A 57,671-nucleotide genomic window follows, 5' to 3' on the forward strand; every position below is an offset into this window, starting at 1 on the left:
ATCGCCCGAATCGACTTGAACTTGCAGATCGTTACGGCAGGTAAGAAGATCTAAAACCGTCCACCATGTCTCCGAACATGTGTCCACCATGTCTCCGGTACATACACTCCCGGAGGGAGAGGGGACTGACCGAGTGATCTTGCGAGTTACATCGACCTGAAAGATCAGCGTGATCTCAGGCTTGGCCAAGCGAAGATCAGCGGGGAAGTCGCAAGTTGGCGTGCATCCCCCATACACCTCAGCCAGTCCCCCCCGAAACAACAACGCATATCCAAGCTTGGCCAAGCCAAGTTCACCACTGAAGTCGCAAGTCGGCGCACATTACCCAGACACCTCGGTCAGTCCCCCGAAAGAACACCACCATCCAAGCTTGGCCAAGCCAAGTTCACCACTAAAGTCGCAAGTCGGCGCACATCACCCAGACACCTCGGTCAGTCCCCTCTCCCTCTGGGAGAGGGTTAGGGTGAGGGGCTTTGCTTTTAGGGCATGCTGCGCAGGCGCCTGCCGATGACATCGAGCACATCACAGCCGTCGCGCAAAGGAATCACGCAGAGCTGGGCGAAGTCGCTGAGGATGACGGAGTCGCATTCGACCGAGCCGCGCATGCACATGTTTTCCAGCACCTGGATCACGGCGCGCAGGCGATGGTTGGCGGCGTCCATAAGGATGTCGAGGGGCACGTGGGTGTCGATGAACAGGGTCGGCATGTCGCTGCAATTGCCGGTCAGGGCCATGAAGCGGTTATCGGGATGGGGGATGATTTTTTCGTAGGGTGGAGCCGTTCGTATTGTCGTCATTTCTATCTTCCATAGAGTGTAAAAGTGAACTGCCGCATTCCTTCCTACGGGATTGGGTGGCAGCCGTGCACGGGAGTAGGAAACCGACCCATGGAATTCGGCCACGCCGAAGCGTGTCCCGCACACAGCCGCCGCTGACGACATTGCTCACACAAGTTACGTGCCGCAATTCAAACAACAGCGCTGATGCACCATAGGTAGAGGGCTCCTACACCCTGCCACCGCTCTCGCAGTGACAACGAAAAGACTATCCCTGCAACCCACCGCCCACCAGTTCATGAAAACCGCCGCAACTCGAAGGAATCGTCCGAGACCTTCGCCCCGAAAACTCACTCCGACTCTGCCAGCAAAAACGCCAGCAACGCCGATTGCGACGAATCTTCCGACATTGAAACCTGAAAAAACCGCCTGACCTTGCAACGCAAAACCGCCTCGGAAAACGCCTCGAAAAGGGTCGGATGTTCTTCGCTCAACCACTGCAACGCATTGGCCGTTCGAACGTCATTGCCCTGCTGCGCCAGCACCGACTCCGGCACCTGCCACCACGGAAATACCCGTCCCGAAACCTGCGCCCTGCCACCAATTTCCAGCGCCTGACCATTAATCAAACAACGCCCGATCAGCGGAAAAAGTCGCGCCACCTCCACCTCATCAGACTGCAAAATCGGCAACAGAAACCGTCCGTCCCAGAGTCGGAAAAACACCGTTTTGCCGCCCGGCATCAGCACTTGGGTCAGGCTGCGAAAGTGCGCCACCACCTCTTCAAGGCTTGCCGACGATACCGCAAGCCAACCCCAATCCCGCGATTCGGTAGTGGCGACCCAATGCAGAAACTCACTGTCAGCAGCGACAATTCCCACGTAAGGCATCACCGCATCCCACTCGGCATAGATCGTCTCGGCCCAGATCGGACTCGCCATGTCTGGCCAGGCCTCAAGCGGTTTCGCCGCACTGGCATTACTGAACACTGCGAACAATTGCTCGGATGCTTGCAAAGGTTCGCGCGCCAACCATTCGGCAGGCAAAAGAAAATCAGGCTGCACAGAGACCGTCCTTGCAACGTTCACACTCTTCGCAGAATGGCGCGTCACCCTTGAAGCTCATGATTTGTGCAGCCGTCAGCATGGCAGCCGGCGCGGCGGCGAGTTTCTCCGGCAATCCCGGTACAACCGGCGCGGCACTCATCGCCGCCATCGCTGCGCCGCCCACGACAATCGGCACGCTGCTGAAAATGCCACCCGGGCCGATGTTGATCCATTGCCCGCCCGCCTGAATCGTCGCACTCGCGCCGCCGTCGATGACAACTTGCTGACCAGCGCTGACATGGAATTGCCCACTGGCGCTGATCGCCTGATTGCTCACGCGAACATGCCGGTCGCCGATCACGCTCAGATGATCGTCCTGCTTCACTTCGGTCTGTCGCTGGCCGTGGGTGATGCGCTGTTCATCAGCCTTCAACTCATGCCGCGCGGTGCCGGTGACGACGATGCTGCGCTGGTTATCAACCTGCACCTGTTGATCGTTCAATACATGCTGCGTCCAGTTACGCTGGGCGCGCAGATAGATTTCCTCAGCGCCTTTCTTATCCTCGATGCGCAGTTCGTTGTAGCCGCCACCGCCGGGGCTGCTCTGACTGCGGAAAATGCTACGAGTCTTGTCCGCCGGCAGATCCAGCGGAATCGGCGTCGCGGCGTTGGGCAGGCAGCCCACGACCAAAGGTTTGTCGGCGTCGGCATCGATGAAACCGACCAGCACCTCCATGCCGACTCGCGGAATCAACACACTGCCGTAACGGTCATGGGCCCAACCGCTGGCAACGCGCAGCCAACAACTGGAATGCTCGTTCAATTCACCGTCGCGATCCCAGGCCAGTTGCACCTTGACCCGGCCATACTCGTCGCAGTGGATTTCCGTATCTTTCGGCCCGGTTACAACCGCCGGTTGATAGCCGAGCATGCGCGGCTTCTCCGGCCCCAGCGCCGGGCGGAAGAACACGTCCCACGGCGTCGCGAGAAAGGTATTACGGTAACCCTGGAAAGCTTCGCCATCGCTGGTCACCGATTCCTCCAGCACTTGCGGCTGGCGGCCATGGTGTTCAACGGCGGTCAGCAGCCACAGGTCATTCCAGTCGTGGCGCGGATGTTCACTCAGTTGCAGGAAATGTCCGCAAACCAACGCGGATTCATCGCTGATGCCCTCGGCCTGACGGAAATCGGCGACATGTCGCTCAAGTGCCCGCTGAGCGAGATGCTTGCCGGTGTCCCGATCATTGAATTGGCCAGGGAAATGATAGTCCTCCAGCACTGGGCGCTGCTCGCCGTCGATACGGCTTTGCAAATGCAGCCGCGGTTTTTCAAAGTTGTAATCGCGCCGGGTCACCACGCTGGTGCGGGTTTCCACGCGCACGTTGAAACGCTGAATCGCCGGGGCTCCTGCAGACATGCCACTGCCCGGCAGATAAAGGGTCGGCGTGGCCAGTTTTGGAAACACCGTCTGATCATCACCGAACACCAGTACGTGCGCGTCGAGGCTGTGCTGAAAGTGGTAATGAATGCCGACCTCGGCACACAGGCGCTGGATGAACGCCAGATCGCTTTCGGCATACTGCACGCAATACTCACGAACCGGGTATTCGCTGCCTAACCGAAACTCGAAAGCATCCCGAAGGATCGCGTGATCCTTAAGCACCTGCGCAACAATTTGCGGCACGCTCTGATGCTGGAAAATCCGCTGATTGATGCGGTGTCCCAGATACGTCAGACGTGGGACGAGGCTCAGGTGATAGCGCGTCAGACGTTTCCCTGAATCACCCTGCCCGACCTGATAAATCTGACCGTGAACGCCGGAACCGTCCGCATCAAAGCTCAGAAACGCCTGACAGTGCAGCAGGCTCTCAAGATCCAGATCCGGTCGCTCACTGACCATTTCCAGCTCGAAGCGAAAAGGTTCGCTGATGGCTTCCTTGCCCGTGAACTCAAGGACCTTGAGGTCATGCTGGGCGCCTTCGAGGGTCAACGTGAAACGCGGTTGATTGGCAGGCGCGAACATCCGATGTCTCTCTGCAAAATGAAGGGCGGGCGATTCTGCATGAGGGGCAAGGGGTGATGAGTGGGTGACGGGAAAATCAGATTTGCCCTACTTTCATTGCTGAAAACCCCTGCAAAAAGCGGCGCCTTCAACTACAGACAAGTCTCCAAAACCACCGTCGAACCCTGTGGGAGCGAGCCTGCTCGCGAAGACGGAGTGTCAGTCGACATCAACATTGCCTGACACACCGCATTCGCGAGCAGGCTCGCTCCCACATTGGATCTCCACAGGATTCGAGAAATCATGGGCACAAAAAAACGGCCCGTCTCCTGTAGGAAACGGGCCGTTTTCGGGTGAGCCGGAGCTCAGGGCATTACTTGTTCAGGTGGAAATCTTTTTCCGCCGCTTCGAAGCGCTGCACCATGCCAGCAGTCGGCGAACCGAGCTTGCTGACAATGTAGATGGCCAGGCTGGCGAAGATGAAGCCCGGGATGATTTCGTACAGACCCAGCAGTTCGAAATGCTTCCAGACCACCACGGTGATCGCGCCGACCAGGATACCGGCCAGTGCGCCGTCGCGGGTCATGCCTTTCCAGACCACCGAGATCAGCACAACCGGACCGAACGCGGCACCGAAACCGGCCCAAGCGTAGGACACCAGACCCAGTACGCGGTTTTCCGGGTTGGCGGCCAGACCGATCGCGATCAGGGCGACCAGCAGCACCATCGCGCGGCCGACCCACACCAGTTCAACCTGGGAAGCGGATTTACGCAGGAAGGTTTTGTAGAAGTCTTCGGTCAGGGCGCTCGAGCACACCAGCAACTGGCAGCTCAGGGTGCTCATCACCGCAGCCAGGATGGCCGACAGCAGCACACCGGCAATCCAAGGGTTGAAGAGGATTTTCGCCAGTTCGATGAACACGCGCTCGTGGTTCTCGGTCACGGGACCGGCCACTTCCGGGTGCGCCGAGAAGTAAGCGATACCGAAGAAGCCCACGGCCACGGTGCCGCCCAGGCACAGGATCATCCAGGTCATGGAAATGCGACGAGCCTTGGCGATCGACTTCACCGAATCCGCGGCCATGAAACGCGCGAGGATGTGCGGCTGACCGAAGTAGCCCAAACCCCAGCCCATCAGCGAGATGATGCCGATGAAGGTAGTGCCTTTGAGCATGTCGAAGTTGCTTGGATCTTGTGCTTCGATCGCCAGGAACGTGGTGTCGACGCCGCCGGTGGCCAGCAGGACGATGATCGGCGTAAGGATCAGCGCGAAAATCATCAGCGTGGCTTGTACGGTGTCGGTCCAGCTCACGGCCAGGAAGCCACCGATAAAGGTGTAGGCAATTGTCGCCGCAGCACCGGCCCACAGCGCGGTCTCGTAAGACATGCCGAAGGTGCTTTCGAACAGACGGGCACCGGCCACAATGCCGGAAGCGCAGTAAATGGTGAAGAACACCAGAATCACGATCGCCGAAATGATCCGCAGCAGGCCGCTTTTGTCTTCAAAACGGCTGGCGAAGTAGTCCGGCAGGGTCAGGGCATCGCCGTTGTGCTCGGTCTGCACGCGCAGACGGCCGGCAACGAACAGCCAGTTCAGGTAGGCACCGATGATCAGACCGATGGCGATCCAGCTTTCGGACAGACCGGACATGTAGATGGCACCCGGCAGGCCCATCAACAACCAGCCGCTCATGTCGGACGCACCGGCAGACAGCGCGGTGACGACGCTGCCGAGGCTGCGACCACCGAGAATATAGTCAGAAAGGTTGTTGGTGGAGCGATAGGCCATCAAGCCGATCAGCACCATTGCTGCGATGTAGATCACGAACGTGATCAGGGTTGGATTGCTTACGCTCATTGAGTTACGCCCTGGCTTTGTTTTTATGTAGCGGCGGTGGTGAACCGCACGCAAACGACGACGTTTGGCAGACGATCCGGGATCCCGCGCATTTAGGACTGATGTTTCCCCAGGAAAGCCATCAGCCGGTACACCGGGTTATTCCCGGTTGCACCTTGGGCGCGAATGCTATGCAACAAATCAAATAAGGTGCAACCAGTTTCGTGAGAATTAGTTGCACCCAATCGGATTTATCGACGACCACCCCGTTTTTGCTCCCTTTTGTGGCAGTCATGGCCCTTTGCTAGAAGCAAAAGCACCAAGCGGGAGCAGCACTTCCGTACCAGAAAATAATTCCTGACGAGTTGCCTATTATTCCGACAAAAAAAGGGTTGCACCCGGTTGCACCTCTTTCGGCGCACGGCTAATCTTGCCGCCAGCTGATGCCACGCAACTGTGGCAACCATGAGGATAAAAATATGGCTACCACCACCCTTGGGGTCAAACTCGATGACCCGACCCGCGAACGCCTGAAGGCCGCCGCAACCTCGATTGATCGCACACCGCACTGGCTGATCAAGCAGGCAATTTTCAATTACCTGGAGAAACTCGAGGGTGGTGCAACCCTGACTGAGCTGAACGGTTTGACCGCCAAGGACGCCGATGAGGCGGGCGAAGTGCACTCCGATCACGCCCACCAATGCTTCCTCGAATTCGCCGAAAGCATCCTGCCGCAATCCGTTCTGCGCGCTTCGATCACCGCCGCTTACCGTCGCCCTGAGCCGGAAGTGGTGCCGATGCTGATCGAGCAGGCTCGCCTGCCGGTCGCCATGGCTGAAGCCACCAACAAGCTCGCCGCTTCCATCGCGGAAAAACTGCGTAACCAGAAAAGTGCCGGCGGTCGTGCAGGCATTGTTCAGGGCCTGCTGCAGGAATTTTCCCTGTCTTCCCAGGAAGGCGTAGCGCTGATGTGCCTGGCCGAAGCGCTGCTGCGTATCCCGGACAAAGGCACTCGTGATGCACTGATCCGCGACAAGATCAGCACCGGTAACTGGCACCCGCATTTGGGCAACAGCCCTTCGCTGTTCGTCAACGCCGCAACCTGGGGTCTGCTGCTGACCGGCAAACTGGTCTCGACGCACAACGAAGCCGGCCTGACCTCGTCCTTGAGCCGCATCATCGGCAAGAGCGGCGAGCCGATGATCCGCAAGGGCGTCGACATGGCCATGCGCCTGATGGGCGAGCAGTTCGTCACCGGCGAAACCATCGCCGAAGCGCTGGCCAACGCGAGCAAGTTCGAAGCCAAGGGCTTCCGTTATTCCTACGACATGCTCGGTGAAGCGGCGCTGACCGAACACGATGCGCAGAAGTACCTGGCGTCGTACGAACAAGCGATTCACTCGATCGGCAAAGCGTCCCACGGTCGTGGGATTTATGAAGGCCCGGGCATCTCGATCAAATTGTCGGCACTGCACCCGCGTTACAGCCGTGCGCAGTACGAGCGTGTGATGGACGAGCTGTACCCGCGCCTGCTGTCTCTGACCCTGCTGGCCAAGCAATACGACATCGGCCTGAACATCGACGCCGAAGAAGCCGACCGTCTCGAACTGTCGCTGGATCTGCTCGAGCGTCTGTGCTTCGAGCCGCAACTGACCGGCTGGAACGGCATCGGTTTCGTCATTCAGGCTTACCAGAAACGTTGCCCGTACGTGATCGATTACGTGATCGATCTGGCTCGTCGCAGCCGTCATCGCCTGATGATCCGCTTGGTGAAAGGCGCGTACTGGGACAGCGAAATCAAGCGCGCCCAGGTCGAAGGCCTGGAAGGCTATCCGGTCTACACCCGCAAGGTGTACACCGACGTTTCCTACATCGCTTGCGCACGCAAACTGCTGTCGGTGCCGGAAGTCATCTACCCGCAGTTCGCCACGCACAACGCCCACACCCTGTCGGCGATTTACCACATTGCCGGTCAGAACTATTACCCGGGCCAGTACGAATTCCAGTGCCTGCACGGCATGGGCGAACCGCTTTACGAACAAGTTGTTGGCAAAGTTTCCGAAGGCAAGCTGAACCGTCCGTGCCGCGTGTACGCTCCGGTCGGTACCCACGAAACCCTGCTGGCGTACCTCGTACGTCGCTTGCTGGAAAACGGTGCAAACACCTCGTTCGTCAACCGCATCGCCGACCAGTCGATTTCGATTCAGGAACTGGTGGCCGATCCGGTGGCGCAGATCGAGCAGATGGCGACCGTGGAAGGTGGTTTCGGCCTGCCGCACCCGCGCATCCCGCTGCCGCGTGATCTTTACGGTGCTGAGCGCGCCAACTCCAGCGGCATCGACATGGCCAACGAACATCGTCTGGCTTCGCTGTCCTGCGCTTTGCTGGCCACCGCGCACACCGACTGGAAAGCCGCGCCGATGCTCGGTTGCGCCTCCAGCACCGAAGCTCCGGCTCCGGTGCTGAACCCGGCGGATCACCGCGATGTGGTCGGCCATGTTCAGGAAGCCACCGTCGAAGACGTCGACAACGCCATTCAATGCGCGCTGAACGCCGCGCCGATCTGGCAGGCTACCCCGCCGGCCGAACGTGCGGCGATTCTGGAACGTGCCGCCGACTTGATGGAAGGCGAGATCCAGCCGCTGATGGGCCTGTTGGCGCGTGAAGCCGGCAAGACTTTCGCCAACGCCATCGCCGAAGTTCGCGAAGCCATCGACTTCCTGCGTTATTACGCAGTGCAGGCGCGCAACGATTTCAGCAACGACGCCCATCGTCCACTGGGCCCTGTGGTATGCATCAGCCCGTGGAACTTCCCGCTGGCGATCTTCAGCGGTCAAGTCGCTGCGGCATTGGCTGCCGGTAACCCGGTATTGGCCAAGCCTGCCGAGCAAACTCCGCTGGTGGCCGCGCAAGCCGTGCGCTTGCTGCTCGAAGCCGGGATTCCGGAAGGCGTGCTGCAACTGCTGCCGGGTCGCGGTGAAACCGTTGGCGCCGGCCTGGTTGGCGATGAGCGCGTCAAAGGCGTGATGTTCACCGGTTCCACCGAAGTCGCTCGTCTGCTGCAACGTAATATTGCTGGCCGTCTCGACAGCCAGGGCCGTCCGATTCCGCTGATAGCTGAAACCGGTGGCCAGAACGCGATGATCGTCGACTCCTCGGCACTGACCGAACAAGTCGTGATCGACGTGGTGTCCTCGGCCTTCGACAGTGCCGGTCAGCGTTGCTCGGCGCTGCGGGTACTGTGCCTGCAGGAAGATTCCGCCGATCGCGTCATCGAAATGCTCAAAGGTGCCATGGCCGAAAGCCGTCTCGGCAACCCTGAGCGCTTGTCCGTGGACATCGGCCCGGTGATCGACGCCGAAGCCAAGGCTGGCATCGACAAGCACATCCAGGGCATGCGCGACAAAGGTCGCAACGTGTACCAGGTGGCGATTGCCGACACCGAAGAGGTCAAACGCGGCACCTTCGTCATGCCGACCCTGATCGAACTGGAAAGCTTTGACGAGCTGCAACGCGAGATCTTCGGCCCGGTGCTGCACGTGGTGCGCTACAAGCGTAAAGAAATCGATCAACTGATCGCTCAGATCAACGCTTCCGGTTATGGCCTGACACTGGGCGTACACACGCGCATCGACGAGACCATCGCCAAGGTGATCGACAACGTCAACGCCGGTAACGTCTACGTCAACCGCAACATCGTGGGTGCCGTGGTTGGCGTGCAGCCGTTCGGCGGCGAAGGCCTGTCGGGCACAGGCCCGAAAGCCGGTGGCCCGCTGTATCTGTACCGTTTGCTGGCGACCCGTCCTACCGACGCCATCGAACAATCCTTCGCTCGCGGTGATGCTGCCATGGCCCCGGACGTTCGTTTGCGCGACGCCATGAGCAAACCGCTGAACGCCTTGAAAGCCTGGGCTGAAAGCAACAAGTACGCCGACCTGAGCACACTGTGCGTGCAGTACGCTGCGCAATCGCAGAGCGGCATCACTCGCGTTCTGGCCGGCCCGACCGGTGAGAAAAACAGCTACGCCATTCTGCCGCGCGAGCACGTGTTGTGCCTGGCCGAGGTTGAAGGTGATCTGCTGGCGCAACTGGCGGCGGTGCTGGCGGTAGGCGGTTCGGCGGTATGGCCGGAGTCCGACATCAGCAAGGCCTTGTTCGCACGCCTGCCGAAGGAGATTCAGGCGCGGATCAAGCTGGTTTCTGACTGGAACAAGGATGAGGTGGTGTTCGATGCGGTTCTGCATCACGGTCATTCCGACCAGTTGCGCGGCGTTTGCCAGCAGATTGCCAAGCGTGCCGGCGCGATCGTTGGGGTCCAGGGCCTGTCCCAGGGCGAGACCAACATTGCGCTGGAGCGTCTGGTGATTGAACGAGCGTTGAGCGTTAACACCGCTGCGGCGGGTGGTAATGCCAGCCTGATGACCATCGGCTAAACCGCTGTAACTCCAGGCGACCGCAACGGTCGCCTGGATTGCAATTCCCCTTTGGGAGCGAGCCTGCTCGCGAAGACGGAGTGTCAGTCGACATCAATGTTGCCTGAACCACCGCTTTCGCGAGCAGGCTCGCTCCCACAGTTGTTTTGGGGTGTTTGTTAAGTTGGTGCTCGGCTCTAACATCACCGCGATCAATCATCCTGTTCAGCGTTTATCAGCACGCCTAGACTCGGCCCAACCCCAATTTCAGGTAGGCCGCCATGTCCGAGACGCTGCTCAGTTCCCGCAATCTGGCTTTCGAGCTGTATGAAGTCCTCGATGCCGAGGGCCTGACCCGGCGTGAGCGCTTTGCCGAGCACAACCGCGAGACCTTCGACGCCGCCATCGGCACCGCGCGCAACATCGCCGAGAAATACTTTGCACCACACAACCGCAAGGGCGACGAGAACGAACCGCGCTACGAAGACGGTCAGGCGATTCTGATTCCTGAAGTGAAACCAGCGGTGGATGCCTTCCTTGAGGCAGGATTCCTCAACGCTGCGAGAAGTTTCGACGCCGGTGGCATGCAACTGCCTACATTGCTGTCGCAAGCCTGTTTCGCGCATTTCCAGTCGGCCAACGCGGCTTCGACGTCCTACCCGTTCCTGACCATGGGCGCGGCGAATCTGATTGAGAGCTTTGGCACCGACGAGCAGAAACAGCGCTTTCTGCAGCCGATGATCGACGGGCGTTTCTTCGGCACGATGGCGCTGACCGAGCCGCATGCCGGTTCATCGCTGTCGGATATTCGTACACGCGCCGAGCCGGCGTCCGACGGCACTTATCGCCTGAAGGGCAACAAGATCTTCATTTCCGGCGGCGATCACCCGCTCTCGGAAAACATCGTGCACATGGTCCTGGCCAAACTGCCGGACGCACCGGCGGGCGTTAAAGGCATTTCGCTGTTTATCGTGCCGAAGGTTCTGGTCAACGATGATGGCAGTCTCGGCCAGCGCAATGACGTACTGCTGGCCGGGCTGTTCCACAAGATGGGCTGGCGCGGCACCACCTCCACGGCGCTGAACTTCGGCGATAACGGGGAATGCGTCGGCTATCTGGTGGGCGAGGCGCATCGCGGTCTGAGCTACATGTTTCAGATGATGAACGAAGCACGGATCGGCGTCGGCATGGGTGCGGTGATGCTTGGATACGCCGGTTATTTGTATTCGCTGGAGTATGCCCGCGAACGTCCACAAGGGCGGGTGCCGGACAGCAAGGATCCGACGACTGCACCGGTGGCGATCATTCAACACGCGGATGTCAGACGCATGTTGCTGACGCAGAAGTCCTACGTCGAAGGGGCCTTTGACCTCGGTTTGTACGCCGCGCGACTGTTCGATGACACTACGACGCTGGGGACCGAAGCCGAGCGTAAACAGGCGCATGAATTGCTGGATCTGCTGACGCCGATCGTCAAATCCTGGCCGTCGGAGTTCTGCCTGAAGGCCAACGAACTGGCGATCCAGATTCTCGGCGGCCATGGCTACACCCGCGAATACCCGGTGGAGCAGTACTACCGCGATAACCGCTTGAACCCGATCCACGAAGGCACCCACGGCATTCAATCGCTGGACTTGCTCGGGCGTAAATTGGCGCAGAACGGCGGCGCGGGGCTCAAGCAACTGATTCGTCTGATCGCCACCACCGCTGAACGCGCTACAGCGTACGAATCGCTGACCGCACTGCGTGAACCCCTGGAGAAACTGGTGGCGCGCCTGCAAACGGTGACCATCGGCCTGCTGACCGATCTGGCACAGGGCAAGGTCAACAGCAGCCTGGCGAATTCGGCGTTGTACCTGAAGGTGTTCGGGCACACGGTGATTGGCTGGCGCTGGCTGGAGCAGGCGATTCGTGCCGAAGAAGGGTTGGCGCAGGGGAATGTGGCGGATGCCGACTTCTATAAGGGCAAGTTGCAGGCCGCGCGGTATTTCCTGACGTGGGAAGTGCCGGGTTGCCACCATGAACTGGCGTTGCTGGAGGCGCGGGATGATACGTGCCTGGCGATGCAGGATGCGTGGTTCTGATCAAGCCGTTGAGTTACCCACTCACACTTAAAACATTTGCACACCTGTCAGGTTTTACAGGTGTGCAAATCAGGATCTGGCGATAGTCTGTTTTCGCCTGACATGTAGTTTGCCCGGCAAGTATGGATTTGAAGTACACCTTCCACTCCGAGCGAGTCAGACATCATGAGCAGCAAAACAATCGAAGAACGATTCATCAAGCTTCCGGGGGTTGTGACCGAGGACTACTGCATTCTCGCCTCCACCTCAGCCACGTCTCTGCGCAGCGGTACGATCTGGACGAACAAGGATTCAACCGTATCCACTGTCATCAGCAAAAATCATCAACGATTATCGGATGAGCAAAGCCTGATCAGCATCGTATTGGCTCCAGGCGATAACGAGCCGGGTACTGCAACTACCGCAACGGCAATGTTTGAAGTGACTTCTGTGGACGATCACTATTTATCGACACATCGCGTCACCTACAAGGACTTCACCCACATGCAAGACAATCAATGGAATGCTACGGTGTACGGCACTCCATTGCTTAATGACACGCCAGAATCGTTAATCGACCCCTATGTCATGCTCAACGAATATCAGTTTTTCATGGCCGCCAGAGTCAATGACAACGTGAAAGATGAGGGCAGCCAAGAGCGCATCAGCAAAAAAATCTACACCAGGCTAGCCAACGATCTTTACAGCAATGAAATTGTGACCCCTTACAAGACCTATACCAACTCCAAGGCTTTCAACAACGACGACATGTTCAGAACATTGGCGTCAGACGATCTCTACGTTGATGAGTCAGCAGAGTGGCGGGTCAAGGAGAAACAGATTTACTACTTGCTTACCTTGGGCGGAATTGACTTTTACGGTAGAGAACTCCGCCTGATCAAAGCTGAGTAGTAATTCGCCCGACGCGCCTCAGCCGGCGCGTCGAACTGAAAAAACCAACGCTCAATTCAATCGAAAACCACCCATCTGCCGCGCCAGATCATCCGCCAGTTTCTGCAGCATCTGGCAGTCTTCACGACAGGCCCGAACCTCCCCCGCCGTCGCCCGCGCCAGATCAGAAATGCCCTGCACATTGCGGTTGATCTCTTCCGTCACCGCCGACTGCTCTTCGGTCGCCGTCGCCACCTGATGGTTCATGTCACTGATGCGCTCGACCTGCCCGGTAATCGCCGTCAACGACGCCCCGGTACGCTGGCTCGACTCAACCCCGGTGCCGGTTGCTGCTTGCCCGGTGCGCATCGACGACACGGCGTTTTCCGCGCCTTGTTTGAGGCTGCCGATCATCTGCTGGATTTCATCGGTGGAGGCCTGCGTGCGTCGTGCCAGGGTGCGCACTTCATCCGCCACCACGGCAAACCCGCGCCCCATATCCCCGGCCCGCGCCGCTTCGATGGCGGCATTAAGTGCCAGCAGGTTGGTCTGCTCGGACACGCCACGAATCACCGCCAGCACCGAATCAATCGACGCGACTTGATGCGCCAGCTCACCGACCGCACCCGCCGCTACGCCAATCTCATCCGACATGCTTTCAATATGCTTGATCGAGCCGCCGACCACTTCGCGCGCCTGCATCGCTTCATCCCGCGCGGTCTGCGAGGCCAGTGCCGCGTTGCCAGCGTTCTGCGCAATTTCCTGCACGGTCAGGCCCATCTCGTGAACCGCCGTCGCAACCATGTCGGTCATTTCCTGCTGACGACCAGAACGCTCAGCGGTGTTCTCCACCACCTTCGCCACTTGCCCCACAGCCGTACGCAGACGCTCGCTGGTGGTCAGTACTTCGCCGATCATCCCGCGCTGGCTGTCGAGGAAACGATTGAAGCCGCGAGCGAGGTCGCCCAACTCATCGGCACGGCTGGAATCTAACCGGTGGGTCAAATCTCCACCACCGCTACCGATTGCTACCAGCGCCGCTGTTACCTGGCGGATCGGCCGCACCAGCCCTTGCGCCAGCCACACCACCAAAGCGAGGCACACCAGCGCCACGGCCAGACCGATACCGCCGCTCATCCACATCGCTTTTCGGGCTTCGGCATAGATCTGCGACTGTGGCACTTCGGCCACCAGGGTCCATCCCAAATCACGTAAAGGCAGGCTGAAGGCGAGGAAGTCTTCGCCATCCCTCTGGAAGCTGCTGCTGATCGCCGTTTTCTGGCCCATGACGGCTTGAGCAGCGGAGGCGCCAATCTGCTCCGCCAGGGTGCGCTTACCGCTGAATTGCGCCTCGGGATGCACTTGAATCAAACCATCGGAACGCACGAGATAGACCTTGCCGCGCTCGCCAAAACTGAAGTTGTGAATCAGCTCAGACAGCTCCTTCATGCTCAAACCAAGCCCGGCTACGCCGACCACTTTGCCGGCCTGCTCGACCTTCAAATCGATGAACAGCGCCAGTTCTCCGGTCGCCCCGTCGTTGTCGATATTAAGGGTGCGCGGCTGATTGCTGTCGAGGAAGGAATAGAACCACGCGTCAGCCGGTTTGGAACGACTGAGGGTGCGGTCCAGACCTTTTTCGGTGATGTAGTGATTGGATTCGGTGCCGATGATCAAAGCGGTAAAGGCTTTATGTTCGGCGCGGATGCCTTCCAGATACTGCGCGAAGCCCGCTGTTTTGCTGCTGTCTTCGCCCGAGGCGAGCCAGTCGCGGACCATCGTGTTGCTGGCAATATCCTTGGCCGCCGTCAGCGGTTGCACGAGGATGCGTTCGATATCATTGCGCGTCGCTTCAATGCTCGACGGCAGTGCTTGTTCGACCAGATAGCTCTGGGCGAGGCGGTTGACCACCAGGGTATAAATGCCAACCACGATCAGGATGCTGACCAGCAGGGCCGTGCCCATGCTGAGAATCAGCTGCCATTGAATACTGCGTCGCCACAACTGCATGGAGCACCCCCAAAGAATAAGTGGCCGAAACAATGCAACAGCCGTGCCGATTGTATACAACCCAGTCGACAATCTATTCTTTGGTTGTGCCCAGCTTCATCAACCCTGGTTGATGGTCTTGGCGATAGTGTCGACCGTGGCGCTGACTTGCTCTTGGTAACGGTCGAGTTCTTCCTGGTGTTGCTTCTTCATTTCGATCTGCTGCGAGCACAGATTCATCGCCGCCAGCACCAGCAAGCGGTCACCGATCAATGTCGGGTATTTGCGCTTGGTGTCATCCAGCGCAGCCTTGAGCATCATGGCCGCGTCCAGCAGGGTCTGTTCTTCCCCGGCCGGTGCCTTGATCGAATAGTCCTCCCCGAGAATGGAGACGACTTTTACCCCTGCTGTGTGGTGGTTCATGCGCTGACAGGACCGGCGTTGACGCGATCAACCAGTGCCTGAATGCGTGCAGCGGTGGCGCCGTGCTTCTCTTCCTGCTCCATCAGGTTCAGTTGCAGGCTTTCGTTTTCATCCTTGGCCTGGGCCAGTTCCGTGGACAGGGTCTGGTTGGTTTGCGCAAGGCTCTGGTTCTGTTGCACCAGGTCGCTGACGAGCTGTTCCAATTGGCTGAGGGATGCTTCCAACATTTTGATCTTCCAAGCGTTTTTCAAAGGGCGCGTACGATAAAGAAAAGTCACCACGGATGCCAGGGTTAAACCGGCGCAAGGCCTTGATTTTCCTGGTGGCGGACCGTTCCTGCGAGCTTTAAAGACTGTGATCTGTCGATCTGGTTCCTGCACTTCGTCGCCCAAGCCCTTCTGCGACAAATACGCACAGTGCCTCAAGACTTTAGTCGTATGACCGATAAGTCATCCATACAGCAGTCTCAGCCCGCATGGAAGCGGCCCTCTCTTGGTATCCGCCCCATGTCCCTTCGCAATATGAATATCGCCCCACGGGCGTTTACCGGCTTCGCCCTGATCGGCGGCCTGATGCTGATTCTCGGTGTGTTCGCGCTGAATCAGATGAGCAAAATCCGCGCAGCAGGCGAAGACATCGCCACCGCCAGCGTGCCTTCGATCAAGGCCCTCGACGAATTCACCCAACTGACCCTGCGCCTGCGCGTTTTGTCGTATCGGTTGCTGATCAATCGTGAACCGGACGTTCAACAAAAGACTGTCGAGCTGTTCGCGCTGCGCAACAAGCAGATCGCCGACGCCCAGCGCGCCTACGAACCGTTGATCGACGGCCCGCAAGAACGTGCGGCTTACGATCAATACGTGCAGTTGCTCGCGCAGTACCGCCAGCTTGAAGACCGGATGAAAACCCTGTCGCGCAACAATCAGATCGATGAACTGCGGCAGATGCTCAACTCGGACTTGCTGAGCAACTCGGAAGCGGTGAACACCGCCCTGGCGCGGCTGTTGGAGATCAACACCCAGCAAATCGCCGACACGGATAAAGGCGCAAGCGAGCAGTTTTCGATGTCTTTCAACCTTGTGGTCACGTTGTTGGTGATCGCCACTGGCCTGACGTTCCTCTTCGCCTGGCTGCTGACCGTGAGCATTACCAAGCCGATCTCCAAAGCATTGGAAGCTGCGGAAACCATCGCCGAAGGCAACCTGACCCAGCCGATCCACGTTGACGGTGAAGACGAGGCAGGCCGTCTGCTCGCGGCCATGGCCAAGATGCAATCGAAGCTGCGTGACACCCTGCAGCGTATTTCCGGCTCGGCGACTCAGTTGGCTTCGGCGGCTGAAGAACTGAACAGCGTCACCGACGAAAGCGCCCGTGGCCTGACTCAGCAGAACAACGAAATCGAACAGGCGGCCACCGCCGTCAACGAGATGACCAGCGCTGTGGAAGAAGTCGCACGTAACGCCGTGAGTACTTCGGAAGCGTCGAAAAACGCCACCACCTCCGCCGGCGACGGTCGGGACCTGGTGCAAGAAACCGTGAGCGCCATCGAACGCATGAGCGCCGATGTGCAGAGCACTGCGTCGTTGATCGGTGATCTGGCCAATGAATCCCGTGACATCGGCAAGGTGCTGGATGTGATTCGTGGCCTGGCTGATCAAACCAACCTGCTGGCGCTGAACGCGGCAATTGAAGCAGCGCGTGCCGGTGAGGCCGGTCGTGGTTTTGCGGTAGTGGCCGATGAAGTACGTGCCCTCGCGCACCGCACACAGCAGTCGACCAGCGAAATCGAGCGGATGATCGGCAGCATTCAGAGCGGTACCGAACACGCCGTGGATTCGATGCGCAACAGCACCGAGCGCGCCGAGTCGACCCTGAACATCGCCCGTGGTGCCGGCATGTCGCTGGACACCATCAACACCGCCATCGTCGAGATCAACGAGCGCAATCTGGTGATCGCCAGCGCCGCCGAAGAACAGGCGCAAGTGGCGCGGGAAGTGGATCGCAACCTGGTGAACATCCGCGACCTGTCAGTGCAATCGGCGACTGGGGCGAATCAGACGAGTGCGGCGAGCAATGAACTGTCGCGGTTGGCGCTGGATCTGAACAACATGGTTGGGCGGTTTAGCCTGTAATTCTGTAGATCAAGATCAAGATCAAAAGCGCCCTCACCCCAGCCCTCTCCCAGAGGGAGAGGGGGAAAGGGAGCAGATCGGGGGTCTTTCAGATTTTCAGTTCGGCGCGATATTTCAGGTCGATGTACCTCGCCCAAACACCTCAATCAGTCCCCTCTCCCTCCGGGAGAGGGCTAGGGTGAGGGCAGCAATCGCCCGCCGAACACAAAACCTGATGCCACACTGAAAAACCTTTTTGACAGCATCACATTTCAACAGGTTAGAATCGCTGGCACGCAGACTGCATGGTCAGTTTGTGCCCGTCTTTACGCTTCTGGAGTACTGCCTTTGAATGCGACGACCATCAACAGCCTGTTCTTGATCGGCGCGTTGCTGGTAGGCGCAAGCATTCTTGTCAGTTCGCTTTCTTCCCGTCTCGGCATTCCGATTCTGGTCATTATTCTTGCGGTCGGCATGGCCGCCGGGGTCGATGGCGGCGGGATCATTTTCGATAACTACCCGACGGCCTATCTGGTCGGCAACCTTGCGCTGGCGGTGATCCTCCTTGACGGTGGTTTGCGCACGCGGGTGTCGAGTTTCCGCGTGGCGTTATGGCCAGCGCTATCGCTGGCCACGGTTGGTGTGTTGATTACCACCGGGCTGACCGGCATGGCTGCCGCGTGGCTGTTCGACCTCAATCTGATTCAAGGTCTGTTGATCGGCGCCATCGTTGGCTCAACCGACGCCGCGGCGGTGTTCTCGCTGCTCGGCGGCAAAGGCCTGAACGAACGGGTCACCGCCAGCCTGGAAATCGAATCCGGCAGCAACGACCCGATGGCGGTGTTTCTCACTGTAACCCTGATCGACATGCTCGCCAGCGGCCAGACCGGCCTGCACTGGAGTCTGCTGACGCACCTGATCCGCGAGTTCGGCATCGGCGGCGTGATCGGCCTCGGCGGCGGCTGGCTGATGTTGCAACTGGTCAATCGCATAAACCTTGCTGCCGGGCTGTATCCGATTCTGGTGATTGCCGGCGGTCTGGTGGTGTTCGCCCTGACCAACGCCTTGCACGGCAGCGGCTTCCTCGCCGTTTATCTGTGCGGTCTGGTCATCGGTAACCGCCCGGTGCGCAGTCGCCACGGCATTCTGCACATGCTCGACGGCATGGCATGGCTGGCGCAGATCGGCATGTTCCTGGTGCTGGGTTTGCTGGTAACGCCGCATGATTTGCTGCCGATCGCCCTGCCCGCTCTCGGTCTGGCACTGTGGATGATTCTGTTTGCGCGGCCGCTGTCGGTGATGGTCGGCCTGCTGCCGTTCAAGGCCTTCCATGGCCGCGAAAAAGCCTTTATTTCCTGGGTAGGCCTGCGCGGTGCGGTACCGATCATTCTTGCGGTATTCCCGCTGATGGCCGGGCTGCCAAATGCACAGCTGTACTTCAATCTCGCGTTCTTTATCGTGCTGGTGTCGCTGCTGGTGCAGGGCACGAGCCTGCCGTGGGTGGCCAAGCTATTGAAAGTGACGGTGCCGCCAGAACCCGCACCGATTTCCCGGGCGGCTCTGGAAGTCCACGTCACCAGCGAGTGGGAGCTGTTCGTTTACAAGCTCGGCGCGGAGAAATGGTGCATCGGTTCGCCCCTGCGTGAGCTGAAAATGCCTGAAGGCACGCGCATCGCGGCACTGTTTCGTGGTCAGCAACTGCTCCATCCGTCGGGTAGTACGGTGCTGGAAGTCGATGATTTACTGTGTGTCATCGGCCATGAACACAACCTCGGCGCCCTCGGAAAACTGTTCAGCCAGGCGCCGCAACGTGGCCTCGATCTGCGTTTCTTCGGCGATTTCGTACTCGAAGGAGATGCCCAGCTTAAAGCGGTTGCAGCGCTCTATGGTCTGCCGGCCGAGGGCATCGATCCGGACATGACCCTGGGTGCCTTCATCGCGCAGAAAGTCGGTGGTGCCCCCATCGTCGGTGACCAGGTGGAGTGGAACAACACCCACTGGACGGTTGCGGTCATGGACGGGAACAAGATCGGCAAAGTGGGCGTCAGATTCCCCGAAGGAAGTCGCCCGGGTCCCGGACTCTTCCTCTAAACTGCGTCCACTCTCACTTGCTTGACCGGTCTCTATGCCTACCCTGCGCTCCTTTTTCGCCGCGGCCCTGCTGGGCCTGAGTCTTACTGTCGGCCCGCTGTACGCCGCCGAACCGCCGTCCAGCGACGCCGTGCAGGCCAGTCTCGACAAACTCGCCGACAGCAAACTGCCGGATGCCGATAAAAAGGCCCTGCAAACCACCTTGCAGAGCACGCTGACTCAGCTGAACAATCAGCGTGATTACGCACAAAAGCTGATCGACCTCAAACAGCAGCTGGCCACGGCGCCGAAGCAGACGATCGAAAACACTCGCGAACTGACGCGCCTCAAGGCCACGGCGATAGTGCCGGTGGCGCAGCGTTTTCCCAAGGAGTCGATCCAACAGCTGGAGCAGATCCTGACGGATCGCTCGACCCAGCAAAGCGATCTGCAGAAAGCGCTGGCCGACGCCAACAGTCTGATCATCACTGCCCAGACCCGTCCCGAGCGCGCCCAAGCGGAAATTTCCGCCAGCCAGACGCGCATCCAGCAGATCAACAACATCCTCAAGTCCGGCAAGGACGCCGGCAAGACTGTCAGCAACGAGCAACGCGATCAGCTGAACGCGGAGCTGGCAGCACTGAACGCGCTGATCCCTCTGCGCCGTCAGGAGTTGGCCGGCAACAGCCAGTTGCAGGATCTGGGCAACGCCCAGCATGATCTTCTCTCGGAGAAATCCGATCGACTCGACCGCGAGATTCAGGAACTGCAGACGCTGATCAATCAGAAGCGTCTGGCGCAGTCGCAGGAAACCGTCACCCAGCAATCGATTGAGGCGCAGAAGGCCGGCAGCAGCAGCTTGCTCGCCACTGAGAGTTCAGCCAACCTCAAGCTTTCGGACTATCTGCTCAAAAGCACCGACCGCCTCAACGAAGTCACCCAGCAGAACCTGCAGACCAAGCAGCAACTCGACACCCTGACCCAGAGCGATGCCGCCCTCGATGAGCAGATCAACGTGCTCAAGGGCAGCCTGCTGCTGTCGAAGATTCTCTACAAACAGAAGCAAGCTCTGCCACGACTCAAGGTCGATCGTGATCTGGCGGATCAGATCGCCGACATTCGCCTGTATCAGTTCGACGTCAGCCAGCAGCGTGAACTGTTGAGCAATCCGGCGTCCTATGTCGACACCCTGCTGGCCACTCAGCCGCCGGAACAAGTCACCCCGCAGTTGCGCAAAAGCCTGCTGGATCTGGCCAACACACGCGTTGATCTGCTGGAGCGCCTGAACCGCGAACTGAGCTCGATGCTCAACGAATCGATCACCCTGCAACTCAACCAGAAACAACTGCTGAGCACCGCGCAGAGCCTGCGTGCGACCCTCGATGAGCAAATGTTCTGGATTCCCAGCAACAAGCCGCTGGATCTGGAGTGGATGCGGGGTGTACCGGAGCGCCTGAAACGTCAGGTCGACACACTGCCGTGGGCCTCCAGCCTGAGCGAGCTGACCGACGGCCTGACCCAGCGCCCCTTGCTGTTTCTGCCTCTGGCATTGCTGATCGGCGCACTGCTGTGGCGCCGCAAAAGTCTCTACGGTCGCCTGAACAAGGTTCACCAGGACATCGGCCATTTCAAGCGCGACAGCCAGTGGCACACACCGCAGGCCATCCTGATCAATATTCTGCTGGCGATGCCGGTGGCGCTGGGCCTCGCCTTGTGCGGGCTGGCCTTGCAGATCGACGCGCGCGGCCAGAACGCCAACATGGGCGCAGCGCTCCTGCAGATGGGTCAGGCGTGGCTGGTGTTCTACACCGCCTATCGAATCCTCGCGCCCGGCGGTGTGGCCGAATTGCACTTTCGCTGGGAAAAACCCCAGGTCGAATTCCTTCAGGGCTGGGTACGCCGGCTCGGGCTGGTGGTCATGGCGCTGGTGGCCGTGGTGGCGGTCGCCGAATTGCAACCGGCGGCGCTCGCCGACGATGTACTCGGCATGCCAGTGGTGCTGACCTGCTACGCGTTGATGGCCTGGCTGCTCAGCCGCTTGCTGATCAGCAGCCCGGCCCACGAAAACGCCTCGCTGTTCCGCAAGGCCGTCGGGGTGATGTTCACCCTGCTGCCGATCGCGCTGTTTGTCGCGGTATGTTTCGGCTACTACTACACCGCGCTGAAACTCAGCGACCGACTGATCAACACCCTCTACCTGCTGATGTTCTGGCTGGTGATCGAAGCGACTTTCGTCCGTGGCCTGAGCGTTGCCGCGCGACGTCTGGCCTACCAGCGCGCCCTGGCTAAACGTCAGGCAGCGAAAGAGGCTGGCGACGGCGAAGCGGTGATCGAAGAGCCGACCCTGGACATCGAAAAGGTCAACGAACAGTCCTTGCGCCTGATCCGTCTGGCCCTGCTCGGCGGCTTCATCGCCGCGCTGTACTGGGTCTGGTCGGACCTGATTTCGGTGTTCTCGTACCTCGACAACATCACCCTCTACGAATACACCAGCGGCACCGGCGCCAACATGAGCATGGTGCCAATCAGCATCGGCGACATGCTCGGCGCGCTGATCATCATCGGCATCACCTTCGCCCTCGCGCGCAACTTGCCGGGTCTGCTTGAAGTGTTCGTGTTGTCCAAGCTGAATCTGGCGCAGGGCAGTGCCTACGCGACCACCACGTTGCTGTCGTACGTGATCGCCGGTGTCGGCTTCGTCTCGACCCTGTCGACCCTCGGCGTCAGCTGGGACAAGTTGCAATGGCTGGTGGCGGCGTTGTCGGTCGGTCTCGGTTTCGGCATGCAGGAGATCTTTGCCAACTTCATCTCCGGCATCATGATTCTGTTCGAACGCCCGGTACGGATCGGTGACACCATTACCATCGGCAACCTTTCGGGCACGGTGAGCAAGATCCGCATCCGCGCCACGACCATCACCGACTTCGATCGCAAGGACATCATTGTCCCGAACAAGACCTTCATCACCGGGCAATTGATCAACTGGTCGCTGACCGACACCATCACCCGCGTCACGCTGAAACTGGGTGTGGATTACGGTTCGGATCTGGATCTGGTCAAGGAACTGCTGCTCAAGGCTGCCCGCGAGAACCCGCGCGTACTCAAGGAACCCGAGCCGCACGTGTACTTCCTCAATTTCGGCGAAAGCACCCTCGACCACGAATTGCGCATGCACGTGCGCGACCTCGGTGACCGTAACCCGGTGCTCGATGAGGTCAACCGCTTCATCAACCGCGAGTTCAAGAAGCAGCACATCAACATCTCGTTCCGCCAGATGGAGGTTTACCTGAAGAACCTCCACGGTCAGGAATACAAGATGGTGCCGATCGAACCGGAAACGAAAACCATCGTGCCGATCGCCGACGATCAGAAACCACTGCAAGAGCCGCCGCCGGCCAAACTCGACTAACCGGTCTATTCCCAGCAGAATGCTCGGACATTCTGCTGGAGCCGGCCCTTGAAAGCCCTCGACGAACTGACCTTCGACAATCGCTTCGCCCGCCTGGGCGACGCGTTCTCCGCCCACGTGCTGCCCGAGCCGATCGACAATCCGCGTCTGGTCGTGGCGAGCCCGGCGGCGCTGGCCTTGCTCGATCTCGATCCGGCGACGGCTGAATCCGAGGAATTTGCCGAATTGTTTGGCGGCCACAAGCTGTGGGCCGATGCCGAACCGCGCGCGATGGTGTATTCCGGGCATCAGTTCGGTGGCTACACACCGCAATTGGGCGATGGCCGGGGTTTGCTGCTGGGTGAGGTGTACAACGCGGCCGGCGAGCACTGGGACTTGCACCTCAAGGGCGCCGGGCAAACACCGTTCTCGCGCATGGGTGACGGCCGTGCGGTACTCCGTTCGTCGATCCGTGAGTTTCTTGCTTCCGAGGCGCTCTACGCGCTGAACATCCCTTCGTCGCGCGCGGCGTGCGTGATCGGCTCCGACACCCCGGTCTGGCGCGAAAAGCAGGAGCGCGCGGCGATGGTGCTGCGTCTGGCGCCGAGCCACATCCGCTTCGGTCACTTCGAATATTTCTACTACGCTAAACGCCCCGAGCAGCAAAAGCAGCTCGGCGAGCACGTGCTGGCGATGCATTTCCCCGAATGTCTGGAACAGCCGGAACCGTATCTGGCGATGTTCCGCGAAATCGTCGAACGCAACGCCGAACTGATCGCCAAGTGGCAGGCCTACGGCTTTTGCCACGGTGTGATGAACACCGACAACATGTCGATCCTTGGCATCACCTTCGACTTCGGCCCGTTCGCCTTCCTCGATGACTTCGACGCCAACTTCATCTGTAACCACTCGGATGATCAGGGCCGTTACTCGTTCAGCAATCAGGTGCCGGTCGGCCAGTGGAACCTCAGCGCGCTGGCGCAGGCACTGACGCCGTTCATCAGCGTCGAAGCCCTGCGCGAAACTCTCGGCTTGTACCTGCCATTGTTCCAGGCGCACTACCTCGACTTGATGCGCCGCCGCCTCGGCTTCACCACGGCCGAGGACGATGACCAGAAGCTGCTTGAAGACCTGCTGCAACTGATGCAGAACAGCGGCGTCGATTACACCCTGTTCTTCCGCCGACTTGGCGAAGAATCAGCCGAGCAGGCCGTCGCCCGTTTGCGCGACGATTTCGTCGACATCAAAGGCTTCGACGCTTGGGGCGAACGCTACGTCGCCCGGGTTGCCCGCGGTGGTGACACCGATCAGGAACAGCGTCGCATCCGCATGCACGCGGTCAATCCGCTGTACATCCTGCGCAATTACCTGGCGCAAAAAGCCATCGATGCGGCTGAGCAAGGGGATTACTCAGAAGTACGCCGGCTGCACGCGGTGTTGAGCAAACCGTTTGAGGAGCAGCCGGGAATGGAGGCTTATGCCGAGCGGCCGCCGGAGTGGGGCAAGCATTTGGAGATCAGTTGTTCTTCCTGAGTGCCAACGCCTCATCTTGATAAACAGTTCGTACGGCTCCAGATAAGTCGTACGAAACGCTGAACGCCAACGAGCCGAATATGACCAACCCACTCCTCATCCCCTGCCCCTCCTGCAACGGCCTCAACCGCATCCCCGCCGAGCGCCTTGCGGATCAGCCCAAGTGCGGCCGCTGCAAATCCGCCGTATTGCTGAGCAAACCCTTCGAACTCAAGCAAGGCGATTACGCCAGCCAGATCAAGGGCGATCTGCCGCTATTGGTGGATGTCTGGGCGGAGTGGTGCGGGCCGTGCAAGTCGTTTGCGCCGGTGTTCGAGCAGGCGGCGGCGCAGCTGGCCGGCAAGTGCCGCTTGGCCAAGCTCGATAGCGAGGCCAATCAGCAGTTGTCGGCGCAGTTGGGGATTCGCTCGATTCCGAGTCTGATTCTGTTCAAGAACGGAAAGGAAGTGGCGCGGCAGAGTGGCGCGTTTCCGTTGCCGCAGTTGATGGCGTGGCTGCGTAGCCAGGGTATCTGACCCACCCAGAACCCAGTGTGGGAGCGAGCTTGCTCGCGAAAGCGGTGGATCAGTTAACGAAGATGTCGACTGAACTGACGCATTCGCGAGCAAGCTCGCTCCCACAGGGGTTCATGGATAGCTCAAGAGATCAGTGATCTTCGAGCAGATTATGCAGTTCGACGAACTGCTGGGTCAGCTTGTGCCGCGGGTCGAGGTGGATCAGCGGCATGCTGGCCTGGTGCGATTCGCGCATGCGCACTGAACTGCTCAGGTACACCGGCAGTACCGGCAAGCCTTCGGCAATCAACTCATCGAGAATCTGCTGCGGCAGGCTCGCCCGGGCCTGGAACTGATTGACCACGATGCCTTCGACTTCCAGGCCTTCGTTATGGTCATCCTTTAATTCTTCGATTTCCGCGATCAGTCCGTACAGGGCCTGACGGGAGAAGCTGTCGCAGTCGAAGGGAATCAGCACCCGATCAGCGGCAATCAGCGCCGATACTGCATAGAAATTCAAGGCTGGCGGGGTATCGAGGTAGATCCGGTCGTAATCCTCGGACAACTCATCGAGTAACTTCCGTAGCTTGTTGATCTTGTGCTTGGCCTCGAGCTTGGGCTGCAAGTCGGCAAGCTCGGCGGTGGCGGTGATGATGTGCAGGTTGTCGAACGGGGTTTCGTAGATGTCCGCCTGATTCTTCTTGGAGAACGGCCCCGAGGACAGGGTCTGCTTGAAGAAGTCGGCAATGCCCATCGGGATGTCGTCACCGGTCAGCCCGGTCAGATACTGAGTGGAGTTGGCCTGAGCATCGAGGTCCACCAACAACGTGCGATAACCCTCGCTGGCGCTGACCGCCGCCAGATTGCAGGCAATGCTCGACTTGCCTACGCCACCTTTCTGATTGAACACCACGCGCCGCATGACCAAAACCTCCGTGTATCAAAGAATGACCGAGTGTAGATGCGCGCAGCCTCGCTTTGCCACCTTCAAGGACATGGACTACAGAGTCAGGTGCAAATATCCGCGGACAGATAGCGCAATAACGGCCATTGATCGCTGAGATTGCCGACAGACAAGCCGCTGACAATCTGGATAATGGCCAAGTGACAGTTTTTCCGCGAACCACTCGGTACATTTCGTTGCGCAAAAGGTAACCAGCATTTGCTACACACTCGTCGCACCGGGATAATGCGCGCCACCCGGCGCCAAGCGCCACGTCACGCCTGCTGCGGCTCTGGCCACTCAACGCGTCAACAAAAGCCCGCAGGGGCGGGATGAATGTCCGTGATCAACTTCAACATCGCCCAGTGGCGCGCGTGGGCTCCCGGGCTCGACAGCGTGGACGCCTGGCAGGCCTGGAGCCGACAACCGGTCGTGCTCCAGAGCAGTGATGCCGCGCCCGATGTGTCGTTTTTGCCGGCCATGCAGCGCCGCCGTCTAAGTCGACTGGCACGTATGGCATTCAGTGTTGGCTGGCCCCTGGCCGACGGAAGGGACAATCTGCCGCTGGTGTTTGTCTCGCGCCACGGTGAAACCCCGCGTACCTACGAGATCCTCACCGATCTGGCCAACGAACAGCCCCTGTCGCCGACGCAGTTCAGTTTGTCAGTGCACAACGCGATTATCGGCCTGTGGTCGATCATGCGCGGCGAGACCAGCGAAATGACTGCCCTCGCCGCTGCCGGCGACGGCCTCGAACACGGCATGCTCGAAGCCGCAGCCCTGCTCAATGAGGGCGCCCCGGCGGTGCTCCTGGTGATCACCGAAGAACAACCGCCCGAAGCCTATTCAGCGTGGATCGACGACGTGCCGTTTCCCTACGCACTCGGCCTTTTGCTCACCCCTGGTACCGACTGGCGGCTGACCCTGAACAGCACCACAGAAACACGGTCAAAAGCGCACTGGCCGCACGCGCTCAACTTGCTTCGTGCCCTGCTCGGCCAGCAACCCCATTGCCAACATGCCTGGAAAAATCGTGTATGGACCTGGCAACGCAACCCGTGACCGAGAAAAACCGCGACGCCTATTACTGGCGCTTGCTGGCCACCGCTGCAAGCTTCGCCCTGTTCGGGCTGGGTGGACTGTGCCTGCGCGTACTGGTGTTTCCGCTACTCGGATGCCTGCCGGGTGATGCGCTGAAACATCGGCAGCGCGCGCGGCAGACCGTCAGTCGGCTGTTCTGGTTTTTCGTGCGTTTCATGGCCCGTACCGGCGTGCTGACGTATGACATTCAAGGGGCCGAACGTCTTGGCCGCTCCGGGCAGATGATCATCGCCAACCACCCGTCGTTGATCGACGTAGTGTTCCTGATCGGGCTGGTGCGCCAAGCCAATTGCGTTGTGAAGAAAACCCTGTGGGAAAACCCCTTCACCCGTGGCCCGCTGCGCAGCACCGAATACATCAGCAACGACGGCAGCATGGACATGCTCGATGCCGCTGCCCAGTCCCTGCAAAACGGCCAGACCCTGATCATTTTCCCGGAAGGTACGCGCACCCAGCCTGGTCAGGCGCCGGCCTTTCATCGGGGCGCCGCAGCGATTGCCCTGCGCGGTGCGAAAATCCTCACGCCGGTGATCATCAAGGTCAGCCCGACCACGCTGACGAAGGCCGAGCCCTGGTATCGAATCCCCAATCGCCGCGTGCACTTCAGTTTTCGCGTCGGCGCCGATATAGACCCACAGACTTTCGCTGCGCAGGGGCCAGCCCCGCAAGCCTCGCGCAAGCTCAACGACTATTTGCACACCTACTTTATTAAGGAGCTCGCCGAAGATGAGCGATCTGAATCGTGATATCAAACTGCTGATCATCGATGCCCTCGGCCTCGAAGACATCAGTGTCGACGACATCGGCGACGAGCAGACGCTGTTCGGCGAAGGCCTGGGTCTGGATTCCGTCGACGCGCTGGAACTGGGTCTGGCGATCCAGAAAAAATACGGCATCAAGATCGACGCCGACGCCAAAGACACCCGTAACCATTTCACCAACGTGGCGAGCCTTGCGGCGTTCGTCACGGCAAAACAGGCAGCTTGAGACCGGACCATGCAAACTCGTGACGATATTTTCAACACCCTGCGCGATGCCTTGGTCGAACTGTTCGAACTGGATCCGGCCCGTGTCAGCCTGGAATCCAATCTGTATCAGGATCTGGAAATCGACAGCATCGACGCCGTCGATCTGATCGATCACATCAAACGCCAGACCGGCAAGAAAATCGCCGCCGAAGAGTTCAAATCGGTGCGCACTGTCGGCGACGTGGTCGAGGCGGTCTACCGTCTGGTTCAACCGGCCGCATGAGCCGGCTGATCGGCCTCGGTCTGCTGCTGGCCGGTCTGCTGTACCCCTTTGCGGTGTATTTCGGCATGGAGCATTTTGCCCCGTGGCAGTTCGGTCTGCTGCTGGGCAGCCTGTGGCTGGCGCGAGCGCTGACCGGTGAACGTAAACCCGGCAGCCTGTGGATGGCTGGCGTGGCCATTGTGTTCTGCTTGCTGCTGGCGCTGTTCGACAGTCCGTTGTTGCTGCGCTGGTACCCGGTGCTGATCAGCGGCTTCATGCTGGTGCTGTTCAGCCTGAGCCTGAAATTCGGGCCGCCGATGGTCGAGCGCCTCGCGCGGTTGCGTGAGCCAGAACTGCCGGCCATTGCGATTCGCTATACGCGCAAGGTCACCGTCGCCTGGAGCGTGTTTTTCTTCTGCAACGGTTTGTGCGCCGCCCTGCTGACCCTGTGGGCGCCGCTGAATTGGTGGATGTTGTACACCGGCCTGATCTCCTACGGATTGATCGGCCTGATGTTTGCCATTGAATGGCTGATACGACAACGGGTAAGAGGCCGTACATGAACTGGATAAAACTTGAGCAGCTGTTGCTCAAGGCTGCGCCGGCGCGGGCCATCAGCCACGCACCGGTACTCGATCACGCGCAACTGTGCGAACAGGCGTTGAGCGTTGCCGCCGGTCTGCAAGCGCAGGGCGTGAAGCGCCTGGCTGTGCATCTGGAAGATGCCGCCGAACTGGCCATCGCTTTGCTGGGCGCATGGCGCGCTGGCGTCAGTGTTCTGCTGCCTGCGGATCTGCAGCCACAAACCCGCCAGCGCTGGTCCGCTGAGGTCGATCTGTGGCTGACGGATCAAGCCGATGACGCGCAACTGAACGACTTTCAGCAACCGCCGCTGCCCGGCGCCGAACTGGATCTCGACCAGTGCCGTCTAAGCCTGTGCACGTCCGGCTCCAGCGGCGAGCCCAAGCGCATCGACAAATCCCTGTGCCAACTGGCCAACGAAGTCGAAGCGCTGGAGCAACTGTGGGGCGCGGACCTTGGCGAAGCCTGCATCATCGGCAGCGTTGCCACCCAGCATATCTACGGCTTGCTCTTTCGCGTGCTGTGGCCGCTGTGCGCCGGGCGCCCGTTTGTGCGCAAGCAGCTGGCGTTTCCCGAGGACTTGCAGCGTGCCAGCCGCGAGTATCCGGCCTTCGCCTGGGTTGCCAGCCCGGCGTTGCTCAAGCGTATGGGCGACAACCTCGACTGGCCGGCCCTCAGCGCCGTGCGCCGAGTATTTTCCTCCGGTGGCGCGTTGCCGCTTGAAGCCGCACAGTGCCTGCAACAACGCTTGCAGCAATGGCCAACGGAAATCCTCGGCAGCTCGGAAACCGGCGGTATCGCCTGGCGTCAGGGCGAACATCTGTGGCAACCGTTCGCCGGTGTCGAACTGAGCCAGGACAGCGACGGCGCGCTGTTGATCGCTTCGCCTTATCTGCCTACCGGACATGTCGAACACACCGCCGACGCGGCGCGCATTACTGCTGATGGTCGTTTCGAGTTGTTGGGACGGCTGGATCGCATCGTCAAACTTGAAGAAAAACGTATTTCTCTGCCGATGCTCGAACAAGCCTTGGTCGCCCACGCTTGGGTCGCAGAAGCGCGCTTGGGCGTGGTCCAGGAAAATCGCGCCTCTCTCGGAGCTCTGCTGGTGCTCAGCGAGTCAGGTCTGTTTGCCTTGCGTGAACATGGCCGCCGCAGTCTGACCGAAACCCTGCGCCAGCATTTGCGCCAACACTGCGAAGCCCTGGCGCTGCCCCGACGCTGGCGACTGGTGCGGCAATTGCCGTTGAATAGCCAAGGCAAGCTGCCGCAGGCCGATGTCGAAGCCTTGCTGATTGCCCCGCGCCCGAAAGCGCCGCAAGTGCTATCGCAGCTCGAGACCGAGGGCGAATGGAGTCTGCAACTGAGCGTGCCACCGGATCTGGCTTATTTCAGTGGTCACTTCCCTAAGGCCCCGGTATTGCCCGGCGTGGTGCAGGTGGAATGGGCACTGAACCTGGGTCGCCAATTGCTCAATCTGACCGGCCCGTTTGCCGGGATGGAAGTGCTGAAGTTCCAGCAACTGGTGCGCCCGGGGGATGAAATTCAGCTGCATCTGCGCTTTGATGCGGAGCGCAGCAAGTTGTATTTCGCTTATCGCAATGACACGGCGACCTGTTCCAGTGGGCGGATTCTTTTGGGTGTAGAGCATGATTGACCTTGGTGAGTGCTGCGCACTCAATCGCGAGCAGGCTCGCTCCCACAGAGATCAGCGGTATGCATAATCCTTGTGCAGTGATCCCGGTTTATAACCACGAAACTGCCATCGGTACTGTGGTCGATGCTCTGCTCGCGCAAAATCTGCCGTGCATTCTGGTGGATGACGCCAGCACCCAGTCCTGCGCCAAGGTGCTCGACAGTTTGGCGGAACGCGACAACGTGCACCTGGTGCGCCTCACCGCCAATCAGGGCAAGGGCGGTGCGGTGATGACCGGTTTGCGCGAAGCCTCGCTGTTGGGTTTCAGCCATGCGCTGCAGGTCGATGCCGACGGTCAGCACGATTTGCACGATGTCGCCCGTTTCGTCGATGAGTCCCGCGCCCATCCCGAGGCGATGATCTGCGGTTATCCGCTGTTCGACGAGAGCGTGCCGAAAGGCCGTTTGTACGCGCGCTACCTGACCCACGTGATGGTCTGGGTCAACACGCTGTCGCTGCAGATCCGCGATTCGATGTGCGGGTTTCGCGTCTATCCACTGGCCCCGACGCTGGCGGTGATCGACTCGGCGAAAGTCGGCAAACGCATGGATTTCGACTCGGACATTCTTGTGCGCCTGTCGTGGCGCAATCAGCCGATGCGCTGGCTGCAAACCAGCGTGCACTACCCGCTGGACGGCGTGTCGCACTTTCGTCTGTTACACGACAACGCACTGATTTCCAGCATGCACACGCGGCTGTTTCTTGGCATGTTGCTGCGCTTCCCGGTGATCCTCTGGCGGCGGTGGCGCGCATGACTGGCGAGGCCGACAAGAAGCATTGGGCTGACCGTGAAGAGCGCGGCAGCTTCCTGCTGATGAAGTTCACCGCATTCGCCGCCAAGGTTCTGGGCCGGCGCCTGCTCAGTCCATTGCTGTACGGCATCGTCCTGTACTTTTTCCTGTTTGGCCGCACCGCACGGCGCAGTGCCTGGCAATACCAGCAACGCCTGGCCGCATGGAGCCAACGCGACGCGTTGCGCCCGACGCATTGGCGGGTGTTCGGCCAGTTCATGGCGTTCGCCGATTCGATGCTCGACAAACTCGACGTGTGGAACGGCAAACTCCGTATCGAACAAATCGAAATCATCGACCCGGCGCTGCTGCGCAACCAGTTGCGCGGCAGTCGCGGGCAACTGCTGGTCGGCGCGCACCTGGGCAATCTGGAAGTCTGCCGTGCGCTGGCGGAGATCGGTGAAAAGGTCACCATGAACGTGCTGGTGCACACCAAGCACGCCGAGCAATTCAACCGCTTGCTCGGTGAAGCCGGGGCGACCAATCTGCGCCTGATTCAGGTCAGCGAACTCGACCCGGTGATCATGCTGCAACTGCACGAACGCCTGGAGCGCGGCGAGTGGCTGGCGATTGCCGGCGACCGCGTGCCGCTGCACGGCGGGCGAAGCGTCACCGTCGATTTTCTCGGCCATCCGGCGCCATTCCCGCAAGGGCCGTGGCTGCTCGCCGGTCTGCTGAAATGCCCGGTCAATCTGCTGATGTGCCTCAAGCAACCGGACGGTCACTATCGCCTGACCCTTGAACCCTTCGCCGACGCCGTGGTGTGGAAGCGCAGCGAGCGCGAGCAGGTCATTCATCAGTGGGCCACCCGCTATGCGCAGCGCCTGAGTCACTATTGCCTCGAAGCGCCGCAACAATGGTTCAACTTTTACCCTTTCTGGAAGACCGATGACGACGCCAACCCATGAGCCGGTAACCTTCGGCGAACGCCCTTTGCGCATCGAAGACGTGCTGGCCCTGGCCAACCGTCAGGCGCCCGTGCAGTTGCAGAGCGACGCCGACTATCGCGAGCGCATCGCCAAGGGCGCACGGTTTCTCGATTCGCTGCTGGACAAGGAAGGCGTGATCTACGGCGTGACTACCGGTTACGGCGACTCCTGCGTGGTTGCGGTGCCGTTGCATCACGTCGAAGCGCTGCCGCGTCACCTCTACACCTTCCACGGCTGCGGACTGGGCAAACTGCTCGATGCCCAAGCCACCCGCGCGGTGCTGGCGGCGCGATTGCAGTCGTTGTGCCACGGCGTGTCCGGGGTGCGCGTGGAATTGCTTGAGCGTCTGCACGCGTTTCTCGAATACGACATCCTGCCGCTGATTCCCGAAGAAGGCTCGGTCGGCGCCAGCGGCGATCTGACGCCGCTGTCCTACGTCGCCGCGACCTTGTCCGGCGAGCGTGAAGTGATGTTCCGTGGCGAACGCCGTCAGTCTGCCGATGTGCATCGCGAACTTGGCTGGACGCCACTGGTGTTGCGCCCGAAAGAAGCGCTGGCGCTGATGAACGGCACCGCCGTGATGACCGGTCTCGCCTGCCTCGCTTTCGCCCGCGCCGACTACCTGCTGCAACTGGCCACCCGCATCACCGCGCTCAACGTGGTGGCGCTGCAAGGCAATCCGGAGCACTTCGACGAACGTCTGTTCGCCGCCAAACCACATCCAGGGCAAATGCAGGTCGCCGCGTGGCTGCGCAAGGATCTGGCGATCGACGCGCCGACCGCGCCGCTGCATCGCCTGCAGGATCGCTACTCGCTGCGCTGCGCACCGCATGTGCTTGGCGTGTTGGCCGACAGCCTGAACTGGCTGCGTTCGTTCATCGAAACCGAACTGAACAGTGCCAACGACAACCCGATCATCGACGCCGAAGCCGAGCGCGTGCTGCACGGCGGACACTTCTACGGCGGCCACATCGCGTTCGCCATGGACAGCCTGAAAAACCTGGTGGCCAACGTCGCCGACCTGTTGGACCGGCAGCTCGCCTTGCTGGTCGACGAACGTTACAACCACGGTCTGCCGAGCAACCTCTCCGGTGCTCCGGCGGATCGCGCCATGATCAACCACGGTTTCAAAGCCGTGCAGATCGGCACCAGCGCCTGGACCGCCGAAGCGCTGAAAAACACCATGCCGGCCAGCGTGTTCTCGCGTTCCACCGAGTGCCATAACCAAGACAAAGTGAGCATGGGCACCATCGCCGCTCGCGATGCGATCCGTGTGCTGGAGCTGACCGAACAGGTCGCCGCCGCCACCCTGCTCGCCGCCAATCAAGGCGTATGGCTGCGCGCGCAGGCCGAAGACGCCCGACCGCTGCCGCCATCGTTAGCGGCGATGCACGCAGAACTGGCCAAGGACTTCCCGCCGGTCATCGAAGACCGCGCCCTGGAAGGCGAATTGCGCCTGTGCCTGCAACGCATCGCCGCACAACACTGGAGGCTGCATGCGTAGCGCCGGAGTGCTTCACGCCGACACTGAAATCCTCGTGCCGTTTTTCGACGTCGACACCATGCACGTGGTCTGGCACGGGCATTACGTCAAATACCTCGAAGTGGCGCGTTGCGCGCTGCTGGACAAGATCGGCCACAACTACACGCACATGGTCGAGTCAGGGTTCGCCTGGCCGATCATCGACCTGCAACTGCGCTATGTGCGCGGCGCGGTGTTCGGTCAGCGCCTGAATGTGCGCGCCAGTCTGGTCGAGTGGGAAAACCGGCTGAAGATCAATTACCTGATCACCGACCTGCACAGCGGCGAGCGCCTGACCCGCGCCAGCTCGGTGCAGGTCGCCGTTGAAGTGAGCAGCCGCGAGATGCAACTGGCTTCGCCGAAAGTCTTTACCGATGCCGTGGAAAGGATGCTGCGATGAATGTTTTGGTTAAAAGCCTGAGCGTATTGGCGCTGCTGACGCTGTCAGCACTGGCCAACGCCTTCGACCTGCAACAGCTCAGCGAACAACTGGCGAAACCGGACGTGATCCACGGCCAGTTCATCCAGGAAAAACACCTGCGCGCCTTGCCGCAGCCGCTGATCAGCAAGGGCAGTTTCGTTCTCGCGAAAAATCACGGCCTGCTCTGGCTGCTGAAAACGCCGCTGCAACAGGACTACCGCATCACCGCCAAGGGCATCGCCCGGCGTGACGGCAATGGCTGGCAGTTGTTGCCGAACAAGAGCGCCGGCGCCGAGCAGAACCGCTTGTTCCTTGCCGTTTTGCAAGGGGACAGCAGTGGCCTGCAACGGGATTTCGAACTGACCCTGAGCGGCGACGCGCAGCAGTGGAAACTCACCCTGACCCCGCGCTCGCTGCTGCTCAAGCAAGTGTTCAAGCAGATCAATATCGACGGTGGCACGCTGGTACAGACCATCGAACTGCTGGAAACCCAGGGCGACAGCACCGTGCTGCGCATGCAGGACAGCACTGCTGGCCAACCGTTGAGCAACGCGGAGCAACATGACTTTGCCGAGTGAACGCAGGCTGCCCTGGCTGTTTCTGATCCTGCTGCTGGCGGTCGTCGCGCTGGCCGGTTGGCAGTGGCGTGACGGTGCGCCGTTGTCGGCGAACCTGATGGAGCTGGTGCCCGGCACCCACCCCGACGCCCTCGAACAGCGCGCCGAGCAGCGCATGCAGGAGCCGCTCAACCGCGAAATGCTGGTGCTGGTCGGTCACCCCGATCGCCAGCAAGCAGTCGCCATGGCGCAGACCCTGGGCGAGCAATGGCAAGCCAGCGGATTGTTCGAAAAGGTGCAGTGGAACCTGCAAGCAGACCTGCCAGCGCTGCGCACGCAATTGCTGCAAGGGCGGCTGGCAATGCTCTCGGCGGATGATCGGCAACTGCTGATCGAACACCCCGACGCGTTCATTCAGCAACGCGTGCAAGCCTTGTTCGACCCGTTCAGCGGTTTCAGCCTGGTGCCGAGTCAGGACGACTGGCTCGGCCTGACCGGGCGCATCCAGAACAGCCAGCCGCAGCACGGTTCGGTGCAACTGGACATCGGCAGCGGCGCGTTGATTGCCGATGCCGACGGCAAGAGCTGGGTGCTGCTGCGGGCGCGCACCACCGGCAACGCCTTCGACATGAACTTGCCGCTGCAAGTCGCCGCACTGCTGCTACACAGCCGCGAGCAGGCCGCGAAATCCGACGTGCAACTGCTGGCTGCCAGCGGTTTGCTGTACGCGGCCAACGGTCAGCAGCAAGCGACTCGTGAAATGACCTGGGTTGGCGGCGGCGCCACTGTCGGCATTCTGTTGCTGCTGTTGCTCGCTTTCCGTCGCTGGCGGGTGTTGCTGGCGTTCGTGCCGGTGCTGGTCGGCATGTTGTTCGGGGCGGTGGCGTGTGTGGCGCTGTTCGGCCATATGCATGTGATGACGCTGGTGCTCGGTTCCAGCCTGATCGGCGTGGCCGTGGATTACCCGCTGCACTATTTGTCGAAGAGCTGGAGCCTGAAGCCGTGGCGCAGCTGGCCGGCGTTGCGTTTGACGCTGTCCGGACTGACCCTGAGTCTGATCACCAGCGCCATCGGTTATCTGGCGCTGGCGTGGACGCCGTTCCCGGCACTGACGCAAATCGCCGTGTTCTCTGCCGCCGGCCTGCTCGGTGCTTATCTGTCGGCGGTGTGCCTGTTGCCGGCGCTGCTGAAAAACGTCGAACTGCGCCCCGCGCAATGGCCGCTGCAGCTGGCCGAGCGCATGGTCAACCTGCGCGAAAAACTCCTCGAACGGGTACGCACGCCAGTGTTGCTGGCGCTGCTGATCGCCTTCTGCGTGGGCGGCCTGGTGCAGCTGCAAAGCAAGAATGACATCCGCCAATGGGTCGGCGCACCGCAACATCTGACCGACGAAGCGCAGGCCATCGCACGCATCACCGGCTATCAGCCCACCAGCCAGTTTTTCCTCGTGCGCGCCGACAATCAGCAGCAACTGCTCGAGCGTCAGGCCGCGCTGAGCGAGCGTCTGCAGCAACTGGTCAACCTCGACAAGCTGCAAGGTTATCTGGCCCTCGATCAATTGGTCAGCCCGCCGAACCAGCAAGAACAGGTGCGCGAGGCGCTGAACAAACTGCCGCAATACTGGCAGCCACTGCTCGAACTCGGCGTGCCGCTCGCGGCGCTGCAAAGCGAACTGCAACAGCTGCAGACCGTGCCCGCCGAAGACATCGACGCGGCATTGGCCGGTCCACTTGGCGAGCCGTATCGCACACTCTGGCTCGGCCCGACCGAAGACGGCGTGGCGGCGATGACCAGCCTGCAAGGTTTGAACAACCCGGCGCTGTTGCGCGTGCAGGCGCTGGATTTACCGGGGGTGATGCTGGTCGATCGTCTTGGCGAATTGAATGAAGTTTTTGCCGCCACGCAAATCAGCGCTGCTGAACTGAAACTCGCTTCCTGCGCATTGATCGTGCTGGTGCTGATGTTGCCGTTCGGTCTCGGCGGGGCGCTGCGTATCGTTGCCCTGCCGTTGCTCGCCGCGCTGTGCAGTCTCGCCAGTCTCGGCTGGCTCGGTCAGCCGCTGACCCTGTTCAGCCTGTTCGGCCTGCTACTGGTCACGGCAATCAGCGTCGATTACGCGATTCTTATGCGTGAACAGGTTGGCGGTGCGGCGGTGAGCCTGCTTGGCACCTTGCTGGCCGCTGTGACGACGTGGTTGTCGTTTGGTTTGCTGGCGGTTTCCAGCACCCCGGCGGTGAGCAACTTCGGCCTGTCGGTGAGCCTCGGTCTGGCGTTCAGCTTCATCCTCGCTCCGTGGGCCGGACGCCACGAGCATGCCGCCACAGTCGCGGAGCCGGCAGCGTGATGGTCGTCGCCTTCTGGCTCATGGCGCTGGCGTTGTTTGCCGTGGCCACCCGCGTCGGCCGCCGCTTTGGCCTGATCCCGATTGTCAGCCAGTTGCTGCTGGCGAGCTTCGGTCTGCCGCTGCTGATGTACTTCTGGATCGAACCGGGCTGGCAGCTCAGCGGTGCCGAACTGATCGCGCCAGACTGGCTGAAAAACCTCTACAGCCTGAGCTTTGCCCTGCTGCTCGGGCACATTCTCAGTGACGTGATCGATCTGAAACTCGATCGGCAGAGCGTGAAAATCGCCGTACCGAGTTTTGCCGTGCCGTTCACCTGTGGCCTTGCCGCCGCGTATTGGCTACTGCCGGCGCAACCGTGGCTCAACTCGCTGGCCATCGGTCTGGTGTTCGCGATTACCGCGATCCCGGTGCTGTACCTCTACCTGCGCCACATCGATTATCCGCCGGCCGCCACGCGCCGATTGGTGCAGACTGCGATCCTCATTGATCTGACCTGCTGGACATTGTTCGGCCTCGCTCAGGGCAGTCTGCATCTGAGCAGCCTGTTGCTGCCGCTGGGCCTCGCGTGTGTACCGCTGTTGCTGCATCTGTTGCGTGTGCGCCGACCGCTGACCTACAGCCTAGGGTTCTTTGCGCTGCTGGTAATGGCCGAGCATTACAAACTCAACGCGCTGATCTTCGGCATCGGCTACCTGCTGTGCATGGCCGTGCTGAAAGTACCGCTGGTGCTACCGTTGCCGGCGCGCTGGATGAACCGTTTGCAGACCTGGTTGGCGATCCCGCTGATCCTCACCTTCGGCATTGTGCAGATCGACGTGCACAGCGCCCTTGCCAGCCTCGGCGCGCTGCAATGGGCGGCACTACTGCTGTTGCCGATTGCCAGTAAACTGCTCGGCAACTGGCTCGGCCTCGGCTGGGCCGGCGCCTCGTTCGAGGGCGCCAGCCGCTGGCGCGAAAGTGTGCTGCTGAACATTCGTGGCCTGAGCGAAATCGTCTTTCTCAATCTGCTCCTGCAACAACAGCTCATCACCCCGGCGCTGTACTTCGCGCTGATGCTGATGGGCCTGATCGCGACGCTGCTGCCGGCCCTGATCGGCCTGCATCGCGCGCCATTGAATCTGCAACATCCTTTGCCCCGGAGTTCACGTGCCAATCGTTGAAATGGAATCCCGTCAGGTCGTGATCATCGGCGCTGGCCCGTCCGGCGCCATCGCCGCTGCGCTGCTCAAGCGCAAGGGCCACGATGTGCTGGTGATCGAGCGCCAGCACTTCCCGCGCTTTTCCATCGGCGAAAGCCTGCTCAGTCATTGCCTGGATTTCGTCGAAGAGGCCGGCATGCTCGACGCCGTCAACGCCGCCGGCTTCCAGCGCAAGACCGGCGCCGCATTCGCCTGGGGCGAGCGTTACAGCGCCTTCGATTTCGCAGACACCTTTACCGGCGGCAAGCCGACCACGTTCCAGGTGCAGCGTGCCGACTTCGACAAACTGCTGGCCGATCAAGCGGCGTTGCAAGGCGCGGAAATCCGCTACGGCGATGCCATCGTCAGCGTCGATTTCGAGCGGACGAAACCGCAGCTGGATGTGCGCCGCGAAGACGGCAGCAAGTACCGCGTCGAAGCGGATTTCGTCCTCGATGCCAGCGGCTACGGTCGCGTGTTATCGCGACTGCTGGACCTGGAAGCACCGTCGAATTTCCCGGTGCGTCAGGCGGTATTCACCCACGTCGAAGATCACATCGACAACCCGGCATTCGACCGCGAAAAAATTCTCGTCACCACTCATCCAGAGCACCGCGATATCTGGTTCTGGACGATCCCGTTCAGCAACGGTCGCTGTTCGGTGGGCGTGGTCGCCGCTGAAGAACATTTCAAGGATCGCGACAGCGATCTGGATGCCTGCCTGCGCGGCTTCATCGCCGAAACCCCGAGCCTTGCCGGCGTGTTGAACAACGCTGTATGGGACACGCCGGCGCGCACCCTCGGCGGCTACGCGGCCAATGTGAAAACCCTGCATGGGCCTGGTTTTGCCTTGCTCGGCAACGCGGCGGAATTTCTTGACCCGGTGTTCTCCTCCGGCGTGACCATCGCCATGCGCTCGGCGAGCATGGCCGCTGCCGCGCTGCACCGTCAGTTGCAGGGTGAAACCGTCGACTGGCAAAGCGAATTCGCCGAACCGCTCAAGCGCGGCGTCGACACCTTTCGCTGCTACGTCGAGGGCTGGTACGCCGGCACCTTTCAGGACGTGATTTTCTATGAAGACAGCCAGGCGGAAATTCGCCGGATGATCTGCTCGATCCTCGCAGGTTACGCCTGGGACGAACGCAACCCGTTCGTCAGCGAAGCGCGCCGTCGCTTGAAGATGATTTCCGAACTCTGTGCAAAGGACGCCACATGAACTACTTGAGCGACAGCTACGTCGAGGAAACCCGTTTCGGTTTCTGGTTCCTGCGCAGCCACACCTGGCAGCACCATGTATTGCGCGTGGCGATCAATGACCTGCACGGACTGTTCAGTGACACTCTGCCGGAAAACCCGGTGCTGCTGGACGCCGGTTGCGGACAGGGCAAGTCGTTCGGCCATCTGCGCCAGACCTTTGCGCCACAGCGCTTGATCGGCGTCGATGCCGACCCGCACAGCCTTGAATTGAGCGGCGCAGAAGCGGCGCGTCTGGGCCTGCACGTGGAACTGATCGGCAGTGATTGCGCGACGCTCAATGTGGCGGACGCCAGTGTTGATCTGCTGTTCTGTCACCAGACTTTTCATCATCTGGTCGAGCAGGAAAAGGCGCTGGCCGAGTTTTATCGGGTGTTGAAGCCGGGCGGCTATCTGCTGTTCGCCGAGTCCACCGAGGCTTACATTGATACGTGGGTGATCCGCTGGCTGTTCCGCCATCCGATGCATGTGCAGAAGAGTGCGGCGCAGTATCTGCAGATGATTCGCGGGCAGGGGTTTGAGTTTGGCGAGCAGAATGTTTCCTACCCGTATCTGTGGTGGAGCCGGTCAAAGGATTTTGGGTTGCTGGAGCGGTTTGGCTTACGCAAACCGAAACCGTTTGGCGAGCGCGAAGAGACGTTGGTCAACGTCGTCGCACGTAAACCGCTGGCAGAGGTTTCCTGATGCTACCTATAACCTGTGGGAGCGAGCTTGCTCGCGAAAGCGGTGTATCAGTCACCAGAACTGTTGAATGTGAGACCGCATTCGCGAGCAAGCTCGCTCCCACAGTGACCTCGGCGCTACGACTGTTGTTGATCGGCGTAATGGTGGTGTTAAGTGCCTGCGCGAGCCAGGCGCCGTTGCCGGCGGGCAATCCGACACTGCCGCTGCCGCTGCAATTGCACATCGAACGCAATCAAGCCGAACAACGTCAGGACTGGCTGCTGGTGATCCAGCGCGAAGGTTCCGGCATCCGCTGGTCGATGATGGATCCGCTGGGCATCCCTCAGGCGCGTCAGCAACTGATCGACGGCCACTGGCAAGCCGATGGTCTGCTGCCACCGAACCCGGAAGCCCGGGAACTGTTCGCCGCACTGCTGTTCGCCCTGACTCCGTCCGGCGAGCTGCTGCGCAATTACCCCGCCGCGCAGCAACAGGGCCAGCAACGCTCCCTGCCGGCGCGCTGGGATATCCGTTATGCACAACCGTTGAGCTTCGAATTGAACCTGCCTCAAGGCCCGCACTATCGCGTTTCTCCGTTGGGTGAACCGACACCATGACCGCTTACCTGAATGCCCTCGGCGTGATCTGCGCGCTGGGTCGCGACAAGTCCGAAGTCGCGCGCAACCTGTTTGCCGGCGATTGCTCGGGCATGTGCCACGAGTCCGGCTGGGTAGCGGAACGTGAAATGCCGGTAGCCGCCGTACAGGGTGAGCTGGCGCCGATTCCTGCACAGCTCGCCGATCAGCGCAGCCGCAACAATCAGCTGTTGCTGGAAGCGGCATTGCAGATTCGCAATGAAATCGACCAGGCGATCCAGACTTACGGCCGCGAGCGCATCGGTGTCGTGCTCGGCACCAGCACTTCCGGCATCGACGAGGCCAGCCGTGGTCTGGCGCACTACATTCGCGAGCAGCAGTTCCCGGCGGAATACGATTATCGGCAACAGGAACTCGGCGCGCCGGCGAATTTTCTCGCCGACTGGCTGCAACTGAGCGGCCCGGCCTATGTGATTTCCACGGCGTGCACCTCCAGCGCCCGCGCCTTGATGAGCGCTCAGCGTCTGCTCGACCTGGGCTTGTGCGACGCGGTGCTGTGCGGCGGCGTCGACAGTTTGTGCAAACTGACCCTCAACGGTTTCTCGTCACTGGAAGCCATGTCCGACGAACGCTGCAATCCGTTTTCGGCCAACCGCAGTGGCATCAACATCGGCGAAGCGGCAGTGCTGTTCGTGATGAGCAAGCGACAAGGCAACGGGCCGGCCATTGCCCTGCTCGGCGCCGGCGCCAGTTCCGACGCGCATCACATTTCCGCCCCTGAACCGACCGGGCGCGGCGCTCTGCAAGCGATGCAAAAAGCCTTGAGCCGCGCACATCTGCAAGCAGCGCAGATCAACTACCTGAACCTGCACGGCACCGCCACCCAGCACAACGACGCCATGGAAAGTCTGGCGGTTGCCACGCTGTTCCCCGATGGGGTGGCTTGCTCGTCGACCAAACCGATGACCGGCCACACCCTTGGCGCAGCCGGTGCTCTGGAAGCGGCGTTCTGCTGGCTGAGCCTGAGCGCCGACAACCCCGATCACGCCTTGCCGCCGCACGTCTGGGACGCTCAGGCCGATCCCGCGCTGCCACCGCTGAAGTGGGTGACCGCGAGCGAGCGTCTGACGTCCATTGCACCCCGCTACCTGATGAGCAACTCGTTTGCCTTCGGCGGCAACAACGTCAGCCTGATTATCGGAGACGTCCCATGACTGATTGGCCGCTCGCCGAACTGCTGCCCCATGCGGGCGACATGATTCTGATCGACAGCATCCTCAGCTTTGACGAGGAGCAGATTTTCACCCGCCTCACGGTCCAGCCTGATGGCCTGTTCAACCTGCCCGACGGCAGCCTGCCCGCTTGGGTCGGCATCGAACTGATGGCGCAGAGCGTCGCCGCATTTGCCGGTTGCCATGCGCGGCAGAAAGGCAATCCAGTGGAGCTGGGCTTTCTGCTCGGTACGCGCAAGTTCGAGTGCAACGTCGAAGCGTTTCCCGCCGGCAGCGAACTGACCATCCATGGTCTGCGCTCGCTGGAAGACGACAACGGCATGGGCGTCTTCGAATGTCATATCCACGGCGCCGGCATCCATGCCAGCGCGCGGCTGAACGTGTTCCGCCCACCCCAGCCATCCCAATATCTGCAACAGACACAGGAGTCGAACGATGACTGAATCCGTACTGGTCACCGGCTCCAGCCGTGGCATCGGCCGCGCCATTGCCTTGCGTCTGGCGCAGGCCGGGCACGATATCGTCCTGCATTGCCGCAGCGGCATGGCCGAAGCACAAGCCGTTCAGGCTGAAGTCGAAGCGCTGGGGCGCAAGGCGCGGATCCTGCAATTCGACGTCGCCGACCGCGAAACCTGCAAAACCATTCTGGAAACCGACGTCGAAATCCATGGCGCCTATTACGGCGTAGTGTTGAACGCCGGCCTGACCCGTGACGGTGCCTTTCCGGCGCTGAGCGACGACGATTGGGACGTGGTGTTGCGCACCAACCTCGACGGCTTCTACAACGTGCTGCACCCGGTGATGATGCCGATGATCCGCCGCCGTGCCGCTGGTCGCATTGTCTGCATCACCTCGGTGTCGGGGCTGATCGGCAACCGTGGCCAGGTCAACTACAGCGCCTCCAAGGCCGGGGTGATCGGTGCGGCAAAGGCGTTGGCGATCGAGCTGGGCAAGCGCAAAATCACCGTTAACTGCGTCGCGCCGGGCCTGATCGACACGGCAATGCTCGACGAAAACGTGCCGGTGGAAGAATTGATGAAAATGATCCCCGCGCAACGCATGGGCACCCCGGAAGAGGTCGCCAGTGCGGTGAATTTCCTGATGTCGGCGGAAGCCTCGTACATCACCCGCCAGGTCCTGGCGGTCAACGGAGGCTTGTGCTGATGAAGCGCGTCGTCGTCACCGGCATGGCCGGCATCACTTCGCTGGGCAGCGACTGGGAGACCATCGCCGGCAACTTTGCGGCCAACCGCAGCGGCATACGGCGGATGGACGAGTGGGATCGTTTCAGCGAACTCAACACGCGCCTGGCCGGGCCGATCGATGACTTTGCAGTGCCTGCGCACTGGACGCGCAAGCAACTGCGCAGCATGGGCCGGGTATCGCGGCTGGCGGTTCGGGCGGCAGAAAACGCCCTGGCTGACGCCGGTTTACTCGGTGACGAGTCGATCAAGGACGGGCGCATGGGCGTCGCTTGCGGTTCGTCCACCGGTAGCACCGACGAGATCAAAGCGTTCGGCAACATGCTGCTCAACTCGGTGGCCGAAGGCCTCAACGCCAACTCCTACGTACGGATGATGCCGCACACCACTGCCGCCAACATCAGCATCTTTTTTGGCCTGACCGGTCGTTTGATCCCGACGTCCAGCGCCTGCACCAGCGGCAGTCAGGGCATCGGTTACGCCTACGAAGCAATCAAGTTCGGCCGCCTGCCGCTGATGCTCGCCGGCGGCGCCGAAGAGCTGTGCCCGACCGAGGCCATGGTCTTCGATGCGCTCTACGCCACCAGCCTGAAAAACGATGCGCCACAGACCAGTCCACGCCCGTACGACAAGGGCCGCGATGGTCTGGTGATCGGTGAAGGTGGCGGCATGCTGGTCCTCGAAGAGCTGGAGCATGCTCTGGCGCGCGGTGCGCACATCCACGCCGAGATCGTCGGTTTCGGCAGCAACGCCGACGGCCAGCACACCACGCGCCCGGAACAAGTGACCATGCGCCGTGCAATGGAACTGGCGCTGGAAGACGCCGGCCTGACGCCGGATGCCATCGGTTATGTAAATGGTCACGGCACGGCTACAGAACAGGGCGACATTGCCGAAACACTGGCAACCAGCAGTTTGTTCGGCGAGCGCATGCCGATCAGTTCGCAGAAGAGTTTCCTCGGCCACACCCTCGGCGCCTGCGGCGCGCTGGAGTCGTGGTTCAGCATCGAGATGATGAATCGCGACCTGTACGCGCACACGTTCAACCTCGACGAGGTCGATCCGCACTGCGGCAAACTCGATTACCTGCGCGGTGAATTCCGCCAGATGCATCACGACTACGTGATGAACAACAATTTCGCTTTTGGTGGCGTCAACACCTCGTTGATTTTCCGCCGCTGGCACTGACCGCAACACCTTTGGAGTGAAGGGAATGACTCAGTTTCACCGCATCGCCGCTCTGTTGGCACTGGCTTTTGTGCTCGGCGGTTGCACCAGCAAACCGGTTTACAACGCCAAGGAAGAGTTCTCGCCGAACCTCGGCTTTACCCAGTCACAAATGAGCCGCGCCATCGTCACTGCGCTCAACGACCGTCAATGGGTCGTGCAATCGGTACGCCCGGGCATGATCAAAGCGGCGATCACCGTGCGCGGTCGTCATCACGCCGAAGTCGACATCCCGTTCACCCCGACCTCGTTCGAAATCGACTACCGCAGCAGCTACGGCCTCGACGCCAAGGACGGCAAGATCCATGGCAACTACAACCGCTGGGTCAACCGCCTGCGCGACAACGTGCTCAAAGAGCTGTCGATCAACCCGGACATCGAAGCCGTCAACGACCTCGGCATCATCAAACAGGGCGCCGACGAGCCGACTTACCTGAGCTTCCGTGAAGGCGTCAAACGCGCCACAGACGCCGGCCTGCTCGACGGCAGCGTGAAGTTCTACCTGGCCGGCGAAACCCTGCCCAAGCAAGTGCGCAAACTCGACACCGTGAGCAGCAGCCGCAAAACCAACGGCTCGAACAAATCCGACGAAGACGCCTGCTTCTGGGCCCTGCAATCGGCGCTCGCGACTCTGCAGAACGCCGCAAAAAAAGCCGACGCCAACGCGGTAATCAACATCGCCAGCGTCGACCAGCGCGACCTGTACAAAGACACCGAGAAATTCCAGTGCCGTGCCGGGCTGGTGGTGTCGAGCGTGGCGTTGCGCGGAGATTTGGCGCACGTGGATTGATGGGATTGTAGAAACGACAAAGGGCGCCATTCGGCGCCCTTTCACAAACAGGTTGGCTTGTCATCGCCGATTACCTGTCTGGCTCTGCGATGGCTGGTCACCCAGGATCCTCAGAGTCTCACAAGCCCCTTGCGGGAACGCTCGCAGTATTGCCCGAATCATCAATCCGGACAACGGCTGGCGTTTAGCCTCACTGCGCCACTTCTGTTGCCATTACAGCCCAAGCGCCCGCCTGACTGCGGCTTTAACGGCGTAGAACTCTTCTGTTTCAAGGTGTGAGATCAGATAGACACGCTTTCCTTCACGATCTCTGCTTTTGATCCGGTCCAGTCGGGAAAGGCTGACAGTGGCCACCATATCGCACTTCGCCCAACAGATCGGGCTGGCGCCTTGAAGATGGCTGGAGAGTTCGTAATGGTGATCAAGTAAGCAATCCGGCGCAGTGGTACTCAGCGGCACGACCGTCACCAACATACTGTTGGTTCTGTGTTTGCGTATCACAACAACGGGTCTGACCTTGACCATCTCAGGTACTTCATAACCTCTGAAGTCGCAGATCAGAACACTACCTTCCTTGGGCTGGTATCGAAGTGGCATCCATGGCACTCACTTAAAGAAATCGATTCTGCGCAAGAAAACAAACACTCGCTAAAACAGTTCGTAACCGCAAATGTGGTGAACACGGCTCCACAAGCAGAACACTCGCCACACAGCATCTACACTCGCTCATGCAGGCCATCAATACGCCTGTCAGAACGGCGGGCCCGGTCGGTCGAGCACTCGCGGTTCTCTTTCACCGTCAAGGAGATGACCATGCAAGTGAAAGCCCTGATCGCCGCCACGCTCTTCAGCCTGCTCCCGAGCGCCAGCCATGCCACCAATCTGATGTACATGCCCTTCGAAACCGTGCTGTCGGATGCGATTCGCGCCGGGCGGCTGGATGGCAGTGTGAAGTTCTATCTGCTCGGCAATGGGCCGCAGGGCACGCAGCAGTTGCTGCGCCGAGGGGTGGTCAGTGATTTGAAGACCAATGGCTTCAACAAGAGTGACCACAACTCCTGCGAGTGGGTGTTGCAGTCGAATCTGATCAAGCTGCAGGCCGATGCCAAGCGGGTCGGGGCGAATGCAGTGGTCAATATCGTCAGTTACTACGACCAGCATGTGCGCAAGGATTTGAATACGTACGAGTGCCGGGCGGGGATATTTGTCACGCGGGTGGCGTTGAAGGGGGATTTGGTGCGGTTGCCCTAACGGCAAGATCAAAAGATCGCAGCCTTCGGCAGCTCCTACAATGGAATTCGCGTTTCCCTGTAGGAGTTGCCGAAGGCTGCGATCTTTTAAGCGGACTCGACCTTGCGCGTAAGCAGGTCGACAAACGCCTTGGCCATCGGCGATTTCTGATCCTTGCGCTGCACCAGCCACACCGCAGACACCGCTTCCGGATCGAGCAACGGTCGATAAACCACGCCGTCGATGCGCATCCGCTGATAAGACGCCGGCAGCACCGAAACCCCCAACCCCGCTGCGACCAGACCGATGATGGTCATCGCTTCCCCCGCCTCTTGGGCGAAGTGCGGGCTGAACCCGGCATCACGGGCCAGACTCAGCAATTGCGCATACAGCCCGCTGCCGTAGCTGCGCGGAAAGAACACAAACGGCTCCAGCGCCAGCGCCGAGAGGAACAGCCCTTCTTCACTGCCCTGTGCCAATGGATGCTTGGAACCGAGCACGGCGACCAGCGGCTCGCGCATCAACTCGACAACACTCAGCGAATCAGGCAACCCCAACGGGCGCATGATGCCCACCTCGATCGACTCATCCACCAGGCCTTCGGCAACTTGCGTGCTACTCATCTCGCGAAGGTTGAGGTGCACCGCCGGAAAACGCTGACGAAAGGAAAAGATCGCCTGGGGAATGGTCGAGTTGAACGGCGCCGAAGAGGTGAAGCCTATCTTCAGCTCACCCAGTTCGCCCAGTTGCGCTCGCCGGGCGACATCCGCCGCTTTATCGACCTGCGCCAGCACCAGCCGCGCCTCCTCCAGAAACAATCGCCCCGCCTCACTCAGCTCGACCCGACGATTGGTGCGCTCGAACAACCGCGCGCCAACCTCTTGCTCCAGCGCCTGAATCTGCTGGCTCAGCGGCGGCTGCGAGATGCCCAGCACTTGTGCGGCGCGGCCGAAGTGCAGTTCTTCGGCGACGGCGATGAAGTAGCGCAGATGACGCAATTCCATGGAAACCCCATTAGGTCGTTAAAGCTATCAAACAGGTCGAACAATATATTGGATAGAAACATTAGCCAGCTATATGATTTTTTCATCGCCTGCCTGGCCGTGCCCTCCGAGGTCTGACGTGAAAACTGCTGTCGCGCCCCTTGCCCATGAAGTCCCGCCTGCTGCGGCGGACGATGTCGTCGCCGAGCTACAAGAGATCTACATCGAAAAAGGCACGCCGATGTTCATGCGCACGGTGCTGGCGCTGTTCAGCGGCGGCTTCGCGACGTTTGCCCTGCTCTACTGCGTGCAGCCGATGATGCCGCTGTTGTCCCATGAGTACGGAATCAACGCGGCGCAAAGCAGCCTGATCCTCTCGGTGGCCACCGGCATGCTCGCCATCGGCCTGCTGATCACCGGGCCGATTTCCGATCGGGTCGGGCGCAAACCGGTGATGGTGACTGCGCTGTTCGCAGCGGCGCTGTGCACCATGGCCAGTGCAATGATGCCGAGTTGGGAAGGCGTGCTGATCATGCGTGCGCTGATCGGATTGTCGCTGAGCGGTCTGGCAGCGGTAGCCATGACTTATCTGAGCGAAGAGATCCATCCGCAACACATCGGTCTGGCGATGGGTTTGTACATCGGCGGCAACGCGATTGGCGGGATGAGCGGGCGCTTGATCACCGGCGTGTTGATCGACTTCGTCAGTTGGCACACGGCGATGCTGGTGATCGGTGGTCTGGCGATGATTGCCGCAGCGGTGTTCTGGAAGATCCTCCCCGAATCGCGCAACTTCCGTTCACGCTCACTGCACCCGCGCAGCTTGCTCGATGGCTTCACCATGCACTTTCGCGATGCCGGGCTGCCGCTGCTGTTTCTTGAAGCATTCCTGTTGATGGGCGCGTTCGTCACGCTGTTCAACTACATCGGTTATCGCTTGCTGGCGGCGCCGTACAACCTTGATCAAGTGTTCGTGGGCTTGCTGTCGGTGGTGTATCTGTCGGGGATCTACAGCTCGGCGAAGATTGGCTCGCTGGCGGATAAGCTGGGGCGACGCAAAGTGCTGTGGGCGACCATTGCGCTGATGTTTGCGGGACTTGCGTTGACGATGTTTACGCCGTTGCTGTTGGTGATTGTCGGCATGTTGATTTTCACCTTTGGCTTCTTCGGCGCGCATTCGGTGGCGAGTAGCTGGATCGGCCGTCGCGCGACCAAGGCCAAGGGACAGGCGTCGTCGTTGTACCTGTTCAGTTATTACGCAGGGTCGAGCATTGCCGGCACGGCGGGCGGGGTGTTCTGGCATCTTGGCGGGTGGAACGGGATTGGGTTGTTTATTGGTGCGCTGTTGCTGATCGCGCTGCTGGTGGCGTTGAAACTGGCGAAGTTGCCGCCTCTCGGTGGCGTAAAAGCCTGACACAAAACCCAATGTGGGAGCGAGCTTGCTCGCGAAGGCGATGGATCAGCAACATTTGCATCAACTGACCCAATGCTTTCGCGAGCAAGCTCGCTCCCACAGTGGATCTGTGTCCGACATTGAATCCTTCAAACAAAAACGCCCGGCATATGCCGGGCGTTTTTTATGGTGTGGCGATCACTCGTGATACTGCGCCGACAATTCATGCACCGCACGCAGGAACGCACCGGCGTGCTCCGGATCAACCTCAGGCGTGATGCCATGGCCAAGGTTGAACACGTGCCCACTGCCCTTGCCGTAGCTGGCCAGAATACGCCCGACTTCAGTGCGGATTGCTTCCGGTTTGGCGTAGAGCACGGTTGGGTCCATGTTGCCTTGCAGGGCAACCTTGTCGCCAACACGGGCGCGGGCGTTGCCGATGTCGCAGGTCCAGTCCAGACCCAGTGCGTCAGCGCCAGCGTCAGCGATGCTTTCCAGCCACAGACCGCCGTTCTTGGTGAAAAGGATCACCGGTACTTTACGACCGTCGTGTTCACGAATCAGGCCGCTGACGATTTTCTTCATGTAGGCCAGCGAAAACTCCTGATACGCCGCCGCCGACAGGTTGCCGCCCCAGGTGTCGAAGATCTGCACCGCTTGCGCGCCGGCCATGATCTGGCCGTTGAGGTACGAGGTCACCGACTGCGCCAGTTTATCCAGCAACAGGTGCATGGCTTGCGGGTTGTCGTAGAGCATCGCTTTGGTCTTGCGGAAGTCTTTCGACGAGCCGCCTTCGACCATGTAGGTCGCCAGGGTCCACGGGCTGCCGGAGAAACCGATCAACGGTACACGCCCGTTGAGCTCGCGACGGATGGTGCTGACCGCATCCATCACGTAGCCGAGGTCTTTGTGCGGATCAGGGATCGGCAGGGCTTCGATATCGGCGAGGGTGCTGACGACTTTTTTGAAGCGCGGACCTTCACCGGTCTCGAAGTACAGGCCCTGGCCCATGGCATCGGGGATGGTGAGGATGTCGGAAAACAGGATCGCCGCGTCCAGTTGTGGATAGCGGTCGAGCGGTTGCATCGTGACTTCGCAGGCGAATTCCGGATTCATGCACAGGCTCATGAAATCACCGGCCTGGGCGCGGCTGGCGCGGTATTCCGGCAGGTAGCGGCCGGCCTGGCGCATCATCCACACCGGGGTGACGTCAACGGGTTGCTTGAGCAGGGCGCGGAGGAAACGGTCGTTCTTCAGGGCAGTCATGTCGGCATCCGGAAAAAAAGTGCGGGCATTTTCTCAGAGCGCGACGCAAAAGGCACGGATGCAGGTCAGCCTTTTGTCTATCGGGTCAATTTATTGCGCTGGAAATACGCCATCAGCAACACAGAGAAACAACTGTGGGAGCGAGCTTGCTCGCGAAAGGGCCGGCACATCCAACATTGCAGTTGGCTGATAGACCGCTTTCGCGAGCAAGCTCGCTCCCACAGGGGTGTTGCTTTGGCTCAGGAGCCGGGATTAGACGCCCAGGTAATCGAGGATCCCTTCAGCCGCATTACGGCCTTCGAAGATCGCCGTCACCACCAGGTCGGAACCGCGCACCATGTCGCCACCGGCAAAAATTTTCGGGTTGCTGGTCTGGTGCTTGTACTGACCTTGCTCAGGCGCAACGACGCGGCCCTGGCTGTCAGTCTGGATTTCGAACTGTTCGAACCACGGCGCCGGGCTCGGGCGGAAGCCGAAAGCGATGACCACGGCGTCGGCCGGGATGATCTCTTCGGAACCCGGGATCGGCTCTGGGCTGCGACGGCCACGGGCGTCCGGTTCGCCGAGACGGGTCTCGACCACTTTGACGCCTTCGACCTTGTCTTCACCGACGATGGCGATCGGCTGGCGGTTGTAGAGGAATTTCACGCCTTCTTCCTTGGCGTTCTTCACCTCTTTGCGCGAGCCGGGCATGTTCGCTTCGTCACGGCGATAAGCACAGGTCACCGATTTGGCGCCCTGACGGATCGACGTGCGGTTGCAGTCCATCGCCGTGTCGCCGCCGCCGAGTACCACGACCTTTTTGCCTTTCATGTCGACGAAATCTTCCGGCGACTTTTCAAAGCCCAGGTTGCGATTGACGTTAGCGATCAGGAAGTCCAGCGCGTCATAAACGCCCGGCAGATCCTCACCGGCAAAACCGCCCTTCATGTAGGTGTAGGTGCCCATGCCCATGAACACCGCATCGTATTCGGCGAGCAGTTGCTCCATGGTCACGTCTTTGCCGACTTCGGTATTCAGACGGAACTCGATGCCCATGCCAGTGAAGACTTCGCGACGATTGCTCAGCACGGTCTTTTCCAGTTTGAACTCGGGGATGCCGAAGGTCAGCAGACCACCGATTTCCGGGTTCTTGTCGAACACAACCGGGGTCACGCCGCCGCGTACCAGCACGTCGGCACAACCCAGACCCGCCGGGCCCGCGCCGATGATGGCGACACGTTTGCCGGTCGGTTTGACCTTGGACATGTCCGGGCGCCAGCCCATGGCGAACGCGGTGTCGGTGATGTACTTCTCGACCGAACCGATGGTCACCGCGCCGAAGCCGTCGTTAAGGGTGCAGGCACCCTCGCACAGACGATCCTGCGGACAGACCCGGCCACAGACTTCCGGCAGGGTGTTGGTCTGGTGCGACAGCTCGGCGGCCTGAAGGATGTTGCCCTCGGCCACCAGCTTCAGCCAGTTGGGAATGAAGTTGTGCACCGGGCACTTCCATTCGCAATACGGGTTGCCGCAACCCAGGCAGCGGTGGGCCTGATCGGCCGACTGCTGGGGTTTGAACGGTTCGTAGATTTCGACGAACTCTTTCTTGCGTTGACGCAACAGTTTCTTCTTCGGATCTTTGCGCCCGACATCGATGAACTGGAAGTCGTTATTCAGACGTTCAGCCATTGTTAAAACCTCATCAAACTCTTCAGGCGCATATCACTGCGGGTTGGCACGAGTGCTGGAAAGCAACGACTTCAGGTTGGCAGCCTTAGGCTTGACCAGCCAGAAACGGCGCAGGTAGTCATCGAGGTTTTCGGCGAGTTCACGACCCCACTCGCTGTCGGTTTCCGCGACGTACTCGTTCAGCACGTTTTGCAGGTGGCTGCGATAGGCTTCCATCGCCTCGCCGCTGATCCGCTGGATTTCAACCAGCTCGTGGTTGACCCGGTCAACGAAGGTGTTGTCCTGATCGAGCACGTAGGCGAAACCACCGGTCATGCCAGAGCCGAAGTTGTAACCGGTTTTGCCCAGAACGCAGACGAAACCACCGGTCATGTACTCACAGCAGTGATCGCCAGTGCCTTCCACAACCGTGTGGGCACCGGAGTTGCGCACGGCGAAACGCTCGCCTGCGGTGCCGGCGGCGAACAGCTTGCCGCCCGTGGCGCCGTACAGGCAGGTGTTGCCGATGATGGCGCTTTCCTGAGTTTTGTAAACGCTGCCTTTCGGCGGCACGATGGTCAGCTTGCCACCGGTCATGCCTTTGCCGACGTAGTCGTTGGCGTCGCCTTCGAGGTACATGTTCAGACCGCCGGCGTTCCACACGCCGAAGCTCTGCCCGGCAGTGCCCTTGAAGCGGAAGGTGATCGGCGCTTTCGCCATCCCCTGGTTGCCGTGCTTGCGGGCGATTTCGCCAGAGATCCGCGCGCCGATCGAACGGTCGCAGTTACAGATATCCAGGTCGAACTCGGCGCCGCTCATGTCGTTGATCGCCGACGAGGCCATCTCGACCATTTTCTCGGCCAGCAGGCCCTGGTCGAACGGCGGGTTGCGCTCAACGCCACAGAACTGCGGTTTGTCCGCCGGGATGTGATCGCTGCCCAACAGCGGCGTCAGATCGAGGTGATTTTGCTTGGCGGTCTGGCCTTCGAGGATTTCCAGCAGATCGGTGCGACCGATCAGCTCTTCGAGGGAGCGCACGCCGAGTTTGGCCAGCCACTCACGGGTTTCTTCGGCGACGTAGGTGAAGAAATTCACCACCATGTCGACGGTACCGATGTAGTGGTCCTTGCGCAGCTTCTCGTTCTGCGTCGCAACGCCGGTGGCGCAGTTGTTCAGGTGGCAGATACGCAGGTATTTGCAGCCCAGCGCGATCATCGGCGCAGTACCGAAGCCGAAGCTTTCGGCGCCGAGGATCGCAGCCTTGATCACGTCGAGGCCGGTTTTCAGGCCGCCGTCGGTCTGCACCCGGACTTTGCCGCGCAGGTCGTTGCCGCGCAGGGTCTGGTGGGTTTCGGCGAGGCCGAGTTCCCACGGTGCGCCGGCGTATTTGATCGAGGTCAGCGGCGAAGCACCGGTGCCACCGTCGTAGCCGGAGATGGTGATCAAGTCCGCGTAGGCCTTGGCCACACCGGCGGCGATGGTGCCGACGCCTGCTTCAGCCACCAGCTTCACCGAAACCAGTGCCTTGGGGTTGACCTGCTTCAGGTCGAAGATCAACTGCGACAAGTCTTCGATCGAGTAGATGTCGTGGTGCGGCGGCGGCGAAATCAGGGTTACGCCCGGCACTGCGTAACGCAGTTTGGCGATCAGCCCGTTGACCTTACCGCCCGGCAGTTGCCCGCCCTCACCCGGCTTGGCGCCTTGCGCGACCTTGATCTGCAGCACTTCGGCGTTGACCAGGTATTCCGGGGTTACCCCGAAACGGCCAGTCGCAACCTGCTTGATTTTCGAGCTCTTGATGGTGCCGTAACGCGCCGGATCTTCACCACCTTCGCCGGAGTTGGAACGCGCGCCAAGGCGGTTCATGGCTTCGGCCAGGGCTTCGTGAGCTTCCGGCGACAAGGCGCCCAGCGAGATACCGGCGGAGTCGAAGCGCTTGAGCACCGATTCCAGCGGCTCGATTTCACTGATGTCCAGCGGCGTATCGAGGGTCTTGACCTTGAACAGGTCGCGGATCATCGACACCGGACGGTTGTCCACCAGCGAGGTGTATTCCTTGAACTTGGCGTAGTCGCCCTGCTGCACAGCAGCTTGCAGAGTGTTGACCACATCCGGGTTGTAGGCGTGATATTCGCCACCGTGGACGAACTTCAGCAGACCGCCCTGCTGGATCGGCTTGCGCGGACTCCAGGCTTCGGTAGCCAGTGCTTTCTGCTCGGCTTCGATGTCGACAAAGCGCGCACCCTTGATGCGGCTCGGCACACCACGGAAGCTCAGGTCGCAGACTTCTTCGGACAGGCCGATGGCTTCGAACAGCTGCGCACCACGGTACGAAGCGATGGTCGAAATGCCCATCTTCGACAGAATCTTCAGCAGACCTTTGGTGATGCCTTTGCGGTAGTTCTTGAACACCTCGTAGAGGTCGCCCAGCACTTCACCAGTGCGGATCAGGTCGCCCAGCACTTCGTAGGCCAGGAACGGATAGACCGCAGAGGCACCGAAACCGATGAGCACGGCGAAGTGATGCGGGTCACGGGCGGTCGCGGTTTCAACGAGGATGTTGGAATCGCAACGCAGGCCTTTTTCGGTCAGACGGTGGTGCACTGCACCGGTTGCCAGCGAAGCATGGATCGGCAGCTTGCCCGGGGCGATATGGCGGTCGCTCAGGACGATCTGGGTACGACCGCCGCGCACGGCTTCTTCAGCCTGATCGGCAACGTTGCGGATGGCCGCTTCGAGGCCGACGCTTTCGTCGTAGTTGAGGTCGATGATCGCCCGTTCGAAACCCGGGCGGTCGAGGTTCATCAGCGAGCGCCACTTGGCCGGGGAAATAACCGGCGAGCTGAGGATCACGCGCGAAGCGTGTTCCGGCGACTCCTGGAAAATGTTGCGCTCGGCACCGAGGCAGATTTCCAGCGACATCACGATCGCTTCACGCAGCGGATCGATCGGCGGGTTGGTGACCTGCGCGAACTGCTGACGGAAATAGTCGTACGGTGTACGCACGCGCTGCGACAGCACGGCCATCGGCGTGTCGTCGCCCATCGAGCCCACGGCTTCGTAGCCTTGCTCGCCGAGCGGACGCAGGACCTGATCGCGCTCTTCGAACGTGACCTGATACATCTTCATGTATTGCTTGAGCTGATCGACGTCGTAAAAAGCCGAACCGTGGTCGTTGTCTTCCATGGTCGCCTGAATGCGCAGGGCATTCTTGCGCAGCCATTGCTTGTACGGATGACGGGACTTCAGACGGTTGTCGATCGCATCGGTGTCGAGGATCTGCCCGGTTTCGGTGTCCACCGCGAAGATCTGGCCAGGGCCGACACGGCCTTTGGCAATCACGTCTTCAGGCTTGTAGTCCCACACGCCGATTTCCGAGGCGAGGGTGATGAAACCGTTGGTGGTGGTGACCCAGCGCGCCGGGCGCAGACCGTTACGGTCGAGCAGGCACACCGCGTAACGACCGTCGGTCATGACCACGCCAGCCGGACCGTCCCACGGTTCCATGTGCATCGAGTTGTACTCGTAGAACGCACGCAGATCCGGGTCCATGGTTTCGACGTTCTGCCACGCTGGCGGAATGATCATCCGCACGCCACGGAACAGGTCGATGCCACCGGTGACCATCAACTCCAGCATGTTGTCCATGCTCGACGAGTCGGAACCGACACGGTTGACCAGCGGGCCGAGTTCTTCCAGATCCATCAGATCGTTGCTGAACTTGGTCCGACGGGCCTGCGCCCAGTTACGGTTACCGGTGATGGTGTTGATCTCGCCGTTGTGGGCGAGGAAGCGGAATGGCTGAGCCAGCGGCCATTTCGGCAGGGTGTTGGTGGAGAAGCGCTGGTGGAACACGCAGATTGCGGTTTGCAGGCGCTCGTCGCTCAGGTCTGGATAAAACGCGGCCAGATCAGCCGGCATCATCAGGCCTTTATAGATGATGGTCTTGTGCGAAAAGCTGCAGATGTAGTGGTCGGAGTCGACGGCGTTGGCCACCGACGAACGACGACGCGCGCTGAACAGCTTCACCGCCATGTCCTGATCGCTCAGGCCTTCGCCGCCGATGTACACCTGCTCGATCTGCGGCAGGCGTTCAAGGGCCAGGCGGCCGAGGACGCTGGTGTCGATTGGCACCTTGCGCCAGCCAATCAACTGCAGGCCTTCAGCGAGGATCTCGCGGTTCATGTTCTCGCGAGCGGCTTCAGCCTTGGCCGGATCCTGGTTGAAGAAGACCATGCCCACGGCATATTGCTTGGGCAATTCGACGCTGAAGGTTTCCTGGGCAATCGCGCGCAGGAACGCATCAGGCTTTTGAATCAGCAGACCGCAACCGTCACCGGTCTTGCCGTCGGCATTAATCCCACCGCGGTGGGTCATGCAGGTCAGGGCCTCGATGGCCGTTTGCAAAAGGGTATGACTGGGCTCGCCCTGCATATGGGCTATCAGGCCGAAACCGCAGTTATCCTTGAATTCATCTGGTTGGTACAGACCTGCTTTCATAGACACTTTCTCACCAGGCTGCCTCTTTTCGAGGCAAATTTCTTTTCAATTCAACCACTTGCATCCTGCGCCGAACGTACGCCGGCTTGGCGGGGGCAAAAGGGTGGTCATTGTACACAGCGACACAGAGGCTCACAAATTTGACGACGAAATGTCGCAAATTCATGTCGCATTTGTGAAAGGTTTAAAGCGATCTGCTGTGCTAGTCAAAACTTTTTTAATTTTGACCGCAACGACTCAAAGACTACTGTGACGCAGACACCACAAGGCACGCGGCCCGTAAGGGCGGCGCGCACTCGTAGAAATTTTGAGGTGCTTGGAGAGGCGGCCTGGGTAAGGCCGCCGAATCTTCAGCGAGTTGTTGCCAGTTCCTGTTGGACGCTGGCGACAGTGCGAGGCCAAGGTTTACCAGCCTGAACCTTCGCTGGCAAGGCCTTGATGGCAGAAACGGCTGCGTCACGATTGGCGAAGTTGCCGTAGGTGATCACGTAGAGAGGCTTGCCGTTGAGAACTTTCTTGAAATACCGGTACTCGCCGCCCTGCTCCTTGACGAAGCTTTGCGCGGCCGTTTCCGAGCTGGTGCCGAGGATCTGCACCACGTAGTTGCTGGTTGGCTGACCGGCGTACCAGCTGCCACCGGCCGCTTTGGCGACGGTAACCGGCTTCTCGGCCGGTTTGGCCGCAGCAACAGGTTTGGCTGGTGCAGGAGCCGGTTTCGCCGCTGGCGCTGCCGGAGCAGGCTTGGCGGTGGCGACTTGGGTTGGCGCAGGAGTCGGTCTGGCCGCCGGAACTGGCACCGGTGTCGGCGCAGGACCTGCCGGAACACCTGCGGGTGGCGCCGAAGTGGTCACGGTTGGCGGTGTGGCGCTGGAGCCTTCCAGAGGCACACCGTCGTCGCCCTCGGTGATACCGCCAGCGGCTTCAGCCAACGGGCCGCGCATGACCGGTTGAGAGTTGCCGACCAACGGCAGCGGCATCGGCTGCGTATTACCGGCGAATTCGACGTTCGGTGCACCGCCATTGGCACCCTGTCCCAATGGCAACTGTGCCTGCTCATTGGCAGGAGCGCCGGTGGTTGGCGCCTTGTTGCGACCCGGCATCAACCAGGCGGCGGCGACCGCGACCACAACGACGGCGGAAATCGCCAATACGTGTTTCTTCGGCATGTTGAACCCCATACTTGGACGCTTGACCGCTGAGCGGCTGGCAATCATGACTTCGATCAGAGCATCGCGAGCGACCTGGTTGATATTGCCCGGCCAACCCTCGGCACTTTCGTGAATATCAGAGATCTGATCCGCGGTGAAAAGTTCGACACCCCGGCCGGCACCTTCGAGCCGTTGGTCGAGATATTCG

The 57,671-nt window shown here is 60.4% G+C and carries 45 protein-coding genes and 1 pseudogene (1 of these 46 running past the window's edge); 31 read left to right on the forward strand and 15 right to left on the reverse strand.

The features are described from left to right. Positions 1 to 479 precede the first annotated feature (479 nt). From GTU76_RS11525 to putP, 4 genes are all read right to left on the reverse strand, one after another. Positions 480 to 797: a hypothetical protein gene (locus GTU76_RS11525; RefSeq protein ID WP_180698663.1), complete on the reverse strand. Its 318-nt coding sequence runs from the start codon at positions 795 to 797 to the stop codon at positions 480 to 482. 329 nt (positions 798 to 1,126) lie between these two features. Continuing rightward, positions 1,127 to 1,840: a DUF4123 domain-containing protein gene (locus tag GTU76_RS11530; protein WP_180698664.1), complete on the reverse strand. Its 714-nt coding sequence runs from the start codon at positions 1,838 to 1,840 to the stop codon at positions 1,127 to 1,129. Beyond that, positions 1,830 to 3,845, reverse strand: a complete 2,016-nt coding sequence (locus tag GTU76_RS11535; RefSeq protein ID WP_180698665.1) for a type VI secretion system Vgr family protein — start codon at positions 3,843 to 3,845, stop codon at positions 1,830 to 1,832. Before GTU76_RS11535 ends, GTU76_RS11530 begins: the two co-directional genes overlap by 11 nt. A gap of 352 nt (positions 3,846 to 4,197) precedes the next feature. Then, positions 4,198 to 5,682: a sodium/proline symporter PutP gene (gene putP / locus GTU76_RS11540; protein ID WP_175552979.1), complete on the reverse strand. Its 1,485-nt coding sequence runs from the start codon at positions 5,680 to 5,682 to the stop codon at positions 4,198 to 4,200. A gap of 458 nt (positions 5,683 to 6,140) precedes the next feature. On the opposite strand from putP, the gene putA reads away from it, so the two are divergent. The 3 genes from putA (at position 6,141) to GTU76_RS11555 (ending at position 13,048) form a co-directional block, all read left to right on the forward strand. Then, complete coding sequence (gene putA / locus GTU76_RS11545) at positions 6,141 to 10,094, forward strand: trifunctional transcriptional regulator/proline dehydrogenase/L-glutamate gamma-semialdehyde dehydrogenase (protein ID WP_180698666.1); 3,954 nt, start codon at positions 6,141 to 6,143, stop codon at positions 10,092 to 10,094. 260 nt (positions 10,095 to 10,354) lie between these two features. Continuing rightward, positions 10,355 to 12,157: an acyl-CoA dehydrogenase gene (locus GTU76_RS11550; protein ID WP_180698667.1), complete on the forward strand. Its 1,803-nt coding sequence runs from the start codon at positions 10,355 to 10,357 to the stop codon at positions 12,155 to 12,157. A 165-nt stretch (positions 12,158 to 12,322) separates the two neighbouring features. Continuing rightward, positions 12,323 to 13,048: a hypothetical protein gene (locus GTU76_RS11555; RefSeq protein WP_016987567.1), complete on the forward strand. Its 726-nt coding sequence runs from the start codon at positions 12,323 to 12,325 to the stop codon at positions 13,046 to 13,048. A 51-nt stretch (positions 13,049 to 13,099) separates the two neighbouring features. Here GTU76_RS11555 and GTU76_RS30575 read toward each other — a convergent pair whose 3' ends face one another. The 4 genes and pseudogenes from GTU76_RS30575 to GTU76_RS11570 all read right to left on the reverse strand — a co-directional run bounded on the left by GTU76_RS30575 (position 13,100) and on the right by GTU76_RS11570 (position 15,666). Continuing rightward, positions 13,100 to 13,945 (reverse strand): methyl-accepting chemotaxis protein, encoded by an 846-nt coding sequence (locus GTU76_RS30575; RefSeq protein WP_425503638.1) that lies wholly within the window; start codon positions 13,943 to 13,945, stop codon positions 13,100 to 13,102. Between the two features lie 21 nt (positions 13,946 to 13,966). Further along, positions 13,967 to 15,037: pseudogene (locus GTU76_RS30580) on the reverse strand (HAMP domain-containing protein); the annotation flags it as partial. A gap of 99 nt (positions 15,038 to 15,136) precedes the next feature. Further along, positions 15,137 to 15,439: a cell division protein ZapA gene (locus GTU76_RS11565; RefSeq protein WP_016987569.1), complete on the reverse strand. Its 303-nt coding sequence runs from the start codon at positions 15,437 to 15,439 to the stop codon at positions 15,137 to 15,139. Then, positions 15,436 to 15,666: a hypothetical protein gene (locus GTU76_RS11570; protein ID WP_016987570.1), complete on the reverse strand. Its 231-nt coding sequence runs from the start codon at positions 15,664 to 15,666 to the stop codon at positions 15,436 to 15,438. The genes GTU76_RS11565 and GTU76_RS11570 overlap by 4 nt, the downstream gene beginning before the upstream one ends. A 279-nt stretch (positions 15,667 to 15,945) precedes the next feature. Here GTU76_RS11570 and GTU76_RS11575 point away from each other — a divergent pair, with 279 nt between their 5' ends. From GTU76_RS11575 to trxC, 5 genes are all read left to right on the forward strand, one after another. Beyond that, positions 15,946 to 17,571, forward strand: coding sequence for a methyl-accepting chemotaxis protein (locus GTU76_RS11575; RefSeq protein WP_175552975.1), 1,626 nt, complete (start codon positions 15,946 to 15,948; stop codon positions 17,569 to 17,571). 327 nt (positions 17,572 to 17,898) lie between these two features. Then, positions 17,899 to 19,641, forward strand: coding sequence for a potassium/proton antiporter (locus GTU76_RS11580; RefSeq protein WP_016983888.1), 1,743 nt, complete (start codon positions 17,899 to 17,901; stop codon positions 19,639 to 19,641). A gap of 34 nt (positions 19,642 to 19,675) precedes the next feature. Continuing rightward, complete coding sequence (mscK, locus tag GTU76_RS11585) at positions 19,676 to 23,029, forward strand: mechanosensitive channel MscK (RefSeq protein ID WP_095120692.1); 3,354 nt, start codon at positions 19,676 to 19,678, stop codon at positions 23,027 to 23,029. A gap of 48 nt (positions 23,030 to 23,077) precedes the next feature. After that, a complete protein-coding gene (gene selO / locus GTU76_RS11590) occupies positions 23,078 to 24,541 on the forward strand; it encodes a protein adenylyltransferase SelO (RefSeq protein WP_180698669.1) in 1,464 nt (487 codons plus the stop codon). An 80-nt stretch (positions 24,542 to 24,621) separates the two neighbouring features. Further along, complete coding sequence (trxC, locus tag GTU76_RS11595; protein WP_102899493.1) at positions 24,622 to 25,056, forward strand: thioredoxin TrxC; 435 nt, start codon at positions 24,622 to 24,624, stop codon at positions 25,054 to 25,056. A gap of 130 nt (positions 25,057 to 25,186) precedes the next feature. Here trxC and GTU76_RS11600 read toward each other — a convergent pair whose 3' ends face one another. Next, positions 25,187 to 25,957, reverse strand: coding sequence for a ParA family protein (locus GTU76_RS11600; RefSeq protein ID WP_016772022.1), 771 nt, complete (start codon positions 25,955 to 25,957; stop codon positions 25,187 to 25,189). A gap of 357 nt (positions 25,958 to 26,314) precedes the next feature. Here GTU76_RS11600 and GTU76_RS11605 point away from each other — a divergent pair, with 357 nt between their 5' ends. Genes GTU76_RS11605 through GTU76_RS11705 form a run of 21 tightly spaced genes read left to right on the forward strand, consistent with a single transcriptional unit; the run spans position 26,315 to position 45,293 of the window. Continuing rightward, positions 26,315 to 27,040, forward strand: a complete 726-nt coding sequence (locus GTU76_RS11605) for a beta-ketoacyl synthase chain length factor (RefSeq protein WP_016983884.1) — start codon at positions 26,315 to 26,317, stop codon at positions 27,038 to 27,040. Then, positions 27,016 to 27,825 carry a lysophospholipid acyltransferase family protein gene (locus tag GTU76_RS11610; RefSeq protein ID WP_016983883.1) on the forward strand — a complete coding sequence of 270 codons (810 nt, stop codon included), beginning with the start codon at positions 27,016 to 27,018 and terminating at the stop codon, positions 27,823 to 27,825. Before GTU76_RS11605 ends, GTU76_RS11610 begins: the two co-directional genes overlap by 25 nt. After that, the gene (locus tag GTU76_RS11615) at positions 27,806 to 28,066 is read left to right on the forward strand and encodes a phosphopantetheine-binding protein (RefSeq protein ID WP_016983882.1); all 261 of its coding nucleotides are present in this window, start codon (positions 27,806 to 27,808) and stop codon (positions 28,064 to 28,066) included. The genes GTU76_RS11610 and GTU76_RS11615 overlap by 20 nt, the downstream gene beginning before the upstream one ends. Positions 28,067 to 28,075: 9 nt before the next feature. Continuing rightward, complete coding sequence (locus GTU76_RS11620; protein ID WP_007909503.1) at positions 28,076 to 28,330, forward strand: acyl carrier protein; 255 nt, start codon at positions 28,076 to 28,078, stop codon at positions 28,328 to 28,330. Next, positions 28,327 to 28,872, forward strand: coding sequence for a COG4648 family protein (locus GTU76_RS11625; protein ID WP_016983881.1), 546 nt, complete (start codon positions 28,327 to 28,329; stop codon positions 28,870 to 28,872). The genes GTU76_RS11620 and GTU76_RS11625 overlap by 4 nt, the downstream gene beginning before the upstream one ends. Next, positions 28,869 to 30,548, forward strand: a complete 1,680-nt coding sequence (locus GTU76_RS11630) for an acyl-CoA synthetase family protein (RefSeq protein WP_180698670.1) — start codon at positions 28,869 to 28,871, stop codon at positions 30,546 to 30,548. Before GTU76_RS11625 ends, GTU76_RS11630 begins: the two co-directional genes overlap by 4 nt. A 59-nt stretch (positions 30,549 to 30,607) precedes the next feature. After that, positions 30,608 to 31,342, forward strand: a complete 735-nt coding sequence (locus GTU76_RS11635) for a glycosyltransferase family 2 protein (RefSeq protein ID WP_016983879.1) — start codon at positions 30,608 to 30,610, stop codon at positions 31,340 to 31,342. Beyond that, complete coding sequence (locus GTU76_RS11640) at positions 31,339 to 32,286, forward strand: lysophospholipid acyltransferase family protein (protein ID WP_016983878.1); 948 nt, start codon at positions 31,339 to 31,341, stop codon at positions 32,284 to 32,286. The genes GTU76_RS11635 and GTU76_RS11640 overlap by 4 nt, the downstream gene beginning before the upstream one ends. Then, positions 32,267 to 33,811, forward strand: a complete 1,545-nt coding sequence (locus tag GTU76_RS11645) for an HAL/PAL/TAL family ammonia-lyase (protein WP_180698671.1) — start codon at positions 32,267 to 32,269, stop codon at positions 33,809 to 33,811. Before GTU76_RS11640 ends, GTU76_RS11645 begins: the two co-directional genes overlap by 20 nt. Further along, a complete protein-coding gene (locus GTU76_RS11650) occupies positions 33,804 to 34,229 on the forward strand; it encodes an acyl-CoA thioesterase (protein ID WP_016983876.1) in 426 nt (141 codons plus the stop codon). Before GTU76_RS11645 ends, GTU76_RS11650 begins: the two co-directional genes overlap by 8 nt. After that, positions 34,226 to 34,828 (forward strand): outer membrane lipoprotein carrier protein LolA, encoded by a 603-nt coding sequence (locus GTU76_RS11655; protein WP_016983875.1) that lies wholly within the window; start codon positions 34,226 to 34,228, stop codon positions 34,826 to 34,828. Before GTU76_RS11650 ends, GTU76_RS11655 begins: the two co-directional genes overlap by 4 nt. Next, positions 34,812 to 37,151, forward strand: coding sequence for an MMPL family transporter (locus GTU76_RS11660; protein ID WP_180698672.1), 2,340 nt, complete (start codon positions 34,812 to 34,814; stop codon positions 37,149 to 37,151). The genes GTU76_RS11655 and GTU76_RS11660 overlap by 17 nt, the downstream gene beginning before the upstream one ends. Beyond that, entirely contained in the window at positions 37,148 to 38,311 is a 1,164-nt protein-coding gene (locus GTU76_RS11665) for a sodium:proton antiporter (RefSeq protein ID WP_180698673.1), read from the forward strand. The genes GTU76_RS11660 and GTU76_RS11665 overlap by 4 nt, the downstream gene beginning before the upstream one ends. Then, a complete protein-coding gene (locus GTU76_RS11670; protein ID WP_180698674.1) occupies positions 38,298 to 39,545 on the forward strand; it encodes a tryptophan 7-halogenase in 1,248 nt (415 codons plus the stop codon). Before GTU76_RS11665 ends, GTU76_RS11670 begins: the two co-directional genes overlap by 14 nt. After that, a complete protein-coding gene (locus tag GTU76_RS11675; RefSeq protein WP_175552967.1) occupies positions 39,542 to 40,267 on the forward strand; it encodes a class I SAM-dependent methyltransferase in 726 nt (241 codons plus the stop codon). The genes GTU76_RS11670 and GTU76_RS11675 overlap by 4 nt, the downstream gene beginning before the upstream one ends. Further along, positions 40,267 to 40,863 carry a hypothetical protein gene (locus GTU76_RS11680; RefSeq protein ID WP_175552966.1) on the forward strand — a complete coding sequence of 199 codons (597 nt, stop codon included), beginning with the start codon at positions 40,267 to 40,269 and terminating at the stop codon, positions 40,861 to 40,863. The genes GTU76_RS11675 and GTU76_RS11680 overlap by 1 nt, the downstream gene beginning before the upstream one ends. Next, positions 40,860 to 42,056 (forward strand): beta-ketoacyl-[acyl-carrier-protein] synthase family protein, encoded by a 1,197-nt coding sequence (locus GTU76_RS11685; protein ID WP_180698675.1) that lies wholly within the window; start codon positions 40,860 to 40,862, stop codon positions 42,054 to 42,056. Before GTU76_RS11680 ends, GTU76_RS11685 begins: the two co-directional genes overlap by 4 nt. Further along, positions 42,053 to 42,517: a hotdog family protein gene (locus GTU76_RS11690; protein WP_180698676.1), complete on the forward strand. Its 465-nt coding sequence runs from the start codon at positions 42,053 to 42,055 to the stop codon at positions 42,515 to 42,517. Before GTU76_RS11685 ends, GTU76_RS11690 begins: the two co-directional genes overlap by 4 nt. Further along, positions 42,510 to 43,238 carry a 3-oxoacyl-ACP reductase FabG gene (fabG, locus tag GTU76_RS11695; RefSeq protein ID WP_122609478.1) on the forward strand — a complete coding sequence of 243 codons (729 nt, stop codon included), beginning with the start codon at positions 42,510 to 42,512 and terminating at the stop codon, positions 43,236 to 43,238. The genes GTU76_RS11690 and fabG overlap by 8 nt, the downstream gene beginning before the upstream one ends. After that, positions 43,238 to 44,464, forward strand: a complete 1,227-nt coding sequence (locus GTU76_RS11700; RefSeq protein WP_180698677.1) for a beta-ketoacyl-ACP synthase — start codon at positions 43,238 to 43,240, stop codon at positions 44,462 to 44,464. Before fabG ends, GTU76_RS11700 begins: the two co-directional genes overlap by 1 nt. Positions 44,465 to 44,489: 25 nt before the next feature. Continuing rightward, entirely contained in the window at positions 44,490 to 45,293 is an 804-nt protein-coding gene (locus GTU76_RS11705; protein ID WP_026000507.1) for a hypothetical protein, read from the forward strand. A 213-nt stretch (positions 45,294 to 45,506) separates the two neighbouring features. On the opposite strand, the gene GTU76_RS11710 is transcribed toward GTU76_RS11705, so the two are convergent. Next, positions 45,507 to 45,890: a type II toxin-antitoxin system PemK/MazF family toxin gene (locus GTU76_RS11710; RefSeq protein WP_016983865.1), complete on the reverse strand. Its 384-nt coding sequence runs from the start codon at positions 45,888 to 45,890 to the stop codon at positions 45,507 to 45,509. Between the two features lie 216 nt (positions 45,891 to 46,106). Here GTU76_RS11710 and GTU76_RS11715 point away from each other — a divergent pair, with 216 nt between their 5' ends. Beyond that, complete coding sequence (locus GTU76_RS11715; protein ID WP_175552963.1) at positions 46,107 to 46,544, forward strand: excinuclease; 438 nt, start codon at positions 46,107 to 46,109, stop codon at positions 46,542 to 46,544. An 86-nt stretch (positions 46,545 to 46,630) separates the two neighbouring features. Here the strand turns inward: GTU76_RS11715 and GTU76_RS11720 are convergent, their stop codons facing one another. Continuing rightward, the gene (locus GTU76_RS11720; protein WP_034152950.1) at positions 46,631 to 47,527 is read right to left on the reverse strand and encodes a LysR family transcriptional regulator; all 897 of its coding nucleotides are present in this window, start codon (positions 47,525 to 47,527) and stop codon (positions 46,631 to 46,633) included. A gap of 118 nt (positions 47,528 to 47,645) precedes the next feature. On the opposite strand from GTU76_RS11720, the gene GTU76_RS11725 reads away from it, so the two are divergent. Then, positions 47,646 to 48,920: an MFS transporter gene (locus GTU76_RS11725; protein ID WP_175552962.1), complete on the forward strand. Its 1,275-nt coding sequence runs from the start codon at positions 47,646 to 47,648 to the stop codon at positions 48,918 to 48,920. A 177-nt stretch (positions 48,921 to 49,097) separates the two neighbouring features. On the opposite strand, the gene hemE is transcribed toward GTU76_RS11725, so the two are convergent. From hemE to GTU76_RS11745, 4 genes are all read right to left on the reverse strand, one after another. Next, a complete protein-coding gene (gene hemE / locus GTU76_RS11730; RefSeq protein WP_016983859.1) occupies positions 49,098 to 50,165 on the reverse strand; it encodes a uroporphyrinogen decarboxylase in 1,068 nt (355 codons plus the stop codon). Positions 50,166 to 50,417: 252 nt separating this feature from the next. Beyond that, a complete protein-coding gene (locus GTU76_RS11735) occupies positions 50,418 to 51,836 on the reverse strand; it encodes an FAD-dependent oxidoreductase (RefSeq protein WP_007909438.1) in 1,419 nt (472 codons plus the stop codon). 33 nt (positions 51,837 to 51,869) lie between these two features. Next, positions 51,870 to 56,315 carry a glutamate synthase large subunit gene (gene gltB, locus GTU76_RS11740; RefSeq protein WP_180698678.1) on the reverse strand — a complete coding sequence of 1,482 codons (4,446 nt, stop codon included), beginning with the start codon at positions 56,313 to 56,315 and terminating at the stop codon, positions 51,870 to 51,872. A gap of 350 nt (positions 56,316 to 56,665) precedes the next feature. Continuing rightward, on the reverse strand, positions 56,666 to 57,671 hold the 3' portion of the coding sequence (locus GTU76_RS11745; RefSeq protein ID WP_180698679.1) for an AAA family ATPase. 584 nt of this gene lie beyond the right edge of the window; the window shows 1,006 of its 1,590 coding nt (coding positions 585-1,590); its start codon lies beyond the right edge, outside the window; it ends in the stop codon at positions 56,666 to 56,668.

Source organism: Pseudomonas crudilactis (assembly GCF_013433315.1).
Taxonomy (GTDB): Bacteria; Pseudomonadota; Gammaproteobacteria; order Pseudomonadales; family Pseudomonadaceae; genus Aquipseudomonas; species Aquipseudomonas crudilactis.

Excerpts from the sequence above, each read along its gene's own strand:
- GTU76_RS11735 (WP_007909438.1), bottom strand. The coding sequence starts at position 51,836 with ATGGCTGAACGTCTGAATAACGACTTCCAGTTCATCGATGTCGGGCGC.
- GTU76_RS11650 (WP_016983876.1), top strand. The coding sequence starts at position 33,804 with ATGCGTAGCGCCGGAGTGCTTCACGCCGACACTGAAATCCTCGTGCCG.
- putP (WP_175552979.1), bottom strand. The coding sequence starts at position 5,682 with ATGAGCGTAAGCAATCCAACCCTGATCACGTTCGTGATCTACATCGCA.
- hemE (WP_016983859.1), bottom strand. The coding sequence starts at position 50,165 with ATGACTGCCCTGAAGAACGACCGTTTCCTCCGCGCCCTGCTCAAGCAA.
- mscK (WP_095120692.1), top strand. The coding sequence starts at position 19,676 with ATGCCTACCCTGCGCTCCTTTTTCGCCGCGGCCCTGCTGGGCCTGAGT.
- GTU76_RS11620 (WP_007909503.1), top strand. The coding sequence starts at position 28,076 with ATGCAAACTCGTGACGATATTTTCAACACCCTGCGCGATGCCTTGGTC.
- GTU76_RS11645 (WP_180698671.1), top strand. The coding sequence starts at position 32,267 with ATGACGACGCCAACCCATGAGCCGGTAACCTTCGGCGAACGCCCTTTG.
- GTU76_RS11635 (WP_016983879.1), top strand. The coding sequence starts at position 30,608 with ATGCATAATCCTTGTGCAGTGATCCCGGTTTATAACCACGAAACTGCC.
- GTU76_RS11705 (WP_026000507.1), top strand. The coding sequence starts at position 44,490 with ATGACTCAGTTTCACCGCATCGCCGCTCTGTTGGCACTGGCTTTTGTG.
- GTU76_RS11630 (WP_180698670.1), top strand. The coding sequence starts at position 28,869 with ATGAACTGGATAAAACTTGAGCAGCTGTTGCTCAAGGCTGCGCCGGCG.
- fabG (WP_122609478.1), top strand. The coding sequence starts at position 42,510 with ATGACTGAATCCGTACTGGTCACCGGCTCCAGCCGTGGCATCGGCCGC.
- GTU76_RS11655 (WP_016983875.1), top strand. The coding sequence starts at position 34,226 with ATGAATGTTTTGGTTAAAAGCCTGAGCGTATTGGCGCTGCTGACGCTG.
- GTU76_RS11535 (WP_180698665.1), bottom strand. The coding sequence starts at position 3,845 with ATGTTCGCGCCTGCCAATCAACCGCGTTTCACGTTGACCCTCGAAGGC.
- GTU76_RS11660 (WP_180698672.1), top strand. The coding sequence starts at position 34,812 with ATGACTTTGCCGAGTGAACGCAGGCTGCCCTGGCTGTTTCTGATCCTG.
- GTU76_RS11625 (WP_016983881.1), top strand. The coding sequence starts at position 28,327 with ATGAGCCGGCTGATCGGCCTCGGTCTGCTGCTGGCCGGTCTGCTGTAC.
- trxC (WP_102899493.1), top strand. The coding sequence starts at position 24,622 with ATGACCAACCCACTCCTCATCCCCTGCCCCTCCTGCAACGGCCTCAAC.
- GTU76_RS11640 (WP_016983878.1), top strand. The coding sequence starts at position 31,339 with ATGACTGGCGAGGCCGACAAGAAGCATTGGGCTGACCGTGAAGAGCGC.
- GTU76_RS11600 (WP_016772022.1), bottom strand. The coding sequence starts at position 25,957 with ATGCGGCGCGTGGTGTTCAATCAGAAAGGTGGCGTAGGCAAGTCGAGC.
- GTU76_RS11615 (WP_016983882.1), top strand. The coding sequence starts at position 27,806 with ATGAGCGATCTGAATCGTGATATCAAACTGCTGATCATCGATGCCCTC.
- GTU76_RS11680 (WP_175552966.1), top strand. The coding sequence starts at position 40,267 with ATGCTACCTATAACCTGTGGGAGCGAGCTTGCTCGCGAAAGCGGTGTA.
- GTU76_RS11685 (WP_180698675.1), top strand. The coding sequence starts at position 40,860 with ATGACCGCTTACCTGAATGCCCTCGGCGTGATCTGCGCGCTGGGTCGC.
- GTU76_RS11710 (WP_016983865.1), bottom strand. The coding sequence starts at position 45,890 with ATGCCACTTCGATACCAGCCCAAGGAAGGTAGTGTTCTGATCTGCGAC.
- GTU76_RS11525 (WP_180698663.1), bottom strand. The coding sequence starts at position 797 with ATGACGACAATACGAACGGCTCCACCCTACGAAAAAATCATCCCCCAT.
- GTU76_RS11715 (WP_175552963.1), top strand. The coding sequence starts at position 46,107 with ATGCAAGTGAAAGCCCTGATCGCCGCCACGCTCTTCAGCCTGCTCCCG.
- GTU76_RS11605 (WP_016983884.1), top strand. The coding sequence starts at position 26,315 with ATGTCCGTGATCAACTTCAACATCGCCCAGTGGCGCGCGTGGGCTCCC.
- GTU76_RS11565 (WP_016987569.1), bottom strand. The coding sequence starts at position 15,439 with ATGAACCACCACACAGCAGGGGTAAAAGTCGTCTCCATTCTCGGGGAG.
- GTU76_RS11675 (WP_175552967.1), top strand. The coding sequence starts at position 39,542 with ATGAACTACTTGAGCGACAGCTACGTCGAGGAAACCCGTTTCGGTTTC.
- GTU76_RS11575 (WP_175552975.1), top strand. The coding sequence starts at position 15,946 with ATGTCCCTTCGCAATATGAATATCGCCCCACGGGCGTTTACCGGCTTC.
- putA (WP_180698666.1), top strand. The coding sequence starts at position 6,141 with ATGGCTACCACCACCCTTGGGGTCAAACTCGATGACCCGACCCGCGAA.
- GTU76_RS11570 (WP_016987570.1), bottom strand. The coding sequence starts at position 15,666 with ATGTTGGAAGCATCCCTCAGCCAATTGGAACAGCTCGTCAGCGACCTG.
- GTU76_RS11720 (WP_034152950.1), bottom strand. The coding sequence starts at position 47,527 with ATGGAATTGCGTCATCTGCGCTACTTCATCGCCGTCGCCGAAGAACTG.
- GTU76_RS11690 (WP_180698676.1), top strand. The coding sequence starts at position 42,053 with ATGACTGATTGGCCGCTCGCCGAACTGCTGCCCCATGCGGGCGACATG.
- GTU76_RS11700 (WP_180698677.1), top strand. The coding sequence starts at position 43,238 with ATGAAGCGCGTCGTCGTCACCGGCATGGCCGGCATCACTTCGCTGGGC.
- GTU76_RS11550 (WP_180698667.1), top strand. The coding sequence starts at position 10,355 with ATGTCCGAGACGCTGCTCAGTTCCCGCAATCTGGCTTTCGAGCTGTAT.
- GTU76_RS30575 (WP_425503638.1), bottom strand. The coding sequence starts at position 13,945 with ATGATCGGCGAAGTACTGACCACCAGCGAGCGTCTGCGTACGGCTGTG.
- gltB (WP_180698678.1), bottom strand. The coding sequence starts at position 56,315 with ATGAAAGCAGGTCTGTACCAACCAGATGAATTCAAGGATAACTGCGGT.
- GTU76_RS11610 (WP_016983883.1), top strand. The coding sequence starts at position 27,016 with ATGGACCTGGCAACGCAACCCGTGACCGAGAAAAACCGCGACGCCTAT.
- GTU76_RS11555 (WP_016987567.1), top strand. The coding sequence starts at position 12,323 with ATGAGCAGCAAAACAATCGAAGAACGATTCATCAAGCTTCCGGGGGTT.